59 protein-coding genes, 2 pseudogenes and 1 riboswitch (1 of these 62 running past the window's edge) are annotated in these 57671 nt (G+C 40.4%); of the genes and pseudogenes, 48 read left to right on the forward strand and 13 right to left on the reverse strand.

The window, feature by feature from the left end; all coding sequences use genetic code 11:
• The first annotated feature begins 350 nt into the window (after positions 1 to 350).
• The 10 genes from V3595_RS24250 to V3595_RS24295 all read left to right on the forward strand — a co-directional run bounded on the left by V3595_RS24250 (position 351) and on the right by V3595_RS24295 (position 10255).
• Positions 351 to 557: a hypothetical protein gene (locus V3595_RS24250; RefSeq protein ID WP_485910220.1), complete on the forward strand. Its 207-nt coding sequence runs from the start codon at positions 351 to 353 to the stop codon at positions 555 to 557.
• A gap of 297 nt (positions 558 to 854) precedes the next feature.
• Positions 855 to 2192, forward strand: coding sequence for a YjiH family protein (locus V3595_RS24255; RefSeq protein ID WP_485910222.1), 1338 nt, complete (start codon positions 855 to 857; stop codon positions 2190 to 2192).
• Positions 2193 to 2532: 340 nt separating this feature from the next.
• Positions 2533 to 4158: a nickel ABC transporter substrate-binding protein gene (gene nikA, locus V3595_RS24260; protein WP_485910224.1), complete on the forward strand. Its 1626-nt coding sequence runs from the start codon at positions 2533 to 2535 to the stop codon at positions 4156 to 4158.
• Between the two features lie 17 nt (positions 4159 to 4175).
• Positions 4176 to 5120 carry a nickel ABC transporter permease subunit NikB gene (gene nikB / locus V3595_RS24265; RefSeq protein ID WP_485910226.1) on the forward strand — a complete coding sequence of 315 codons (945 nt, stop codon included), beginning with the start codon at positions 4176 to 4178 and terminating at the stop codon, positions 5118 to 5120.
• Positions 5117 to 5947 carry a nickel ABC transporter permease subunit NikC gene (gene nikC / locus V3595_RS24270; RefSeq protein WP_063234728.1) on the forward strand — a complete coding sequence of 277 codons (831 nt, stop codon included), beginning with the start codon at positions 5117 to 5119 and terminating at the stop codon, positions 5945 to 5947. Before nikB ends, nikC begins: the two co-directional genes overlap by 4 nt.
• 18 nt (positions 5948 to 5965) lie before the next feature.
• Positions 5966 to 6793, forward strand: coding sequence for a nickel import ATP-binding protein NikD (gene nikD, locus V3595_RS24275; RefSeq protein ID WP_485910326.1), 828 nt, complete (start codon positions 5966 to 5968; stop codon positions 6791 to 6793).
• 33 nt (positions 6794 to 6826) lie between these two features.
• Entirely contained in the window at positions 6827 to 7642 is an 816-nt protein-coding gene (gene nikE, locus V3595_RS24280; protein WP_402906006.1) for a nickel import ATP-binding protein NikE, read from the forward strand.
• 396 nt (positions 7643 to 8038) lie between these two features.
• Positions 8039 to 8815: a transporter substrate-binding domain-containing protein gene (locus V3595_RS24285; protein ID WP_485910228.1), complete on the forward strand. Its 777-nt coding sequence runs from the start codon at positions 8039 to 8041 to the stop codon at positions 8813 to 8815.
• A gap of 64 nt (positions 8816 to 8879) precedes the next feature.
• Entirely contained in the window at positions 8880 to 9524 is a 645-nt protein-coding gene (locus V3595_RS24290; RefSeq protein WP_076370951.1) for an amino acid ABC transporter permease, read from the forward strand.
• Positions 9521 to 10255, forward strand: coding sequence for an amino acid ABC transporter ATP-binding protein (locus V3595_RS24295; RefSeq protein ID WP_101224851.1), 735 nt, complete (start codon positions 9521 to 9523; stop codon positions 10253 to 10255). Before V3595_RS24290 ends, V3595_RS24295 begins: the two co-directional genes overlap by 4 nt.
• A 227-nt stretch (positions 10256 to 10482) precedes the next feature.
• Here V3595_RS24295 and V3595_RS24300 read toward each other — a convergent pair whose 3' ends face one another.
• Positions 10483 to 12990: an NEW3 domain-containing protein gene (locus V3595_RS24300; protein ID WP_485910230.1), complete on the reverse strand. Its 2508-nt coding sequence runs from the start codon at positions 12988 to 12990 to the stop codon at positions 10483 to 10485.
• A gap of 255 nt (positions 12991 to 13245) precedes the next feature.
• Here V3595_RS24300 and V3595_RS24305 point away from each other — a divergent pair, with 255 nt between their 5' ends.
• From V3595_RS24305 to argH, 5 genes are read left to right on the forward strand one after another with little or no spacing between them, the layout of a single operon-like run.
• Positions 13246 to 14472 carry an ROK family transcriptional regulator gene (locus V3595_RS24305; protein WP_485910232.1) on the forward strand — a complete coding sequence of 409 codons (1227 nt, stop codon included), beginning with the start codon at positions 13246 to 13248 and terminating at the stop codon, positions 14470 to 14472.
• Positions 14472 to 15563 carry an extracellular solute-binding protein gene (locus tag V3595_RS24310; RefSeq protein ID WP_485910234.1) on the forward strand — a complete coding sequence of 364 codons (1092 nt, stop codon included), beginning with the start codon at positions 14472 to 14474 and terminating at the stop codon, positions 15561 to 15563. The genes V3595_RS24305 and V3595_RS24310 overlap by 1 nt, the downstream gene beginning before the upstream one ends.
• A 15-nt stretch (positions 15564 to 15578) precedes the next feature.
• Positions 15579 to 16691, forward strand: a complete 1113-nt coding sequence (locus V3595_RS24315) for an ABC transporter ATP-binding protein (protein WP_485910236.1) — start codon at positions 15579 to 15581, stop codon at positions 16689 to 16691.
• The gene (locus tag V3595_RS24320; protein ID WP_485910238.1) at positions 16688 to 18376 is read left to right on the forward strand and encodes an ABC transporter permease; all 1689 of its coding nucleotides are present in this window, start codon (positions 16688 to 16690) and stop codon (positions 18374 to 18376) included. Before V3595_RS24315 ends, V3595_RS24320 begins: the two co-directional genes overlap by 4 nt.
• Before the next feature lie 15 nt (positions 18377 to 18391).
• Positions 18392 to 19876, forward strand: a complete 1485-nt coding sequence (gene argH, locus V3595_RS24325; RefSeq protein WP_485910240.1) for an argininosuccinate lyase — start codon at positions 18392 to 18394, stop codon at positions 19874 to 19876.
• Here argH and V3595_RS24330 read toward each other — a convergent pair.
• The gene (locus V3595_RS24330) at positions 19873 to 20049 is read right to left on the reverse strand and encodes a hypothetical protein (protein ID WP_485910242.1); all 177 of its coding nucleotides are present in this window, start codon (positions 20047 to 20049) and stop codon (positions 19873 to 19875) included. The genes argH and V3595_RS24330 overlap by 4 nt on opposite strands.
• Positions 20050 to 20267: 218 nt before the next feature.
• On the opposite strand from V3595_RS24330, the gene V3595_RS24335 reads away from it, so the two are divergent.
• A complete protein-coding gene (locus V3595_RS24335; protein ID WP_485910244.1) occupies positions 20268 to 20474 on the forward strand; it encodes a hypothetical protein in 207 nt (68 codons plus the stop codon).
• 126 nt (positions 20475 to 20600) lie between these two features.
• Here the strand turns inward: V3595_RS24335 and V3595_RS24340 are convergent, their stop codons facing one another.
• The 3 genes from V3595_RS24340 to V3595_RS24350 form a co-directional block, all read right to left on the reverse strand.
• The gene (locus V3595_RS24340) at positions 20601 to 22079 is read right to left on the reverse strand and encodes a sodium:solute symporter family protein (RefSeq protein ID WP_485910246.1); all 1479 of its coding nucleotides are present in this window, start codon (positions 22077 to 22079) and stop codon (positions 20601 to 20603) included.
• The gene (locus tag V3595_RS24345) at positions 22076 to 22276 is read right to left on the reverse strand and encodes a DUF3311 domain-containing protein (protein ID WP_048685209.1); all 201 of its coding nucleotides are present in this window, start codon (positions 22274 to 22276) and stop codon (positions 22076 to 22078) included. Before V3595_RS24345 ends, V3595_RS24340 begins: the two co-directional genes overlap by 4 nt.
• A 271-nt stretch (positions 22277 to 22547) precedes the next feature.
• Entirely contained in the window at positions 22548 to 23891 is a 1344-nt protein-coding gene (locus tag V3595_RS24350) for an amino acid permease (protein WP_485910248.1), read from the reverse strand.
• Between the two features lie 207 nt (positions 23892 to 24098).
• Positions 24099 to 24177: riboswitch (glycine riboswitch) on the reverse strand.
• 500 nt (positions 24178 to 24677) lie between these two features.
• Between V3595_RS24350 and V3595_RS24355 the strand changes: the two genes are divergently transcribed.
• Positions 24678 to 26066 carry an amino acid permease gene (locus V3595_RS24355; RefSeq protein ID WP_485910250.1) on the forward strand — a complete coding sequence of 463 codons (1389 nt, stop codon included), beginning with the start codon at positions 24678 to 24680 and terminating at the stop codon, positions 26064 to 26066.
• A gap of 321 nt (positions 26067 to 26387) precedes the next feature.
• A pseudogene (locus V3595_RS24360) lies at positions 26388 to 26510 on the forward strand (BBE domain-containing protein); the annotation flags it as partial.
• A gap of 103 nt (positions 26511 to 26613) precedes the next feature.
• Here V3595_RS24360 and V3595_RS24365 read toward each other — a convergent pair.
• A complete protein-coding gene (locus tag V3595_RS24365; RefSeq protein WP_485910252.1) occupies positions 26614 to 26826 on the reverse strand; it encodes a hypothetical protein in 213 nt (70 codons plus the stop codon).
• Between the two features lie 494 nt (positions 26827 to 27320).
• On the opposite strand from V3595_RS24365, the gene V3595_RS24370 reads away from it, so the two are divergent.
• From V3595_RS24370 to V3595_RS24420, 11 genes are all read left to right on the forward strand, one after another.
• Positions 27321 to 28232, forward strand: a complete 912-nt coding sequence (locus V3595_RS24370) for a LysR family transcriptional regulator (RefSeq protein ID WP_485910328.1) — start codon at positions 27321 to 27323, stop codon at positions 28230 to 28232.
• Positions 28233 to 28365: 133 nt separating this feature from the next.
• Positions 28366 to 29388 (forward strand): LLM class flavin-dependent oxidoreductase, encoded by a 1023-nt coding sequence (locus V3595_RS24375; protein WP_485910254.1) that lies wholly within the window; start codon positions 28366 to 28368, stop codon positions 29386 to 29388.
• A 74-nt stretch (positions 29389 to 29462) separates the two neighbouring features.
• Positions 29463 to 30797: an LLM class flavin-dependent oxidoreductase gene (locus V3595_RS24380; RefSeq protein ID WP_485910256.1), complete on the forward strand. Its 1335-nt coding sequence runs from the start codon at positions 29463 to 29465 to the stop codon at positions 30795 to 30797.
• Positions 30798 to 30813: 16 nt separating this feature from the next.
• The gene (locus tag V3595_RS24385; RefSeq protein WP_485910258.1) at positions 30814 to 31074 is read left to right on the forward strand and encodes a glutaredoxin family protein; all 261 of its coding nucleotides are present in this window, start codon (positions 30814 to 30816) and stop codon (positions 31072 to 31074) included.
• A 146-nt stretch (positions 31075 to 31220) separates the two neighbouring features.
• The gene (locus V3595_RS24390; RefSeq protein WP_485910260.1) at positions 31221 to 31754 is read left to right on the forward strand and encodes a GNAT family N-acetyltransferase; all 534 of its coding nucleotides are present in this window, start codon (positions 31221 to 31223) and stop codon (positions 31752 to 31754) included.
• A 20-nt stretch (positions 31755 to 31774) separates the two neighbouring features.
• A complete protein-coding gene (locus tag V3595_RS24395) occupies positions 31775 to 32599 on the forward strand; it encodes an amino acid ABC transporter substrate-binding protein (protein WP_485910262.1) in 825 nt (274 codons plus the stop codon).
• Between the two features lie 32 nt (positions 32600 to 32631).
• Positions 32632 to 33339 carry an amino acid ABC transporter permease gene (locus tag V3595_RS24400; RefSeq protein WP_485910264.1) on the forward strand — a complete coding sequence of 236 codons (708 nt, stop codon included), beginning with the start codon at positions 32632 to 32634 and terminating at the stop codon, positions 33337 to 33339.
• A gap of 19 nt (positions 33340 to 33358) precedes the next feature.
• Positions 33359 to 34069, forward strand: a complete 711-nt coding sequence (locus V3595_RS24405; RefSeq protein WP_133351901.1) for an amino acid ABC transporter permease — start codon at positions 33359 to 33361, stop codon at positions 34067 to 34069.
• Positions 34066 to 34836, forward strand: coding sequence for an amino acid ABC transporter ATP-binding protein (locus tag V3595_RS24410; protein ID WP_485910265.1), 771 nt, complete (start codon positions 34066 to 34068; stop codon positions 34834 to 34836). Before V3595_RS24405 ends, V3595_RS24410 begins: the two co-directional genes overlap by 4 nt.
• Before the next feature lie 23 nt (positions 34837 to 34859).
• Entirely contained in the window at positions 34860 to 35369 is a 510-nt protein-coding gene (locus V3595_RS24415) for a GNAT family N-acetyltransferase (protein ID WP_089362828.1), read from the forward strand.
• A gap of 14 nt (positions 35370 to 35383) precedes the next feature.
• Positions 35384 to 36526, forward strand: a complete 1143-nt coding sequence (locus V3595_RS24420; protein WP_485910267.1) for an amidohydrolase — start codon at positions 35384 to 35386, stop codon at positions 36524 to 36526.
• Positions 36527 to 36939: 413 nt separating this feature from the next.
• Here the strand turns inward: V3595_RS24420 and bioA are convergent, their stop codons facing one another.
• Genes bioA through V3595_RS24435 form a run of 3 tightly spaced genes read right to left on the reverse strand, consistent with a single transcriptional unit; the run spans position 36940 to position 39589 of the window.
• Positions 36940 to 38322, reverse strand: coding sequence for an adenosylmethionine--8-amino-7-oxononanoate transaminase (gene bioA, locus V3595_RS24425; protein ID WP_485910269.1), 1383 nt, complete (start codon positions 38320 to 38322; stop codon positions 36940 to 36942).
• Positions 38319 to 39026 carry a dethiobiotin synthase gene (gene bioD / locus V3595_RS24430; protein WP_485910271.1) on the reverse strand — a complete coding sequence of 236 codons (708 nt, stop codon included), beginning with the start codon at positions 39024 to 39026 and terminating at the stop codon, positions 38319 to 38321. Before bioD ends, bioA begins: the two co-directional genes overlap by 4 nt.
• Positions 39005 to 39589, reverse strand: a complete 585-nt coding sequence (locus tag V3595_RS24435) for a biotin transporter BioY (protein WP_421157137.1) — start codon at positions 39587 to 39589, stop codon at positions 39005 to 39007. Before V3595_RS24435 ends, bioD begins: the two co-directional genes overlap by 22 nt.
• Before the next feature lie 502 nt (positions 39590 to 40091).
• Here V3595_RS24435 and bioB point away from each other — a divergent pair.
• From bioB to modA, 6 genes are all read left to right on the forward strand, one after another.
• Positions 40092 to 41075 carry a biotin synthase BioB gene (bioB, locus tag V3595_RS24440; RefSeq protein ID WP_352925191.1) on the forward strand — a complete coding sequence of 328 codons (984 nt, stop codon included), beginning with the start codon at positions 40092 to 40094 and terminating at the stop codon, positions 41073 to 41075.
• An 86-nt stretch (positions 41076 to 41161) separates the two neighbouring features.
• Positions 41162 to 41395, forward strand: coding sequence for a hypothetical protein (locus tag V3595_RS24445; RefSeq protein ID WP_485910273.1), 234 nt, complete (start codon positions 41162 to 41164; stop codon positions 41393 to 41395).
• 1167 nt (positions 41396 to 42562) lie between these two features.
• The gene (locus V3595_RS24450) at positions 42563 to 43261 is read left to right on the forward strand and encodes a polysaccharide deacetylase family protein (protein ID WP_485910331.1); all 699 of its coding nucleotides are present in this window, start codon (positions 42563 to 42565) and stop codon (positions 43259 to 43261) included.
• A gap of 17 nt (positions 43262 to 43278) precedes the next feature.
• The gene (locus V3595_RS24455) at positions 43279 to 43878 is read left to right on the forward strand and encodes a DedA family protein (protein ID WP_402906060.1); all 600 of its coding nucleotides are present in this window, start codon (positions 43279 to 43281) and stop codon (positions 43876 to 43878) included.
• Between the two features lie 105 nt (positions 43879 to 43983).
• Complete coding sequence (locus V3595_RS24460; protein WP_485910274.1) at positions 43984 to 45153, forward strand: MGDG synthase family glycosyltransferase; 1170 nt, start codon at positions 43984 to 43986, stop codon at positions 45151 to 45153.
• Between the two features lie 102 nt (positions 45154 to 45255).
• Positions 45256 to 46056, forward strand: a complete 801-nt coding sequence (modA, locus tag V3595_RS24465) for a molybdate ABC transporter substrate-binding protein (protein ID WP_485910276.1) — start codon at positions 45256 to 45258, stop codon at positions 46054 to 46056.
• Between the two features lie 390 nt (positions 46057 to 46446).
• Here modA and V3595_RS24470 read toward each other — a convergent pair whose 3' ends face one another.
• Positions 46447 to 46908, reverse strand: a complete 462-nt coding sequence (locus V3595_RS24470) for a VanZ family protein (protein WP_485910278.1) — start codon at positions 46906 to 46908, stop codon at positions 46447 to 46449.
• Positions 46909 to 47053: 145 nt separating this feature from the next.
• On the opposite strand from V3595_RS24470, the gene V3595_RS24475 reads away from it, so the two are divergent.
• The 10 genes from V3595_RS24475 to V3595_RS24520 all read left to right on the forward strand — a co-directional run bounded on the left by V3595_RS24475 (position 47054) and on the right by V3595_RS24520 (position 53800).
• Complete coding sequence (locus tag V3595_RS24475) at positions 47054 to 47425, forward strand: hypothetical protein (protein ID WP_485910280.1); 372 nt, start codon at positions 47054 to 47056, stop codon at positions 47423 to 47425.
• Positions 47422 to 47874 carry a hypothetical protein gene (locus tag V3595_RS24480; protein WP_485910282.1) on the forward strand — a complete coding sequence of 151 codons (453 nt, stop codon included), beginning with the start codon at positions 47422 to 47424 and terminating at the stop codon, positions 47872 to 47874. The genes V3595_RS24475 and V3595_RS24480 overlap by 4 nt, the downstream gene beginning before the upstream one ends.
• Positions 47875 to 47962: 88 nt before the next feature.
• On the forward strand, positions 47963 to 48484 hold the full coding sequence (locus tag V3595_RS24485) for a GrpB family protein (protein ID WP_485910333.1): 522 nt from the start codon (positions 47963 to 47965) through the stop codon (positions 48482 to 48484).
• Between the two features lie 13 nt (positions 48485 to 48497).
• The gene (locus tag V3595_RS24490) at positions 48498 to 49037 is read left to right on the forward strand and encodes a GrpB family protein (RefSeq protein ID WP_485910284.1); all 540 of its coding nucleotides are present in this window, start codon (positions 48498 to 48500) and stop codon (positions 49035 to 49037) included.
• Entirely contained in the window at positions 48979 to 49626 is a 648-nt protein-coding gene (locus tag V3595_RS24495; RefSeq protein ID WP_485910286.1) for a YdbC family protein, read from the forward strand. Before V3595_RS24490 ends, V3595_RS24495 begins: the two co-directional genes overlap by 59 nt.
• 102 nt (positions 49627 to 49728) lie before the next feature.
• Positions 49729 to 50484, forward strand: coding sequence for an AAA family ATPase (locus tag V3595_RS24500; protein WP_413015393.1), 756 nt, complete (start codon positions 49729 to 49731; stop codon positions 50482 to 50484).
• Positions 50485 to 50676: 192 nt separating this feature from the next.
• On the forward strand, positions 50677 to 51057 hold the full coding sequence (locus tag V3595_RS24505; protein ID WP_230304112.1) for a GntR family transcriptional regulator: 381 nt from the start codon (positions 50677 to 50679) through the stop codon (positions 51055 to 51057).
• Complete coding sequence (locus V3595_RS24510) at positions 51054 to 51740, forward strand: ABC transporter ATP-binding protein (RefSeq protein ID WP_485910289.1); 687 nt, start codon at positions 51054 to 51056, stop codon at positions 51738 to 51740. Before V3595_RS24505 ends, V3595_RS24510 begins: the two co-directional genes overlap by 4 nt.
• A complete protein-coding gene (locus V3595_RS24515; protein WP_485910291.1) occupies positions 51737 to 52564 on the forward strand; it encodes a hypothetical protein in 828 nt (275 codons plus the stop codon). Before V3595_RS24510 ends, V3595_RS24515 begins: the two co-directional genes overlap by 4 nt.
• 24 nt (positions 52565 to 52588) lie before the next feature.
• The gene (locus V3595_RS24520) at positions 52589 to 53800 is read left to right on the forward strand and encodes a hypothetical protein (RefSeq protein WP_485910293.1); all 1212 of its coding nucleotides are present in this window, start codon (positions 52589 to 52591) and stop codon (positions 53798 to 53800) included.
• Between the two features lie 85 nt (positions 53801 to 53885).
• On the opposite strand, the gene V3595_RS24525 is transcribed toward V3595_RS24520, so the two are convergent.
• From V3595_RS24525 to V3595_RS24535, 3 genes are all read right to left on the reverse strand, one after another.
• A complete protein-coding gene (locus tag V3595_RS24525) occupies positions 53886 to 55085 on the reverse strand; it encodes an MFS transporter (protein ID WP_485910295.1) in 1200 nt (399 codons plus the stop codon).
• Between the two features lie 12 nt (positions 55086 to 55097).
• Positions 55098 to 55517: a MarR family winged helix-turn-helix transcriptional regulator gene (locus tag V3595_RS24530; protein ID WP_048686687.1), complete on the reverse strand. Its 420-nt coding sequence runs from the start codon at positions 55515 to 55517 to the stop codon at positions 55098 to 55100.
• Positions 55518 to 56044: 527 nt separating this feature from the next.
• Positions 56045 to 56695, reverse strand: a complete 651-nt coding sequence (locus tag V3595_RS24535) for a DUF6944 family repetitive protein (RefSeq protein ID WP_485910297.1) — start codon at positions 56693 to 56695, stop codon at positions 56045 to 56047.
• A 183-nt stretch (positions 56696 to 56878) separates the two neighbouring features.
• On the opposite strand from V3595_RS24535, the pseudogene V3595_RS24540 reads away from it, so the two are divergent.
• The 3 genes and pseudogenes from V3595_RS24540 to V3595_RS24550 form a co-directional block, all read left to right on the forward strand.
• Positions 56879 to 57045: pseudogene (locus V3595_RS24540) on the forward strand (DUF4306 domain-containing protein); the annotation flags it as partial.
• An 81-nt stretch (positions 57046 to 57126) separates the two neighbouring features.
• Positions 57127 to 57312 carry a hypothetical protein gene (locus V3595_RS24545; protein WP_485910337.1) on the forward strand — a complete coding sequence of 62 codons (186 nt, stop codon included), beginning with the start codon at positions 57127 to 57129 and terminating at the stop codon, positions 57310 to 57312.
• 246 nt (positions 57313 to 57558) lie between these two features.
• Positions 57559 to 57671, forward strand: partial view of a pentapeptide repeat-containing protein gene (locus V3595_RS24550; protein ID WP_485910299.1) — the 5' portion only. It continues 535 nt past the right edge of the window; the window shows 113 of its 648 coding nt (coding positions 1-113); its start codon is at positions 57559 to 57561; its stop codon lies beyond the right edge, outside the window.

Raw genomic sequence — 57671 nt, forward strand, 5'->3', positions numbered from 1 at the left:
TCTAAAACTGCATTTGATTTTTCGTCTATCGTATATTTAGTCAAAAAAACTGCACCTCCAATTGTTAGATGTTGTCTAACAATTGGGGTGCAGTTCATTCAGGGCTCTTTTTCTTATGCAAAAAAAGGGGCGGATCATTGAGAATTCCATTGAGTTTCATCTGCCCAAGTTTAATAGACCACACAATCAGTTTAAGTTTTTTGCACCAAAACCACGCATTCTGCTATTAAATTTCGCTCTAATTTTAATATAGATTATAAAATGAACAATAGTAGATGAATTCTTGTAAATAAATTATAAAATAATCATCAAAAAATAAAATTATTATTAGAATTTTCAGTATACAATGAATGTTAAATAACGAGGAGGTCTATCAAAATGAAAGCGGATACAATGAATGGAATAACGACTTTATGAAGGAACAGGATTGCATACAAAAGACAGTACTTCCCATATTAATGAACGACCGGAATATAGCTGAGCACCCAGATGGCGGTGTAAGGCGGAATTGGAAAGCGGCACATAACTGGGAGTGTTTTGCTTCGAATCCTCAATAAGAGCTGGAAGAGGGTGAAAACTCTGGGGAATCCAACGATGCACCACGGGCAATGTGCATTTGTGAAACAGGATTGGCCCAAGAATAAATTAAGTTCCAAGACCTTTCTCCCGTAATTTGCTGGTTAGGCTATGGGGGCGTGCCGAATTTGGATAATTTTAAACGATATGGCGGCAAGCGGAGAACTAAAAGCCCTATCGTAATCGACGTTGTATCCTGGTACTGTTGCCTTACCAAATCGTGAGACAGAAGCAATGAGAGGATCGGATATGGGTATTATATAATAGGGGGAATAATTATGGGATCACCAAATGTGGTGACAAATACGAAACAAGAGAAGCCGCAAATTCAATCAACTACTAATATACTGAAGTTTATAATATACAGTTTAATAGGAAGTTTTATGTTTTTTATTCCTATTACCATTAATGGTGTTTCAAGCATACCAATTGATCATATAGTAACATGGATCAAAGTAACACTGCCTTCAGCCGTTCCTATTTATGCTCTTATTGTCATTCTATTAGGAGCTGTTTATCCATTTATTTCAAAAAGTTGGAGCAAGGATAAGGTATCAATAGTTTTTTCTTTTTTAAAAGTAATAGGTGCTGTTGTTGCGATCTTAATATATTTTAAGATTGGGCCCGAATGGTTAATGGCCCCGAGTATGGGTCCTTTCCTTTTCGAAAAACTTGTCATACCTGTAGGGCTTGTCGTTCCTTTTGGTGCTCTATTTTTGGCGCTTCTCATTGGATACGGGCTTCTAGAATTTTTGGGTGTACTGATGCAGCCAATCATGAGGCCGATATTTAAAACGCCAGGGCGTTCAGCAGTTGATATGGTCGCTGATTTAGCAGGAAGCTACTCTATTGGTATGCTTATTACGAATCGACTATATAAAGAAGGAAAATACACGCTTAAAGAAGCCGCTATTATTGCAACTGGTTTTTCAACCGTTTCAGCAACGTTCATGATCGTTGTAGCAAAAACTCTCGGGCTTATGGACATATGGTCCCTTTTCTTTTGGGTTTCTTTAGGGATAACGTACCTTGTCACTGCCATTACCGTACGTATTTGGCCATTAAATAAAATGAGCGACGATTATTATTCGGATAATGCCGATCCAGAAGAGGTTATCAAAGAAGGACTTCTCAAAAATGCCTGGTATAGTGCGATGGTTGGAGCAAACAATTCCGTAAGTCTTGGCAGAAATTTATGGGATAACTTAAAGGACGGTTTTCTTATGACAATGAGCATTCTGCCGTCCATTTTATCGGTTGGTCTCATTAGCCTTGTATTAGCGGAGTATACTCCAGTATTTAATTTACTTGGCTATCTTTTTTACCCATTTACTTGGGCATTGCAAATACCTGAACCATTTTTGGCTGCAAAAGCTTCAGCTATAGGAATTGCAGAAATGTTCCTGCCGGCGCTTCTCGTAGTTGAAGCACCTCTGGTAACTAAGTTCATTATTGCCGTGGTATCTGTATCATCCATATTGTTCTTTTCAGCGACGATCCCTTGTATCCTATCAACCGAAATCCCAATCAGCATTACGAAGTTGATTGTAATCTGGTTTGAACGGACGCTCATCACGTTAATTATTACTGCACCTATCGCAATATTGCTGCTTTAGTACAAATCAACGAATCTAAATTCGATCACAAATCGAACGGGTGCGTTCGTATTATAAGGTCGACCAGTAAAAATTACTGGTTGACCTTTTTTTAATAGAATCTTTTATATCAGTAGGCATGGTAGGACTTACGGGTGCGCGGGGCATTTGAAGGCTTGTTGGGACATAGTATAAATTATTTGGAGCAGCATCATCACAGAAAAGGATATTAATTGAGTTTATATGTTTCTAGCAAAACATATTTATATCTTTCGAGAATTTCGACATTATATTGACAATAATATAGATACTCATTAGAATTGAAAATGATTCTCAATATGGTACTGGAGGCACCAATGTTATGTCGAAAAGAAGAAACAGCAAACAAGTGTTATTTATATCCGCAATCGTTTTAATTTTATCAACGCTTTTACTTGGATGTACAAATGAATCAAAAGAAAATTCAACTTCAAATAAAGACAGTAAAGACATGCTTACTTTGGCTTGGCCTAGGGATATAGGTGAAATGAATCCGCATGTCTATAATCCTTCTCAATTATTCGCTACATCAATGATATATGAACCTTTGGTTAGCTACCAAGATGGAGGCGAGCTGAAACCGCATTTAGCTGAATCTTGGGAAATTTCCAAGGATGGGAAGGAATATACTTTCAACCTGCGTCAAGATGTGAAATTTTCTGACGGTACGAGCTTTAATGCTGAAATTGTGAAAAAGAACTTTGATACTATATTGAAAAATGTTGATTTACATAGTTGGTTGGGCTTTATTCCGAAAGTGGATCAAACGGAAGTAATTGACCAAAACACATTTAAACTAACATTAAAGGAGCCATATTATCCTACTATTCAAGAGTTAGCCGTTGTTCGTCCAGTCCGATTCTTAGGTGATGCTGGATTCCCTAAAGATGGTGACACTTCTAAAGGTGTTACAAAACCAGTCGGTACAGGCCCATGGATTTTGGAAGAACATAAAGCAGATGAATATGCTATTTTCAAACGCAATGAAAATTATTGGGGTGAACTCCCTAAAGTTAAGAAAATCAAAGTCAAGATCATTCCTGATGCGGAAACCCGTGTTCTTGCTTTTGAAAAAGGTGACCTGGACCTAATTTATGGTGAAGGTGCTATCAGTCTAGATGCTTTCAAACAATTAGAAACAACAGGTAACTATGAGACTAGTATTTCTGATCCGGTTGCGACAAGACAACTAGTTATGAATACGAAGAAAGAACAACTTTCAGATTTACGTGTTCGTCAAGCGTTACAATATGGATTTAATAAAAAAGCAATGGTTGACGGAGTTACTTCTGGGTTGGAAGAGAAGGCAGATTTCATTTTACCGACAAACTTCCCGTATACTTCAGACATTGAAGTAACAGCGATTGATTATAATGTCGAAAAAGCAAAAGCTTTATTAGATGAAGCAGGATGGAAGCTTCCAAAAGGAAAAACCGTTCGTGAGAAAGACGGAAAGCCGCTTGAAATCGAGTTAATGTACGACTCTGCAGAATCGATTCAAAAAGCAATGGCCGAAACATTACAATCTGAGTGGGCGGCACTAGGTGTTAAATTGAATATCGTTGGAGTTGAGCTTACGGTACAAATTGAAAGATTCAAAGCTAATGATTTTGAATTGAATTTCTTTAGTAACTATGGCGCTCCATATGATCCACATACTTTCGTAAATGTCGTTGGTTCAGAAGGATTTGGTTTTAACGAAGCCATTTCATCTTATCCGAACAGAGATGAGTTGTTAAAACAAATTGCAGATGTTCCTGGAACAACAGATGAAAAAGAACGTCAAGAACTTTACTCAACCATTTTGGAATCACTGCAAGACCAAGGAGCGATTGTGCCTATTTCTTATATTAAGAAAATAGCTGTTTACCAAAAAGATGTATCTAATTTTACCTTCCCTGCTAACCGGGATGAACATCCATTCACAGGAATTAGCATCGAGAAGTAAGTTACAGGAGGGTTTTCATGGGCACTTATATCTTGAAACGAATTATGGCCATTATTCCCATCTTTCTTTTGGCCACTCTTCTAACGTTTGGAATGATTCACCTTTCACCTGTGGACCCAGCTGAGGCATATTTATCTGCAGCACATATCCAATCTACAGATGAGATATTGGCTCAGAAAAGACATGAGTTTGGCTTAGATCAACCCCTCCATGTTCAATATGTAAATTCTATTATTAAGATATGCCAATTTGATTTTGGCATATCTTATCTTTCGAATAAACCTGTTTGGGAAGAGGTTACATATCGAATGCCAGCGACCATTCAGTTAGCTTTAGGTAGCATCATATTAGCTATCCTGGTCAGTGTCCCTCTTGGATTTTTGGCAGGCATAAAGAAAAACAGTGTTATTGACCATTTTAGTCGCCTTCTCTCTTTTTTCGGGGCATCCATCCCCTCTTTTTGGCTTGGTTATTTATTGATTTTTTTCTTTTCTGTTAAACTCGACTTGTTCCCTGTTGAAGGAATCGGGACTTGGCAACATCTGGTTCTCCCTTCCGTTACTTTAGCTTTGCCATTAATAGCCTTGTATACTCGATTGTTACGTGCTAGCGTTCTTGAAAATTTACAGGAACCTTATATCCTTTTTGCTCGCACAAGAGGGATTCATGAAAAAGTCATTATGGGAAAACATGTATTGAGAATAGCCATATCTCCTATGATTACTGGTCTAGGGATGAATTTAGGAAAGCTGCTGACTGGAACCATTATCGTCGAAGCGGTATTTTCCTGGCCAGGATTTGGTCGTTATTTTATTGAAGCTATTTTTAATCGGGATGTTCCTGTCATTCAATGCTATGTGCTTTTAGCAGCGGGACTATTCATTTTTAGCAACTTGATTGTTGACCTTATTCAAATGTGTATCGACCCACGCATCTCCAGAAAAGGAGGGCAACGTCAATGATAACAAGTCTTCGTATTATGATGAAAAGTCAGAAAGTGATTGTCCTTTGTTCGATAATATTGAGCTTCCTATTTATCATCACCATCTTGGCTCCTTGGATTGCACCTAATGATCCTATTGCTGTAAATTTAGCTAATAAACTACAGCCCTCTTCCTTTGAGTATCCATTAGGAACTGATCATTTAGGAAGATGCACGTTATCACGCATCTTATATGGAGCTCGCATTTCTTTAGGATTTGCCACATTAATCTTTATTTCATCTTTAGGCATCGGTTTGATTGTTGGAACCATTGCTGGTTATAAAGGTGGATGGGTGGACCAGGTGCTAATGAGACTTTGTGATGGTGTTATGGCATTTCCGAATCTTTTGCTCATTCTTGGACTTGTTGGTATATTGGGACCTGGCCTTAAACAGGTCATCTTAGCATTGATGCTTGTGCAATGGGTGTATTATGCGAGAATTTTCCGAGGAATGGTACTTAGTCTGAAAGAACAAAACTATATAGCTGCAGCTAAAATAAGCGGTTCTTCTCAATGGAAGATAATAAAGAAACATATCGTTCCAAATGTTCTTCCTCCGCTCGCTGTTATGGGTACATTAGAAATGGGTTGGGCCATCATGGATATATCGGCCATGTCGTTTCTAGGTTTAGGTGTGCAACCCCCTACACCAGAATGGGGAGCAATGATTCATGAAGGGAAATCGTATATTCGGACGAATCCAGAATTAATGCTATATCCAGGTTTGATGATTATGCTCGTTGTCGTCACCTTCAATTTATTAGGCGAAGCGCTATCAGAACGTTTTGGAGTCAAACGTCGTTAATAAAAAGGAATGAGAAGATTGGGAACAGAACGGTCGAATGTATTAAAAGTGAGCAGTCTACATGTACAAGTAAAAACAAAAGAAGGTGCTTCCACCCTCGTTCAGGATATTAATTTTGAACTGGAAAAAGGGAAGGTACTGGGGCTTGTTGGGGAAAGTGGGAGTGGTAAAACCGTTACGAGTATGTCCATTCTACAGCTTCTTGATCGGAGAACATCGACCATTGAAGGTAGCATTACCCTCCAAGGACGAGAATTGAATGGTTTAGACGATAAAGAAATACGTGAAATTCGCGGCAAGGATATTGCCTTTATTATGCAAAATCCGATGAATGCATTTACGCCTGTTTTTACAATTGGCAATCAATTTATCGAAACGATTAGGTCTCATACCTCATTGAATAAAAGACAAGCAAAAGAGCTTGCCATCGATGCGATGCAAAATGTAAACCTGCCAGATCCCGCGAAACTATTAAAAAGCTATCCTTTTCAATTGAGTGGAGGTATGCTTCAACGCGTGATGATTGCGATGGCCGCATGTTTAAATCCTACCGTTATTATTGCTGATGAGCCGACAACTGCACTCGATGTTCATAACCAATTACAAGTACTTCGCCACTTGGATAAAATTCGTTCTGAATATGGAACATCCATTTTACTCATTTCTCATGATCTAGGAGTCATTTCTGAAATGGCAGATGATGTAGTCGTTATGCAACATGGCAGAATTGTAGAAACTGCAAATGTATTTGAATTATTTGATAATCCGCAGCATGAGTATACAAAGAAACTGCTAAATGCCCGCCTTATCCTAAACCATGAAGAACCTATCACCCATATGTTGTGATATATAGATTGCATTCTTTTGAGGGGTGAACAAATGAGTTTATTACAAGTAAAAGCAGTAACTCATAGCTATAATTCTCATACGTTTTTTAAATGGAAAGAGCATTCTAAAAAAGTACTCACTGACATTTCCCTCTCTATAGACGAAGGAACATGTTTAGGACTACTTGGCACGAGTGGAGCTGGAAAAAGTACATTAGGAAAAGTGATTCTTGGCTTAGAACGCCCACAGCAAGGACAGGTTCTGTTTCAAGGGCATGATATTTATACTGCTGATAAGCTTACTCGACAAAAGATACGCCGAGATCTACAAGTCGTCTTTCAGGATTCGTATTCATCTGTCAATCCACGAATGACAGCCGAGAGTATTATAGGCGAGCCATTAGAAAACTATGAAAAACTAACCGTAGCCGAACAAAAAAGAACGGTTATTGAGTTATTGGAAAGAGTGGGCCTAAGTGAAAAGGATTTGAAAAAATACCCACACCAATTTAGCGGTGGACAATTGCAAAGAATTAATATTGCTAGGGCAATCTCTCTTAAGCCACTGCTAATCGTCTTAGACGAATCCGTAAGCAGTCTGGATATGGTTAATCAAACACTAATTTTAGAATTATTAAGTGAGTTGAAAAAAGACTTCGGCTTATCTTATCTTTTTATTACACATGATATTAAAGCGGCCTATTCAATCTCTGATACTTTGGGTGTACTGGAAAAAGGAGAATTAATCGAACTTTACGACTCTAAAGATCAGTTTTTTTCTTCAGAACATCCTGTCATTAAACAGATGAAAGGCTCTATCCTTGCTGAGCATCCACGTTTTCGTTCTCTTCCGACGAGGACTAACTAGACCTAGTCTAGAATCTATATGTATTGATTAGAAGGCCTCGATTTCAGTTTGATAATCGAGGCTTGTTTATATTTCTTCTGAAGAACATATTGGAGGGCCTAAAATCGATAATCAAGCTTCCAATGATCTTAAATGGGTGTCTCCTATTAGGGATTTCAAAACTGACCTGGTAAAAAACAACCTTAAAGGCATGATCGGCTGTTTTTATAGTAAAGGATTCCATATCCTTTTTTTATTTTCCATCACTGAAACAATATTAGGAAAAACATCCATAAAAATTATTTGAAGAAAATAATATTTATTCTGAAAATTAATATTATAATACTTTATTCTTATGCTATATTATAGGGAGAATTATTTATTATCACGTATAATCTAAGAATTGGAGTGATTTGAATGAAGAAACTTGGTTTACTGAGTATGTTTTTGATTCTAACTATCTTTATCTCGGCTTGTGGAACCAATGAAGAAAAAAATGCAGGTGAGGAAAAGAAACCTGAAAAGGTATATAAAGTTGGTGTGGATACGACTTATCCTCCTTTTGAATTTAAAGAGGGGAACGAATATAAAGGCATTGATATTGAATTGATCAATGCAATCGCAAAAGACCAGGATTTTAAAATCAAATTGTCTCCAATGGATTTCGGCGGAATCATTCCGGCTATGCAAGCCAATCAGCTTGATGTGGCCATTGCGGGAATGAGCATTACAGAGGAAAGAAAAAAGGTAGTGGATTTCTCAACACCGTATTTTGATGCAGGATTAACGATAGTTGTTAAAAAAGAGAATACAAGTACTAAAACTGTTAAAGATCTTAAAGGAAAAACCATAGCAGTGAAAAAAGGAACAACAGGTGCTAAATATGCACAGGATAATGCTACGAAACTAGGAATTAAAGTTGTTCAATTCAATGATAGTCCAGCGATGTTCCAGGAAGTGGCCAACGGAAACGCAGATGCCCTTATAGAAGATTACCCGGTTATCTCCTATGCGATCGCCCAAAAAGATCTTGGGTTGAAAATCGTAGGTGACCGTTTGAATGGTGACCAATATGGAATTGCTGTATTGAAAGGGCAAAACGAGAATTTATTGAAGAAAATAAATGATGGTCTTGCCAATCTTAAAAAAGACGGCACGTATGATGAAATTATAAAAACGTATCTTGGTGAATAAACAATAGATTAAAGCTCAATAAGCGCGCTTATGGCGCGCTTTCTTTTTCAAAGGGGTGAAAGAAATGGATATAATTGTTGCGGCATTGCCTATTTTATTAAAAGGACTTCAGGTGACACTTTATATCTTTGTGATTGCCATTATCTTAGGTTTTTTGATTGGCTTACTTGTCGCATTGCTGCGACTTGCCCCCATCAAAATCTTGAATTGGATTGCAAAGGTTTATGTGGATGCGATACGAGGGACACCGTTCATCGTTCAGTTATTTTTTATCTATTTTGGTGTGAATTCACTGAATTTGATTTCTTTGGACAGTACAACAGCTGGTATAATTACCGTTGCAATCAATGCAGGGGCATATTTTGCTGAAATAATAAGGGCAGGGATACAATCCATCGATAAAGGACAAACGGAAGCGGCAAGATCCATCGGGTTCACTGGAACTCAAACAATGAGATATGTCGTGCTTCCGCAAGCCTTCAGAAGGATGCTCCCTACTATTACGAACCAATCGATCATCAGCTTGAAAGACACTTCTCTATTATCGGTCATTGGTATAGCCGATTTAACCCAGCAAGGTCAGATTCAAGCTTCGGCAACCTTTGAAGCATTCAAGATTTGGCTGGCAGTTGGTGTGATTTACTTTATCATCATCTATTTGTTAACCCTAATTGCTAATTTCATAGAAAGGAGGGTACAAGTTCGATGAGCATCATTACTGTAAAAAACCTGAGAAAATCATTTGGAACTGTCGAGGTTTTAAAAGATATCAACGCAGAAGTGCAGGAAAAGGAAGTAATTTGCGTAATAGGCCCTTCTGGATCTGGAAAGAGTACCTTCCTGCGTTGCCTGAATCTCCTTGAGGAAGTTACGGGCGGTGAGGTGGTCATTAACGGACATGATATAACCGATCCTAAAAGGAAAATCAATATAAACAAAGTCCGGCAAGAAGTTGGAATGGTTTTTCAACATTTCAATCTATTTCCTCATAAAACCGTTTTGGAGAACATAACCTTGGGTCCTATTAAAATTCGTGCCACCGATAAAGCGGAAGCGAGAAGGTTAGCGCTTGAGTTATTGGATAAGGTTGGTCTAAAGGAAAAAGCAAATAGCTATCCAGGGGAACTTTCCGGCGGACAAAAACAGCGGGTCGCCATCGCAAGGGCATTGGCGATGAATCCGAAGATCATGTTATTTGATGAACCGACTTCGGCCCTTGACCCTGAAATGGTCGGCGATGTTTTGGAGGTAATGAAACAACTTGCAAAAGAAGGCATGACAATGGTCGTTGTTACGCATGAAATGGGCTTTGCCCGGGAAGTCGGGGACCGGGTGATATTCATGGATGGAGGGTATATCGTGGAAGAAAATGAGCCGAATGAATTATTCGGTAACCCTCAGCACGAAAGAACGAAAGCATTCTTGAGCAAAGTGCTTTAACGGGATTCCCTATGAGATCATGTTAAATCATGAATGAAGTTGTGCATGAAGTGTGGACAAAGGAATGCGGGAAATGAGGGGAAACCCAAACGCATGAGCCTTTCCCTCATCTTTGTGCATAACTTTTTTGGTTTTTAGAGCAGGAATCGGTCAGGTGATGGCTTCAATTGGCAAACATCAAAAAAAGAAACCTATGCATTCGACACATGCATAGGTTTCTTCTTTATTTACTTGGCACCGTAACTAAGCAAGTTCGTCATGATTCGATATCCGCCTGGAACCTGTCCTTGAATTTGCCTGTATAGCACAAGGTTGGTGTAGAGGTAGGTGCCATTACCGTATTTAGCCATGAGGATTCCGCCATCAAATGGTTCTTCATTTGGATCAGCCATGGAAATGAATGTTTCATACCGTTCATCCCATTCCATCGGGAAATACAATCCTCTTTCTTGGACCCAATTGCTCCAGTCATCGCTTGTTATTTTATTTGGATAGTTAAAAAGCGCTGATTCTGGTTTCGACACGTTTACCGTGGCTTTTTCATCGGTTACCCGCCAGCGAATGGAAGGATTCCCGAGGGTAAGAGGATATGGAGCAGTCTTCATGGCATCCCATCCATCACCCGGTTTATGGTATTGCACGACGAGATGACCGCCGTTTTCCACATATTCAAGTAAGCGCGCGTTATTTGCCTTTAAATCTTCCCTCGATAGATAGGCACGGATGCCTGTAACGATCGTGTCATATTGACTTAAATCACCTTCAGCTAAATCAGCTGCAGTTAACTTCGTAATGTTCAGCCCTGCATTGCTTAAGTAATCTGCCACTTTATCGAATCCGCTTTCAATGTACCCCACTTTTAATGAAGCTGGCTTCAAAAGCTCAAATGCAACGGTATTGATAGCTGCTGGGTATTGGTAATAGAATGTTCCGATATGGTCATAGGAAATTTCCTGAATGGTCGAATCAAAGGTTTTCCCATTGACAGTGGCAGCTGCCTTCACCTGATATTCACCATTTTGTATTGCCTTCGGTGGTCTGAGGGTGAACTTCACTTGTTTTTCTTCTGATTTTTCTTTAAATGATACAGTGGCATTTTGGGGATGAACTCCCCAATTTTCAGGGACTTTTAAAGCGACCTTTGCCGATGCTTTTCCTTCTGTATAGTTTTTCAAGGTTACCGTCACTGGGACTTCCTCTTTTACATCTGCTGTATTTACGACGATATCTTCAGGAGATAGGGTAAGGCCTACGTCGGGAAGGACAGCGATCGTTCCATCCACTTCCTCCTTGATGGCAGTTTTTGTGCTGCCGTATTTATAAGAAATGCTGGTCGTAATGGTTGATTCATCATAGGCATGGTAATAGGCTGCATCTTCAGGGACTTCAACCAGATAGGTCATTGTCGCTGATTTATTTGGTGCTAGATTGACATCTTTAGCTTTTGTTTTGGTCTTCCATTCTTTAGGTACGTTCAATGCAGCAGCGACTTTTTTCAAGGTTTGTTTCCCGTTATTCTTCACGGTTACGGTTACGTACGTTTTTTGACCTTTCGTCAGGATCTTTGAAGCTGCTTTAGCTTGAACTTCGAGTCCTGAGGAGACATAACTGACGTTTTGCAATTGCTCTTCTTTTAATGAGAGCTTATGAAGCAAGTCGTTCTTAATGGCAGGGCTTAGCTTTGCCTTTTTGACTTGCGCAGTAATTGACCGAACATTGGAGAGAGCATTTTGGGATATTGAAAAAACATGTTTATCATTAGGATAAGCCGCAATAACAGCATCCAAATTCCGTTGCAGGTATTTAAATTCACCTTTTAATTTTGAAGCTGAGCGGGGGAGTTTTTCAGCCCATTCAGTAAAATTGTAAGGTACACCTGCAAAAAGGTCCGACTGGTTTTTTGTATCAACGGCGCTTTGCTTCAAATCCAGATGGATCTGGCGAGGTGCTGCCGGGATATCAGAACCCATGCCTTGGCTTTTATGCAGATAGCGGGATTGTTCTCCAAGCTGTGGGTAAGTCATATTGTATATTGGGTCATATTTACCGATTTCAATCGAAGTGGTTGCTTGATCTGCCGAGGAAACGGGCAAATATAACTTTTTCACTTGCCATACCGATAGCCCTTGTTTCAATTGTTGCGGAAACACAGTTGGGTCGGCCGCATCCTTAAAGGCACGTTCACTTAAGATTGTCATTGTTCGATGATGTCCATGCTGGGTATCATCATTTTGAAAGGATGGCATCAATATATCCGGCTGATACGTCCGAATAAAGCGGATAAGCCGTTCATAGGTGAGTTCTTCGCCCCATTTTTCTAATGTTTCCTCTGGTGTTTTAGAGAAGCCGAAATCATAAATGGGATCTGAGGTAGTTTCACTTAGATGATAGGCCTTAACCCCGGTGATTTTCGCAGCTTCAATCATTTCCCTCGAACGGATGATTCCAAGAGCATTGTCCAGTTCATCCCCAATTTCATTTTGTCCTCCTTCACCACGGTTTGCAATCAGGCTGGAGGTCTTCACCCCTAACCCTCTCGATAGATAAGCAAGAAAGTCACTGCGTTCATCATCTGGATGGGCACCGCTGTTCAAGAATGTCACGGTCGTCTCGAGCGGCTTGACCGCATTCCATAACTCAACGTTGGCTTCCTCAGGATTTGCAGCGCTACCTCCAAGCGGCAATAATGCAAGAACCAACAAAAGGGAAAGCAGCGATAACAGAGCTTTTTTCATTAATCTTTTAACCCCTTTCAACTTTATAAGACACCTAAAAAAAATGTAGGTTAGTAATATTTTCTAACTAACCAGACGAAAAAACTTATCTAATAAATAGCATTAATGGTTATAAATGTAAATGATTCGAAGTAACTATTAAAAGTTGAACATTTTAAATGTTCAGAAAAATAACTTGTCTGCTGAATTTTTTTAAGTTATATTTTTACTTAATTAGGAAGATTTACTAACTAAATGATGTAAGGCCGTGATGTGATGAGTTTTAAAAGACCACCCAGTCATCAAAAATATGTCAATAAAAAAAGAATCATGCAATGTATCCAGGAATGTTCGCCCATTTCAAGAGCTGAAATCGCCGTTAAGCTTCAGCTAAGTAAACCAACTGTTTCTCTGGCTGTGGATGAACTTATACAGGAGAAATGGGTATTTGAGAAAGGAATAGGAGAATCCTCCTCTCAAGGCGGGAGAAGGCCCATCCAGCTCTTTTTTAATGAAAAGGCAGCCTATATCATTGGGGTCGATATAGGCGGGACGAAAGTGAAAATCGTTTTAAGTGATTTAAGCGGCAACATCCTTGCCGACACTAGCTTTTCAACCAACACCTATTTAAAATCAGGGCTTCTTAAACAAATGGCGATTGAAACGGAACGGTTAATTGCAAAGAATCAGATTGCGAAAGGCAGGATATTGGGGATGGGAGTCGGGATCCCTGGTATAACGCAAACGGCAAGCGGATTAGTAATAGAGGCACCGAGTTTAGGCTGGGTACAATATCCGTTCATAGCCGAAGCGAAGCGGTATTTTGATTTCCCCATTTTTCTGGACAATGATGTAAACGCGGCTGCACTAGGTGAACAGTGGCTGGGTAATGCACAAAATAAGCGGAATTTGCTGTTCATTGCGGTTGGCACGGGGATAGGAAGCGGCATTATCTTGAACAACCAGTTATACAGAGGGGCTTCCAGTGCAGCTGGGGAAATGGGATATATGGTAACGGACAAAGAGGATATGAAGCGTGAATTCAAGCCGATTTTCCATAGATACGGCTATTTGGAAAGTGTCGCAGGAGGAAAGTCGATAGGCAGTCATTTTACAAGGGCGGTTCTCAAGGATCCTCATCATCTTTTATTCGAACGGGCCAAAGCTTCCGAACTATCGGGGGAGGATGCTTTTTTGTCAGCAAAAAAAGGAGACACGACTGCTATGGCCATTATAAATGAAGCCATCGAACATTTAGCGTGCGGAATTGTCAATGCGGCTAGTTTGCTAAATCCAGAAGTGGTCATTTTAGGAGGTGGTGTATTAAATTCATCTGAATACATTTTACCTAGAATTCGGGAGATCGTTGATCGATATCTTCCAAGTTTAGTAGAATTGAAAACTTCACAACTTGGAGAAAACGCAGGAGTACTAGGAGCGGTTTCCTTATTCTTAAGGGAGCATGATGGCATTTTGAATTTTCGGGATGAGGGGGAGTATTAATGAAAAATAGGAAAAAGTCGCTTGTTTCAGTAATGGCCTTATCGGCAGCACTTTTGATTTCGGGATGTAACGGTACAGATACGAAAACGAATTCGGATACTGGCGGTGCCAAGGGAAAAAAGGGTGATCTGGAAGATAAGATCGTTGTTTATTCACCGCATGGCAAAGACATTTTATCAAAATTCGAAAAGCAGTTCGAAGATGAGTATGGTATTGATGTTGAGTGGCTTGATATGGGGTCTCAGGAAATCCTTGACCGCGTTCGATCAGAGAAAAGTAATCCGCAGGCAGACGTTTGGTGGGGGGCACCTTCCACGAACTTCAATCAAGCAAAGGGTGATGGGCTGCTGGCTACTTATAAGCCTAGCTATTCCGATAGTCTCGATGAAGGATTCCACGATCCGGAATGGTATTGGACGGGAACGAGCCAGACACCGGAAGTCATCATGTATAACAGCAAAGAACTATCGAAAGACGAGGTACCAAAAGATTGGGATGAGCTGCTTGATCCGAAGTGGAAAGACGAAATCATCATCCGCTATCCGTTAGCCTCCGGAACGATGAGGACAATTTTTTCTGCGATGATCTATCGTACGTATAAGGATACAAATGATCCAAAAGAAGGGTATGACTGGTTAAAGAAGCTCGACCAAAACACAAAGGAATATTCAGCAAACCCGGAAATGATGTATAACAAGGTAGCCAAAGGAGAGGGCTCACTTTCCGTTTGGGCAATGCCGGATGTTGTCATGCTGAAGGAAAATAAAAATTATCCGTTTGAGTTCGTCATTCCGAAGAGCGGAACACCTGTATTGACAGAAGGTATCGCCATCGTTGAAGGTGCCAAGCATCCAAAAGCGGCTGAAGCCTTTTATGAGTTCGTGAATTCACCAGAAGCCGCAAAAACATTGGCAGAAGAATTTTACAGGATTCCGACCAGAAGTGATGTGAAGGATTTACCTGAATGGATCACGGAAACGGAAATTAAAGCGATGGATATTGATTGGAATGCATTCGAGGAAAAAGGTGACGAGTGGATGAAATATTGGGATGAAAATATTAAAAGTGGAGATAAAGAAATTAAAGAATAAGGAAGTGTCGTTGGGATGGCGTCAATAAAAATAGAGAATGTCCAAAAAGCCTTCGGGAAAACGATAGCTGTTGACCATTTAAATCTGGACATCAAAGAAGGGGAGTTTTTTACCTTTCTTGGTCCAAGTGGCTGCGGTAAAACGACAACGCTTCGGATGATTGCCGGTTTTTATTATCCAACAAAAGGTGTCGTCCGATTTGGCGACAAAGATATGACGCGTGTACCTCCGGAGAAAAGAAATACAGGCATGGTTTTTCAAAACTATGCCCTCTTTCCCCACATGACTGTTTTTGAAAATGTAGCGTTTGGCTTGCGTGTGAGAAAGGTTTCTTCTGCTGACTTAAAGAGGAGAGTGCTGGATGCCCTCCAAAAGGTCAGGCTGGAGAGCTATTCGAATCGTCAAGTGAGCCAGTTAAGCGGGGGGCAGCAGCAGCGGGTGGCCCTTGCGAGAGCACTGGTCATTGAACCGGAAATATTACTGCTGGATGAACCATTAAGTAATCTGGATGCCAAGCTTCGTGATGAAATGAGAGTGGAAATCTTAAGGCTGCAGCGTGATTATAAGATTACCACCATTTATGTCACGCATGATCAGGCTGAGGCATTATCCATGAGTGATCGAATCGCTGTGTTCAATTATGGTGTATGTCACCAGGTCGGGACGCCGGCAGAAATTTATAATCGGCCGGTCAATGATTTTGTGGCGAGTTTTATAGGCGAGATTAATCTATTGCCCGTTCAAGTCGAAAAAGTTCAACACGATAATATAGAGGTTGCCCTTAAAAATAGTGAACAACCGATTAAATTGAATGTGGAAAATCAAGCTAGGGACGGAAATTCAATCTTACAGACTGATGTTGACCTTGCTGTTTCGATTCGTCCTGAAGCAATCAGAATTCTGGATGTGATCGAGGAAGGAAAGAATATCTTTAAAGGTAAAATAAATTCCGTCCAATTCTTCGGATCTGTTGTGAATGTCATGGTGGATGTTCAAGACGTGTTACTAAGGGTCGACGTATTTAACACTTATGATTTTGGATACTTTTATCAAGGAAAGGAAGTGTATGTCCAGCTTCCTGAGAAACAGCTGCGTCTTATCCCTATCATAAGCGGTGATGCGCCATGATTAAAAATCGTGATACGAGATTGACGGTTTGGCTCCTTATACCAGTTGCATTGGTGCTCATAGCTTATGTACTCTACCCATCGTTGAGGACCTTTATAGAAAGTTTGCAAAAAGACGGAACGTTATCCCTTGGAAATTATCAGGACTTCTTCGTACAGGAATCGAAAACGAACTTAGAGGCTCTATGGAATTCTGTTTATATATCCTTATTGAGTGTATTGGTCAGTGCCTTGATTGGCATTCCGCTCGCATTCATTTTTAACCGTTACGATTTTCCCGGCAGAAGCTTCTTTTCATCAGCAGCGATTTTGCCGATTGTCCTTCCATCATTGGTAGGGGTCATGGCCTTTATGTTTTTATATGGAGAATCGGGATTGATTCCAAATGCCATCAAGGACCTGTTTGGTCTCGAGAAGGTTCCATTCAAGATTGGCGGGGTATCGGGAATCCTTATCGTGCATGCCTATACGATGTATGTTTATTTTTATATGACAGTATCCGCTGCAATAAATAAAATAGATCCGTCCCTTGAAGAAGCAGCTTATAACTTAGGCGCAAATAAAATCAAGGTTTTTTGGAAGGTGACATTTCCATTATTGACACCTGCCATCGTTGCCGCTTCTCTACTTGTTTTCATGATATCGATGGCTTCTTTCAGTGCCCCGTTTTTATTAGCTGGCGGATACAGGGTGTTGAGCCTGCAAATTTATTTTTCAAAAATCAATGGTGATATGGAAATTGCCGCTACTCAATCCGTCATTCTATCCATCGTCTCGATTTCATTTCTATTATTCATGCGTTGGTATCAGAATAGGAAGGATTATCGCATGGCTTCGAAAGGAATTGGCGCACACAGGAGTGAAGTGAAGAACCCGTTTATGAAATGGGTGATGGTCTTAACGGGTATCATCGGCGTAATTATTCTGCTTTTACCGCACTTTACGATTCTATTGCTTTCACTAGTACCGGATGGAACCTGGACATTTCAAACATATCCAACAGTATTTAATATGGAAAATTACCGGCTTTTGTTTGAAGACCCTAATATCTTCAAACCATTACGAAATAGTTTACTGATGGCAGTTATTGCGACTTTGGCAAATCTGGTGTTTGGGGTCATAGCGTCCTATGTACTTGTTAAACGGAAATTCGTCGGGAAAAGCTTTGTCGATATTCTAGTCATGATTCCTTGGGCGTTGCCTGCAACGGTCATAGGGATGAACTTGATATTCGCATTTAATGAACCTAGCGTTTTTTCTTTCGGTCAAATCTTGGTAGGAACATTTTGGATTTTGCCGCTTGCCTATTTCATCAGGCATATTCCACTCGTTGTCCGTTCGACTAATGCCGTTCTGGAGCAGCTGGATGATTCGATTGAGGAAGCAGCCAGAAACTTGGGAGCTAAGTGGTTTTATACCTTCAGAAAAGTCATATTTCCGATTATTATGCCTGGTGTTTTATCAGGGACATTATTGGCATTTATCGAATCTGTGGGGGAATTCCCGACCTCGGTCCTGTTGTACACGATTTCAAACAGGCCTATATCCATTGAAATCATGAATCAGCTTCGGATGTTCAATATGGGGCAGGCAGCTGCCTATGGGATGATTCAAATCACGCTGATTGTAATCGTTCTCTTTATTTCGAACAAGTTTTTTGGAATCAAAGCGGAAAAAGCTTTATAAATCGGAGGTTCAAAGATGAGCAGGCTTGAAGAATTTATCAAAAATGAAGGTAGTGTCTTTCCCGGAAAAACCTATGCTAGAGAGCTTCTGATGCCTGTTTTTAATGATCAAAGAGATTACTTATTTGATGCAATGTTCGATATACATCGGGCACATGTCATCATGCTCTCGGAACAAAAGATCATTAAAGATGAAGAGGCGAAAACCATGCTTGATGGGATTCGGAAAGTGGCCCAAACAGATCTCGCGCAGTTGACCTATCAGCCCCAATTCGAGGACTTATTTTTCATGATGGAGGCAAAGGTCGGTGAGGAAATCGGTCATGAGCTTGCAGGAAAGATTCATATCGGCCGCAGTCGTAATGATATGGGCGTTGCGATGTACCGGCTTGTTTTGAGAGGTCATCTGCTTCAATTGATTGGCTATGCATACCATTTGAGTGAGGCATTCTTGGTGCAGGCTGAAAAACATACAGAAACCTATATTACTGGTTATACGCATACCCAACCGGCTCAGCCGACTACGATAGGACATTACTTTTTGGCAATATATGATGTGCTTCAAAGGGATATTGGCCGGTTATGGGCAGCCTATGAAACGGTTAACCAATCCCCTTTGGGCGCGGCCGCGTTAACGACCACCGGTTTTCCAATCAGCAGGAACCGTACGGCTGAACTGCTTGGATTTGATTCGGTGATTGAGAATTCCTATGACTCGATTGGCGGGGCGGATTATTTATTGGAAACCGCAACTGCCATCATGACGTGCATGGTCAATACCGGAAGATGGATTCAAGATTTCCTGCAGCATGTGACAAGGGAGTTTGGAACATTTCATGTGGCGGATCCTTATGTTCAAGTGAGCAGTATCATGCCGCAAAAAAGAAATCCAGTCTCCATTGAACATTCCCGTTCGATTGCAAGCAGTGCGTATGGTGATGCACTTGCTGCAATGAATATGGTCCACAATACACCATTTGGTGATATCGTCGATACGGAAGATGATTTACAGCCGCATTTATATCGGGCTTTTTCGAATGCAGGACGTGTCATGAAACTAATGTATGCCGTCATGTCGACCTTGAAAGTAAATGAAGAACACACAAAGAAAATGGCCGCAAAATCCAGTATAACGGTTACTGAATTAGCGGATACCCTATCAAGAGATTACGACATATCCTTTAGAAAAGCCCACTCCATAGCCAGTCATATTGCAAAACGGTCGATTAGTGAAGGGAAGGAGCTATATGATTGGGACACAAAAGAAATCAACAAGATCATCAATGAATCTGTTTCAGTGAACATAGCAGAAGATGAATGGAAAAAAATAATCTCTCCCGAATATTTTGTGGAAATTAGAAGCATTCAAGGCGGGCCCTCCCCTAAAGAGGTTACGAGAATGATTGTAAATAGAAAACAAAAACTGGAACAAGATTTGCAGGAATACAAGGAAATGGTCAAAGCATTGAATGATGGCAGGAAGGCTTTAGTCGATTATTAAAGGTATGGTGTTAAAGGAAAATGTGTCTTAACGCGCATGAAACTCACGAGTATTTGCACCAAACTCACGAGTAAAAGCGTGAAATTCACGAGTATTTGCGCCAAACTTACGAGTAAAAGCATGAAACTCACGAGTATTTGCTCCAAACTCACGAGTAAAAGCGTGAACCTCATGAAAAAAAGTATTTTTTTGTTATCTCGGAGCATTACGATGCATTTTATCTGCTAACTGCGAAAGCTCATATTTCATGATATATAGTCATTCTTTATCAGGATGGCTATTTATTTTGGATTTTTATTGCAACTGAGATATCCCTAGTAACAATAAATGTAGATTATTCCCAAAAACGATGCTATTATTTGTAAAATACATAATTTAAGGCGGAATGTTAATGTCAAATAGATCTCAGTTCGGTTTTATCCTGATTTTAATAGCTTTCGTAATATCGGTTACTTTTTGCTTGAATCCGGAAGCCTTATTAAGAGGTGGATATGATTTAGCTATTGATGGCCTGGTAGTATCCAGAACCTTGATGATTATTTTTTCGTTGTATTTATTAGTTAAAATAGGGGACTTGTTTATAAACAGAAAAGATTAATAGTTTAAAATGAGAATTCCTACAATCAATCTTGAGATGCTTTGGGTGTTGATAATAAGGAAGGCTCAGTCTTTTGACTGAGCCTTCCGATGTTTGTTATCCAAAATAACCAGTTTCAAAGTTGCTTCATATATCGTTAACGGATTTAGGTTCCAGCTGAACCGCGTGCTTTCTGAAAGCAAGACTTACCGTGATCATCACAATGAAATTGACTGCCAATGCGATGATTCCCACATTCAAATCTTTCGCTGCTTGCGGGAAGGATGGAAACAAAGTCCCTATTGTCGAATGACTGAGTGTAATGCAGATTACGATGGCCAATCCTGTAATGATGCCGGCGATTGCGCCAAATTTATTGATCGGATTATTCCTTTTCAGACTAAAGAGAAGGGATGGGAAAAGCTGTGTGATGAGACTGTATCCCATAAGAATTAATGCTGACATCGTTTCGCCGCCGTTTAAGGTGAAGTAGACGGCTATAAGGGCGATGACTGGAACAAGGAACTTTGCCAATCGTACAACGTGGCGATCGGATACTGCAGGTGCAAATTCCTTATAGACGTTTTTCGCGAGCAGTGTAGCGACGCTCATCAAAAGCATGGATCCCGGCACCAATGCTGTCAGCAATCCAGCTCCGCCGATTATGCCTATAAACCATGGATCAAAGGTCTCGATCGAAAGGCGCAGCAATGAGAGGTCTGCATCTGCCCCAACGAGTCCGGGCACTTTCAATATAGCTGTAAACCCAACGAAAAAGACGAATAACAGCATGAGTGTATATAATGGGCTGATGATGGCATTTTTTCGAAATACCTTGCCGCTGCGTGCTGAATAAACAGCGCTGAAAACCTGGGGCCACATATAGAAACCGAATACTAGCAATATTACCGTGGAGATGAACCATGATACGCTAAGTCCCTGATCTGGGAACTTTAGAAAACCAGGCTTGGCCGCATCAATCGCTTCAAACATCGGCTGAAATCCGCCAAAGTAATGAATCGGCAGATAAATCCCCAAAAATCCTATTATAGCGGCCATCATGATATCTTTAATGACCGCTGTCCAAACTGATCCGTGTATACCGGAGATCATCACATAAATGGTAAGGCTGATCGCCCCCATCCAAACTGCCTCAGACATAGAGATGGCACCATAAGATGCTTCTGAGACAATGATCCCCAATCCTTTCAGCTGCACGACAATCACTGGAATCATCGACACCACACCGACAAGCGCAGCCAAAATTCCTAAACCGGGACTCTTATATTTGCTTACAAAGAAATCGGATTGAGACATCAGTTTATTTTCCTTGGCATATCTCCAAATTTCCGGTAGGAGCCAATAGGATAATACGTAAGACAAAGTAATGTAAATTAGAACATATAGAGCGGGTGCGCCCTTGCCATAAGCCCAGCCGCTGCCGCCAAGGAATGAGAAGGTCGTATAGATTTCCCCGGCCATCAGCAGAAAGACGAATATCGCACCAAAACCGCGTCCGCCCACCGTCCATTGTTCCAAGTCCATATCTTTTCCTTTTGAAGAGCGTATGCCTAAAAATATCGATAGAAGTAAAAATGCTAAAATGATTAAGAGAGCAATATTCATTCCTGGTCACCTTCCCGATTCCTGGGATCCAGCTTATACATGATGCCCAGTATGGCAGAGGTAAGGACCACCCACATAGCCATCCAGAACATATTGAAAGGCATCCCTAATACATATGGTTCTATTTTATTAACAAAAGGCAGAAATCCTAGTATGCCTATAAAAGGAACTAGAGTAAGAATATATATAATCTTCATAAACAAACCCCTCCGTTTTAATAAAGTGAAACGCCCACCAATGGGGTTTATTCTTCAATGCCACTGATGGATGGGTGAACCAAACCGGGATGAAAAATTCATACATGACGGAAAAGGTCCGATAATATATATTAGCTTACACTATTTTTATATAAAATTTAATGCAGTTGCCTGATATATTTGAGCAACTGTGCGCAGACAGCCGAACCCCGATATGTTCATAAGACAGATAAAGCCTTGAATTCATAGTGAGTTCAAGGCTTTATTTCCTTTAGCTATATTTTTTCCGATAATTATATAGTATCACCAAAAGTATGAACCAGATTGGGGTCAAGAGCAGTGATAGTCGTGTAGCTTCAGCGAATAGCATAACAATAAGGATGAACAGGAATAATCCTAAAATGGCGTAATTGACAAAGGGTGTAAAAGGAGCCTTGAAAGTCGATTTTGCTCTTAGGTCAGGCCTTATTTTCGAATATTTGATATGGGAAATCAAGATAATGCTCCATACCCATATGAAACAGATGGCACTGATGGTCGTCACGACGGTAAATGCCTGCTCCGGTATCAGCTTGCTTAATAAAGCCCCTATTGATACAACGATTGTGGATGTTAATAAGGCATTGCTCGGAACAGCCTGTTTATTTAATTTTTCCAGTTTAGCAGGGGCTTCGCCATTCCTGCTTAACGTATAAAGTATTCGGCTCGTTGAAAATAAACCGCTGTTGCATGCAGAAGCAGCGGATGTCAAAACGACGAAGTTGATGATCCCTGCAGCGACAGGAATGCCGATTAACGCAAAGACCTCTACAAATGGGCTGCTCGTGGCATCCAGTTGTGTCCATGGGTTGACGCAGAGAATGACGAATAGTGCACCAACATAGAAAAGTAAAATCCGGACAGGGATTTTATTGATGGCAGATGGAATGTTCTTTCTCGGGTTTGCCGTTTCTGCTGCGGAAACCCCGACCAATTCGACACCGACAAATGAGAAGACGACCAGCTGTAAAGATAATAGGAATCCGGAAATGCCATTGGGGAACATGCCCCCATGATTCCATAGGTTCGTTAGGGAAACCGTTCCGGTATTGGTATTGAAGCCGATGATCAAAAGGATGATTCCCACGATGATCAAGGCGACGATCGTGATTACCTTAATGATGGCAAACCAGAATTCCAATTCACCAAATAACTTAACGGTCAATAGGTTCAATCCTAAAAGAATGACTAGGCATATTAGAGCCGGAATCCATTGAGGGATATCGAACCAATATTGTATATAGACGCCGACAGCTATGATATCGGCCATTGCGGTCATGATCCAACAGAACCAATATGTCCAACCTGTCACGAAGCCGGCCCATGGACCGACATATTCGGTTGCAAATTCAGTGAATGATGTATACCCTGCATTGGATAAGAGCAATTCCCCTAGTGCCCTCATCACAAAAAACAAGGCAATCCCTATTATCAGATAGGAAAATAAAATGGAAGGTCCTGCCAATTGTATGGCTTTTCCGGAACCTAAAAATAATCCGGTGCCAATGGTTCCTCCTATTGCAATCAGTTGTACATGTCTATTTTTTAAATCTCTTTTTAATTCTTGTTTAGCCAATTCCTACGCCCCCGTTTTTTTATAGTCTTGGTAGTGAATGTGTTTACCTGCATGGTCTTGGAGAGAGGGACGTGATTTTTTCGTCCAGCTTGCCTTTCCCATTGGTTTTAAAGTTGTTGTTTTTAGTCCAACCACAAAATGGACAATAAAAAAAGAGATTGGATAATACCAATCTCTTAAAGGGTTCAGAATAACAATTTTATCATTCGTTACTCTTCTGTCCTTTTGCCTGAGATTGTGAATCCTTCGGCGCTGCATCTTGTACAGTCTCTCCAGAAGCTGCTCCTGCTATAGTGTCATCCATAGCATTCATCGCTTGCTTGTATGCGGTTGTGAATAAATGTCGTCAGTGATAATCTACCACTGCTGAATCATTCATTATGCTTATAAAATAATATTGGAATTCTATCATCTATTTTTCGGTAGGTCAACAAGTTTTTTTGAAGTGAAAAAGGCAATATCTGCAGTTTTATAGTGGTCTTAATTTTTATTAAGGTACTTGAAAAATTTATTTTTTGGATGATCACTATTATGAAATATTGATCATCATTTTTTTAAAATGATATTTTTAGATTAGGAAAATTGCCAAGATATATTTGGTAACTGTTTATTTCAAAAATACAATTGTATTTTTACAGAATATTTACTATTATAAGATAAGAAAACATAATTGAAGTGTTATTGATATTTTTTCGATAGAGCATTTCTAACCGCAATAATTAATAGAGAGTCGTTCGTGGTAAGGATAGAAAAGCATTACCGATATTGCATCTGGGGGAGTTAAACATGTCGAACAAGGAATTAAAGAGAGGGCTGGAAGCACGTCACATTCAAATGATAGCTTTGGGCGGAACCATCGGTGTCGGGTTATTCATGGGATCGGCGAGCACGATCAAATGGACCGGGCCCTCTGTAATGCTTGCTTATGCCATCGCAGGTATTTTTATATTTTTCATCATGCGTTCCATGGGTGAGATGCTTTATTTAGAACCGACTACAGGTTCTTTTGCAACCTTTGCGAGCAGCTATATACATCCTTTGGCAGGTTATATGACTGCTTGGAGCAATTGGTTTCAATGGGTAATCGTCGGAATGTCCGAAATCATTGCGGTTGGGTTGTATATGCAATATTGGTTCCCGGATTTACCGGCCTGGATACCAGGTGTGGTCGCCATGATCATCTTGGGGGCGGCCAACCTCATTTCAGTTAAATCCTTCGGGGAATTTGAATTCTGGTTTGCGCTTATAAAAATCATAACGATCATATTGATGATCGTTGCCGGCCTAGGCCTTATCTTCTTTGGAATAGGAAATGGCGGGGATGCGATTGGATTATCGAATCTTTGGGAAAATGGCGGCTTCTTTACGGGAGGCTGGACAGGATTCTTCTTTGCGCTTTCCCTTGTTGTGGCATCCTATCAAGGAGTTGAGCTTATCGGCATTACAGCCGGAGAAGCGAAAGATCCAACGAAGACCGTAACAAAAGCGATTCAGTCGATCATATGGCGCATATTAATTTTCTATATTGGCGCCATATTCGTCATCGTGACAGTCTTCCCTTGGGATCAACTGGACGACTTAGGAAGCCCATTCGTTTCAACCTTTGCTAAAATAGGTATCACAGCAGCAGCAGGAATCATCAATTTTGTCGTAATCACTGCGGCAATGTCTGGATGCAACAGTGGTATTTTCAGTGCAGGGCGTATGCTTTACACACTTGCATTGAATGGCCAAGCTCCGAAAATCTTTGCTAAAGTATCTAAAAATGGAGTGCCGGCATATTGCACGATCGCTGTACTTTTAGGATTGGGCATCGGAGTTATCCTGAACTACCTTGCACCGCCGCAACTATTCCTATATGTCTACAGTGCGAGTGTATTACCTGGGATGATTCCATGGTTTGTCTTACTTATCAGTGAGCTTAAATTCAGAAAGGTAAATGCAGCTGAAATGGAGAAACATCCGTTCAAGATGCCTTTGGCCCCCTACAGTAACTATGCGACAATTGCCTTCTTACTAATGGTGCTGGTCGGTATGTGGATCAATCCTAGTACCCGGATTTCCTTGGTTGTCGGAATCGTTTTCCTAGCCTTGGTCGTAGCAAGTTATTACATGCTGAAAATGGATAAACGAACACCATTGGATGTTAAATCCGATGATGAAATTTCGGGATAAGAAACTCTATTAGAAAGCCCTTCTCTTAATTCGAGAAGGGCTTTTTTGTCTTTGGGGATTGTTGGAATTCACGAGTGAAACGGCGAAACTCACGAGTAAATCAGTGGAATTCACGAGTAAAGCTGCGATACTCGAGTAAATCAGCGGAATTCACGAGTAAAGCAATTTTGCCCCCATAACAAGGGAGGGCCAGCAGGGGGAATGGATCAATAAGCTTAGGAATGTGTCTTCATTCCAGAATTTTCCATAGGATGTTGCCCGAGGAAGGTGTTGTATTTTGGAAAGAACAAAGCTTACCGGGCGTATCGTTACACCATTGAAGATTGGCCCTCCGCCTACTATATGGAAAATTTCAAACGGCTTAGAGTAGTGAAAGCGAAGTATGATCCATACAATACGTTTAAGTTCCCTCGAAGCATACCGCCATTAAATAAGTGGGGTTGAAAAAGATTTAGAACTGCCCCTTTGATGCATGAAGAACATTCGTTATTAAAAGGCCTATTCCACCAGTGGGAGATAGGCCTCTCTTATTTTCATTTCCCGAAAATCATTCCGCTTGCTGAGCTAGTACTGTACTGTAGACCTGATTTACGGAAGATTGGGCTTGGGCGATCTCTTGAGCCGCTTGTTTAATCGCTTCTTGTGCCAAAGTTGGATCAGAGGAAGATTTTTCAATTGCTTGTGAAAGTAAGGTTTGCGTAAGGGTAACGTTTGCTTTTGCTTGATTTAATTGATTGATATCAATTTGTTGTTGAGGCATGTAGTTTCTCTCCTTATGTCATTATTAGAATTACTCCATTAGGATGGCCTTTCTTTTCTTTTTTATAAGGAGAAAAAAATATAACTTAGACTGGATGCACTGAAAGGGCCAAGTCCATTGGGATAAACAATTTAAATAAACTATGCAAAATTTATGGACAATACAAATTCGTAAAATAGATACACCCTTAGGACTGAAAAACAGGCAGAACGAGAATGAAATTATTAGTTTTATTTACTTAGAATTCTTAAAATTTCATCTGCATAAATAGTATTTCGTTTCTTGAATATCATGTTGTATGAAATCGCAATAAATATATCGTGACTTGTTGGTTGTTCAGTTAATTAAATTACACTTTACTTATTGGTTTTATAAGATTAAAATCGGAGAAAGAATTATTATAAGATATGAGCTGATTGGACAACCAAAAGCTCCTGAACGCGATAAGCGAACAGGAGCTTTTTGCGTTCATTTTGGAAAAAGGAGTTGGCAAGATGAATATTGATCATATTGAGGCTTTTATGTATGTTGTTCACCTTAATAGTTTTCATAAAGCCGCAGAGGCAATGTTTTTAACACAGCCAACGGTTTCGGCAAGAATTAAGACGCTTGAGAGTGAACTCGATTCAGTACTATTTGAGAGGCAAGGGAGAGGGATTATTTTAACCGAAAAAGGGAAAGCCTTCATTCCATTTGCGGATCAAATTATTCGGACCTTTCACCAGGGGAAAAAGCAGTTAAAAACAGGAAGTGAGCTAGAGGAAATAACGATAGGGGCTAATATCATTACATCGCAATACTTTATTCCATATGCTCTTCCTCTATGGAAAAAGGAAAACCCCAATTTACGCTTTAAATTTATTTCAGCAACAAATGATGTATTAGTGGAAAAATTGCTTCAGAAACAGGTTGATATAGCATTTATGAAGGATGTTACACATAGTGGTCTGCAAAATTACAAGACCCTTGATAATTCGATTCGTTTAGTCGTGTATCCAGGACATCCATTTCATCTTCATACTGAGCTGACAGTGCAGGAGTTAGCAATGGAGCCGTTGGTATTTTTTGAGTGCGGTGCGTTTGACTGGAACCACGTTCATAAAATTTTTGAAATATCTAATGTTGAGCCGTGCATTGAATTTCAAGTTGATCACCTGGAAGTGGCGAAGTCGCTAATTCTTAGCAGAAGCTGTATCGGATTTTTACCGTACTTATGTATTAAAAAAGAGTTAGAACAGGGAAATTTGGTTGAAGTGGATGTATCACATTTAATCAAGATAAAGCAGCACATCTATTTAACGCATTTAAATCAAGGGATGGAACCTCCTTTATTATGGAATGACATTCTTTTATCAATTCGGAAATTTGAGAAAGACCATCAGCAATTACAGATACAATCGAATTGATAGATATTTTCTATCAATATAATATTTTTTTCTATTAGTTAAAACATTGCCATTAGCATGTTTTAGGTGATAGGATAAGTCGAAATATAATTAATCGCATAAGTAAACTTTGAATTAAAACGGAGGAGAAAATATGAGTTATAAGCTTGGCATTTTAGACCAGAGCCCGATATTTCCGGGCGCTTCTGCATTTGATGCACTTCAGCAAACGATTAATCTGGCTAGACATGCAGAAGATTGGGGTTATACCCGTTTCTGGGTTTCGGAACATCATCATGCCGAACAGCTAGCGGGGTCCTCCCCGGAAGTATTGATTTCTTATTTATTAGCCCAAACAAAAACGATTCGGGTAGGTTCCGGAGGTGTTATGCTTCAGCATTATAGTCCATATAAAGTGGCGGAAAACTTTCACGTGTTATCAAATCTTTCGCCAGGCAGGGTAGACCTTGGCATCGGAAAGGCACCAGGTGGCCTCCCCTTATCAACGAAGGCGCTACAGTTTGGAACTGTGAATGATGGAAAAGATTTCGAAGAGCGGTTATCTTTCTTGCAAGAAATAATCGAAAATTCAGTTAATGAAACTCACCCGCTTGCAGGCATTCAAGCGACACCACTCCCTCCCAAAAAGCCAAAGATGTTTCTGCTTGGTGCAAGTGCTGACAGTGCCAGGCTAGCAGCCGATCTTGGTATAGCTTATGTATTTGCTCGATTTATCAATAGTAATGAGGCTGTACTCGAAGAAGCTTCACGCATTTACCAAAGTATCTTTCCAACTGGGAGCTTTAAGGTATCGGTTTCAGTGATTGCTGCTTCTTCACAACAGGAAGCAGAACAGTTAACAGGTGAACAGAAGATTGTGAAAGTACATCTCAAAAGCGGTCGTTCTGTTACGGTCCAAACACTGGTGCAAGCAGAGTTATTTGGGAAGCAATCTGGGGAGTCTTATGAAATTGAAGAACAGGATTCCAATATTATTGCTGGAACTCCCTCTTATGTAAAAGAAGTCTTAGCAAATTTACATGAAAAGTACGGGGTAGATGAGTTTATCCTACATTCGCCGATTTTAAAGGAAGCAGAAAGGTTCCGATCTTTTCGATTGTTGAGTCCACTTCAATTAGCCTTATCTGATGAGAAACACGTTACGAGCCAAAATTAAAAAGTCTTCAGCAATTAGTGAAGATCCTAGATGTCAGCAAAGCTAAATATCGATTATTTAAAGGAGGAGTATTGATGTCTGAGCAGAGAAAGTTGAAATTTGGAGCGCTTATTCACGGAGTTGGAGGGAGTATATCTGGTTGGAGACATCCTGATATTCAGGCAGATGCCAGTGTTAGTCTTGAATTTTATAAGGAGCAGGCCCAGAAGGCTGAAGAGGGAAAGTTCGATTTACTTTTCATTGCTGACGGATTGTTTATCAATGAGAAGTCAATTCCGCATTTTTTAAATCGCTTTGAACCACTTACCATTTTATCCGCACTCGCTGCTTTCACATCAAGAATAGGGCTAGTCGGAACAGTTTCCACCTCATACAGTGAGCCATTTACTGTAGCTCGGCAATTTGCCTCACTTGATCACATTAGTCAAGGTCGTGGCGGATGGAACCTTGTTACTACTCCTCTTGAGAGTACGGCCTTGAACTATAACAAAACGATTGAAGAACACCCTGATCATGCCAAACGCTATCGGATAGCATCAGAATATATACAAGTTACCAAAGGACTTTGGGATTCATGGGAGGATGACGCGTTTACTCGGGATAAAGATTCCGGTGCGTTTTTTGATCCTTCTAAAATGCATCAATTAAAACATAAAGGAGAATTTTTCTCGGTGCAAGGACCACTAAACATTGCTAGATCTAAACAGGGGAGACCTGTCGTTTTTCAAGCAGGTTCATCAGAAGCTGGAAAAAATCTTGCGGCTAAAGAAGCGGATGCAATCTTTACAGGTCAACCAACTTTGGAAGATGCCAAGATTTTTTATCAAGATGTAAAAAACAGGGCTATTGCATTCGGGAGAAATCCTGATGAAATTGTTATTCTGCCGGGTATCGCTCCAATCATTGGTGCAACTGAGGAAGAGGCAGAGCACAAATATCAAGAACTCGCTAACCTGGTTTCTATAGATAAGGCGCTTGACTATTTGGGACGATACTTCGATCATCATGATTTTTCCCAATATGAACTGGATGCACCTTTCCCCGATCTCGGAGACATTGGAAAAAACAGTTTCCGAAGTACGACTGATCGAATTAAACAGGAAGCCAAGGATAAACAGTTAACGCTCCGTCAAGTAGCACTTAAAGAAACTACACCCCGGACCTCTTTTATTGGAACTCCAGAGAAAGTGGCGGATTTGATTCAGCAATGGTTCGAAGAGAAGGGTGCGGACGGATTTATCTTTGCTTCAAGTGTTCCCAATGCTTTAAGTGACTTTGTATTCTACGTGATTCCTATCCTTCAAAAAAGGGGAATATATCGTACTGAATATGAAGCCGAAACATTAAGAGGCAACTTGGGGCTTCCATTCCCGGAAAATCGTTATGCGAAAGAAAAGATTAACCAATAAGAAGGAGGAATACGACATGGGAGAAGCGTTAAATGTTGTCGTTTGGTCAAAACAAGGATGTCATTATTGCGAAGAGGTTAAACAATACTTAAAAGAAAAGGACATTGCTTATCAAACGGTGGATGTTACCGATCATGATGAACGGAGAGACATTTTAGAAATCAAATATGATGTTCGGTATGTACCTATTATTGAAATTGGGCGAGGTAACGTATATGAGAGTGTTATGGAAATTGGCATACCCTATCTTGAAAAAGTACTCGAACGCTTTCAATAACAAAATTTAGCGGGCTTAAGAAGAAGTTGACTTATCCTTAAATGGAAATGATCATGATGAACCAGAGCTAGAACGAGTGAAAAATTGTTGATTTAAATCCGACTATTCTTGTGAAAATAATAAGTTATAGAAACGGGGAATTAATCATGACACAGCTAATCCGTCTTGCCACTGTAAAAGATGCTCCCGAAGTGCTAAACGTTACACTTCGGGCTTATGAACCAATTAGAGAATTGAATATTAACTTTCTGGCTGCGACAGCTGATTTGCAGTTAGTGACGAATAATATTAGGCGAAATCTCACTTATGTTTTAGAACAGGGCGGCCAAATTGTTTCCACTGTGACAGTTCGTCATCCATGGAATGATACTGATCAGTTCAGTCCGTACCCTTTCATTTGGTGGTTTGCAGTCGACCCCCTATACAAACAAAAAGGTTTTGGCTCGACTTTGTTAACCTGGGTGGAAGAAAACGCACTTCGGAAACAGGTGAAAGCGCCGGCCGTCTATTTGGCGACAGCTGATCGTCATCCTTGGCTTGTTTCCATTTATGAAAGAAGAGGCTATGAGATTTTTGCTGAACGAGATCACGATGGAGAAAAAATTGTGTATCTTCGTAAAATTCTAGATGAAACGTTGTATCGCATTATTGAAAATAAAGAACCAATTGTTAGTAATTAAAAACGTCGGGGGAATTTGAGATGAAAAAAACATTATTAATAGTTATGGCACTGCTATTTACTTTTTTGGGAGCTTGCTCTTCGAAAGAAACAACGAGTACAGCAAAGTCAAGTTCTGGAGATTCAAAAGATAAAAAAGTTCAGAAAATCATTGTCGGAACTGGGACACAATTCCCTAATATTTGCTTTTTGGATAGTAATGGTAAGCTGACAGGGTATGATGTCGAGTTGGTTCGTCAAATCGATGAAAAGCTGCCTGAATATGAATTTGAATTTAAAACGATGGAATTTTCTAATCTATTATTAAGTTTAGAAACGAACAAAATAGATTTTGTTGCTCACCAAATGGAGGTGAATGATGAACGAGAAGAAAAATTTCTATTTAATAAAGAACCATATAATGTCTTTCCGCTCCAAGTTACTGTTCATCAGGACAACAATGATATTCATTCCATTAAAGATCTTAAAGGAAAAAAAGCGATAGTGAGTGCTACGAGCAATTCTGCTGTTTTTCTTGAAAAGTATAATAAAGAAAATAATGCCGGTATTGAAATTGTCTATTCTGGCCAAGGCGTAGATGATACGAAGAATCAAATCAAAACTGGTCGGGCGGATGCTACCATTACTACACCATTCGCAGTCGACTTCTTAAATAAACAAGCAGATGCACAGCAAAAAGTGGTGGGTGAGCCACTTCTTAATTCGAAAGTATACTTTTTGCTAAGAAAAGACGAAACGCCTTTACAGAAGAGAATTGATGAAGCACTTGTGGAGCTGAAAAAAGATGGGGTAGTTAGCGAATTAAGTAAAAAGTGGCTGGGCGCAGACTATTCAGTAGGATTTTAATTAGATAGTAGTAAGCGCGGAGGTGCTAAAGCATGGGGAAAGCATTTGATCCTTCATTAATCGTCGATTTCATTCCGACGTTAATATATTATCTTGGAGTAACATTGCAAATTCTGGCAGCATCCGTTTTATTAGGAATGGTCATCGGGATAGCGGCAGCCATCCTGAGATTATTTCGTATCCCTGTTTTGAATCAATTAGTCATTTTGTATATTTCATTCATTCGGGGAACTCCGATTTTAATACAATTATTTCTAGTTTTTTACGGACTGCCTGCAATCCTTTTATTCATTAATATTGATATTTCAAGAATGGATGCTCTGTATTTTGTCATTATTACTTATGCAGTAAGTAATGGGGCGCATTTCGCAGAAATATTCCGCGGAGCGATTAAGGCTGTCGATTATGGGCAAACGGAAGCAGCCTATTCTGTTGGTATGAATAATAGTCAAAGCTTTTTTCGAATTGTGCTTCCTCAGGCAATAGGGATTGCTTTTCCGAATATCGCAAACTCTATTATCGGATCCTTGAAGGATACCTCACTTGCCTTTACCATCGGCGTAATGGATATGATGGGCAGGGGAGAGACATTAATTGCTGCAACTGCACATGCTCTCGAAGTCTATCTCTCATTAGCTGTTATCTATTATGCAGTCGTGCTATTGTTTGAGAAAATATTCAGACTTTATGAAAATCGCATTAATCGTCATCAAACTGTTGATGTGTCTGTTACTGGATAACAAAGGAGGAGAGAAGGACTTGACGATTGATATTCTATTCATTTGGACTGCTTTTAAGGAGATTATTAAAGCACTTCCGATCACACTTATCTTAACGATTCTTCCTCTTCTTGCAGGTTTTATTATCGGTCTCGCTGTTGCCTTGATTAGGATATATAAAGTGAAATTTCTATGTAGAGTTGCAAATGGATATGTTTCCTTCTTTAGAGGAACACCAATTATCATGCACATAATGCTCATTTATTTCGGCTTTCCATTATTAATAGACCAAATTTCTAAAAAGTTTGATTTGGGTATTCAATCTAATTCCATTCCGATCATTTTATTTGTCTTAACCGCCTTATCGTTGAGTGCGGGTGCCTATTTATCAGAAATATTCAGATCGGGAATTATCAGTGTCTCTAATGGCCAAATGGAGGCAGCCTATTCCGTGGGTATGAATTCGTTTCAAGCCATGACGCGAATTGTTTTGCCACAGGCCATTGCTCAGTCCATCCCGAATTTCACGAATATTTTCATTGGATTCTTGCATACGTCATCCATTGCTTTCATTGTATCGCAAAAAGAAATGACAGGAGCAGCCAACATAGTTGCATCCACCAATTTGAAATTTTTGGAGTCTTTCATCGCTGCTGGTTTAATTTATTGGGGCCTCACAATCATTGCAGAGGGGCTTTCGTTTTTAATTGAGAAAAAGGCCACTGCCTATAATCGAGGAGGAGTACAATGATTTATTTAAAAGATATAAAAAAATCATTTAACCAGCAGCCTGTTTTAAAAGGAATTAATCTGAAAATAGGCAAGGGAGAAGTGGTTACCATTCTTGGACCAAGTGGATCTGGGAAAACGACCCTGCTTAGGTGCTTGAACTTTCTGGAGAAACCAGATGAGGGAATTGTTCAAGTGGGGGATATACAGGTGAAGTCTAAGAAGGCGACCAAAAGGGAAATCTTATCCCTTAGAAGACAATCGGCAATGGTTTTTCAGCATTATAATTTATTTGCTCATAAAACTGTTTTGGAGAATGTAATGGAAGGATTAATTGTTACAAAAAAACATAAGAAAGCTGAAGCGAAACAGGAAAGCGAGCTGTTATTGAAAAAAGTAGGTTTGGGAGATAAGCATAACTATTTCCCTTCGCAATTGTCAGGAGGTCAACAGCAACGTGTTGGAATTGCCAGGGCACTTGCTTTAAATCCGGAGGTCATTCTATTTGACGAACCAACATCGGCACTCGACCCTGAGTTGGTTGGGGAGGTGCTTTCTGTGATAAAAGCAATTGCACAGGAAGGCATAACGATGGTGATTGTAACCCATGAAATGAGTTTTGCTAAAGAGATATCGGATCGCGTTCTTTTCATGGATGGAGGGGTCATTGTAGAAGAGGGGTCACCATTGGAGATTTTCAATGCCCCAAAGGAAGAGCGAACAAGACAATTTTTAAACCGGATATCAAGAGATTTTTCCGTACCGTTTTTAGAAGAAAGGGCCAATTAAAGGAAGGGGCAAAAGGAGGACGTATGATTAATACAATCGTAGTCGATGAATTGATTGAAGAAGATAAAGAGACGGTTCGCCGCTTATTGGTAGAAAGTTATCAACAATATGAACATGAATATTCGAACCCGGAAGCTTGGGAAGGATATTTAAAAAATATTGAATCCTCGGTGGATAATCCACATGTTGATAAGGTATTGGTTGCAAAGTGCAATCAGGATATCCTTGGTACATTACAGCTTTTTCAGTCATCTGAAAAAGCATATGAAAAGCCGGAACTTGGGATTTTTTCACCAATCATTCGGTTGTTGGCTGTTCATCCCGAATCAAGGGGACGCGGTATCGCACAGGAATTATTAAAAGCTAGTGTAAATTATGCAAAATCGCAAGGTGCGTCCAGTTTGTATCTACATTCTACTGATAAGATGCATAAAGCCATTAAACTATATGAATGGTTTGGCTTTAAAAGGGATCGAACGAAAGAATTTCAAAATCATGATATTTTAGTAAAATGCTATCGCTTAGATTTATAGAAGGAGGCGACTGTATGAGTCGAGAGCTGGAAAAGCGCTTAATATCGATACGGCGCTATTTACATCAATATCCGGAGTTATCGAATGAAGAATTTAAAACGACAAAATCGATACAAACGTGGCTCGAGGAAGAGGGCATTGAAATCCGTCATACAAGATTAAAAACAGGTGTTTTTGCAGATATAAAGGGTGGCAAGCCCGGACCGACAGTAGCCATAAGGGCGGATATCGATGCTCTTCCGATTGAGGAACGAACCGGGCTTCCATTTGCTTCGAAAGTAAAAGGAGTGATGCATGCTTGCGGCCATGATTTTCATACGGCAGCTGCAATAGGGGCTGCCTACCTTTTAAAAGAATATCAATCAGAGTTGTGCGGGACAGTGCGATTGCTTTTTCAACCCGCAGAAGAATTAGGCGGCGGAGCGGTGCATGTGATAAAAGATGGTCAAATTGACGATGTAGCGGCTGTAATTGGGCTGCACAATAAACCCAATTTGCCTGTCGGCACCATTGGCATAAAAGCTGGTCCGTTAATGGCGGCAGTGGACCGTTTTCATATTGTTCTACAAGGGAAGGGGAGCCACGCGGCCATCCCTCAAAACGGAAAAGATCCAATAGCGGCAGCGGCTCAGCTTATTACCGCTCTTCAAACTATCGTCAGCCGGAATGTATCCCCATTAGATTGTGCTGTGGTGAGTGTTACGAGAATAACAGGTGGAAACACTTGGAATGTAATTCCGGGTGACGTCATATTGGAAGGAACGATTCGAACCTTTAATGCTGAAATCCGCGAAGAAGTAAAAGAAAAGTTTTATTCGATTGTGAATCATATTGCAGCTGCTTTTTCACAGGAAGCTGCGATTGGTTGGTTTCCTGGGCCCCCCGCGCTTCTTAATCATCCAGCTGTCACAGAGATGGTACGCGTGTCTGCTCGGCAGCAATCATTACACGTAATCAATCCAGAGCCTTCAATGGGTGGTGAAGATTTCGCTTATTACCTTCAACATATCCCCGGTACCTTTGCCTTTTTTGGTACAAACGGAAACGAAGATTGGCATCATCCAGCTTTTACTGTTGATGAAAAATCCATTATTAAAGCCGCTCATTTTTTATCTGAAAGTGCCAAGGATTTATTATATAAACATGGTAAGTGGTGAACATACATGACTAAGGTGCCAGACACGATCTAAACTGGTTCGTGCATAGCACCCTAGTTGTCGTATTTCCAAAAATATCGGTTCAAATTTCAAGGCATGAATCCTCGCTCACATGCAATAATCCTCAGAGAGTTTCTAGGCACAAATTAATTATTCAGATATTGGCTTCTGTGTTGTGAAGCTCCGTCAATGACTTGCGGTGTTATGAAAAATTAGAATCCAAAAAACGCTTTGTTAATGAAGGAATACATAAGTATATAAAACTTCCTCAGATTCAACATCTTCTCTTCTTGGATAGCCAAAGTTGTGTAATATCTTCGGTATATGGACAATTTCTGATATCTTTCCTTACGAAGTCCTTTATAAAGTATAGAAAGAACCGGATGAGCGCTGCCCTTCCGGTTCTTTGTGTATCAGTTAGCTGCTGGAACCAATCCTTTATGAATGGAGACTTCCTTAATGGCACGGTAGACGGTTTCGACCATGAAATCGAGTTCCTTTTCTGACATGGAAAGGATCGGCATCATCGTGATGACAGGACCAAGTTCCCGGATGATCAGGCCATTTTCCCTTGCTGTATGGATGATTCCGGAAACGACATTCTCTTGGAGGGTGAACGTTTCTTTTGTTTGGCGGTCTTTAACGATCTCCACTCCAATCATGAAGCCGCGCTGGCGGATATCGCCGACTATCGGAAGTTCGTATAGTGCTTGCAGTTTTTCGGATAGGTATTTTGATTTTTTCTGGATGTCTTTAATGAGATTGCGGCTTTCCATTAGCTCGATATTCTTCAGGGCCAGTGCACAGGCTAGCTGATTTCCTGTATAGGTGTGGCCGTGATAGAAGGTTTTATGTTCTTCCCGTTCTCCCAAGAAGGATTGAAAGATCTGCTCGTTCATGATGGTTGCTGCGAGTGGCATATATCCCCCAGTGATCCCTTTGCCCATACACATGATATCAGGAACGACATCTTCCTGTTCGCAGGCAAACATCGTTCCGGTTCGACCGAATCCAACGGCCACCTCATCACAAATTAAGAGGATGTTGTACTTTCTGCATAATTGTTCGACTTCTTTCAAAAAGCCTGCCGGATGGGTTATGATGCCTGCCGCGCCCTGCACAAGCGGTTCGATGATCAATCCTGCAATTTCCTCTGATTGATCTTGCAGTAACTTCTCCAGTTCCTTCAAGCAATGGTTTTTCACTGCTTCTTGATCTCCATACTCAGTCATGTGATAGGCATATGGTGAAGGGGCGGAAATCCGTTGAAATAAGAGTGGCTTAAAGATTCTATGGAATAGATCCATTCCGCCAACACTCACGGCACCGACAGTATCGCCATGGTATGCTTCGTCAAGGGAGACGAATTTGTTTTTATTCCGATGCTTGACGGGATCGATATTCTGCCAATATTGATAAGCGACTTTAAGGGCGATTTCCACAGCAGCAGATCCCGTGTCAGAGTAGAAGACTTTCGATAAAGAACCAGGAGTGATCTCTGCAAGTTTTTTTGCCAGTAAGATCGATGGTACATTTGCAGATCCCAGCAGCGTGGAGTGCGCGACTTTATTCACTTGTTCAATAAGGGCGCCATTTAATTCCGGCTCGTTATGCCCGTGCACATTCACCCATAATGAAGCATAGCCGTCCAAATAGCGTTTGCCATCCACATCAATCAAGTAGCTGCCTTCCCCGCGCTCGATGATCAGCGGTTTACTTTCCCGATACGTTTTCATTTGTGTGAACGGATGCCATACATATTCCTTATCCCATTGCTCTAAATCCTGACTGTTCATGCTTGGAACACCTCTTTCAGTTGTTGGGTATAATCTTGATCACCAAGTAAATCAAGGATGCAGATCCTCAAGTCTTTTCTAACATCCGCCATTGTTGGGATGCAGGCGAGGCCATTCAGCCCTGTCAGCTTTTCAATGGTTTCGATATTGTCTTTATGAATCCGATCCTCTGACCGGTAATGGTTATACAAAATGGTTTTCACGCATATATCATGGATTTGGGCATACGAATGCGTCGTTACGACATTATGAATCGCCCCTAAACCACTTGTAGATACGAATACGACAGGCATGCCGCAATCTCTTATGAAATCCGTCGTCATATAGAAACCGTCGGATCGTTCAATGAGCGGGACAGCCAATCCGCCAGCACCCTCGACTAATACGATGTCATACATTTCCTCAAGTTCATGAACCCTTTCCACGACTTTCTTCTCATCAATTTTCTTTCCGGTCAATTTAATCGCCAAATGTGGGGAGGTTTCAGGTTCCAGTGTGTAAAACCCTGATTCCTTTACACCGAGTTCCTGTTCAAACCAAGATATGTCCGGGTATGTATTGCTTTCCTCATTGATGCCAGTTTGAAATGGTTTGAATATTGTGACGCTTTTTCCCAATGCTTGAAGAGACAGATAGAGTGCGCTCGTGACGATGGTCTTTCCAATATCGGTGCCAGTTCCGGTTATAAAGTAGGCTTGGCCCATGGATGATTCAGCTCCTTCACGTTTATATATCTTGCAATGCGCGGACGTACTTGTTGAATGATGACAGCACATAGAATGCACAGCAGTAGATCACCGGGGACAGGTAATAAGAAGCCGTAAAGAATCGTTTGGTTGATTGAAAGCGGCGTTTCCACAATCCACTTCATTGCACCATAAAGCCAGATGCAGCCGAAGAAGTAAACAGTCAGTAAAGAGGCGGCATTAGCAAAGAATATGGAACGAATCGTGGTGAGGGAAAACCGGTTGATCAGCCATCCATTTACATAGGCTCCCAGTATATATCCGAGCAAATAGCCGAAAGTGGGTTTGAATATATAGCCGAATCCCCCGCCTTCAGCAAACACGGGCACCCCGATAAGTCCGATCAAGACGTAGCATAGCTGACTGAGCAATCCAAGACGGGGGCCCAATAATGCGCCTGCCAAATAGACTGCCAGAATTTGAAGTGTGAATGGTATGTAAGGGATAGGTATTTTAATAAAGGCGCCAATTGCGGTTAACGCGGTAAAAAGGGCAACATAAGAAATCGTCCTTGCTTTCAAGGTTTTCACCTCCTTTTTTAGAAATGATAGGCGAAATGCTCACTATTAGTTTGCCTGATTCCCATTTTATATGTCAACTAATTTATTATTTAGTTAACAAATAAAAACCATACGTAAACAGGTTTTAATGGACAGACTAGTAAAATATTGAAAAAAGACCATTGAATAATATTTTGTTTGTATGTTATTATTCTATCGATATGTTAACTTAATGTATTTTAGGTTAACAAATTTATTTGAATCGCCAGGCAGTATTGATACTGCTAAATGTTAAGTGCTGCCCATTGTGGTTGATGGTGCACATGTGACCAATTGATTGGAAGGGAAAGTGGATTGGAGATGGAGACACTCACGGTTGGAGCATCAGGTGGATATATTGCAGGCAGCTGGTCTTTATTTACCAGACCGGGTTATGCTCCTTTTCTAGGAATTGCATAGTCAAGGAATCCATAAACCAGCGATTCGGCACACAATAAAGAAAAGAGGGATAGGTTTGGAAACAATGGTAAGGGACTGGAAGATGTTAGCGGAGAACGTTATCAAAGGATATAAAGTGACGGAGGAAGAGGCATTATCCATCGTACAAGCCCCAGACGAAGAGGTTTTGGAAATTTTGAATGCGGCCTACCTCATACGCAAGCATCATTATGGGAAAAAAGTTAAATTGAATATGATCATCAATACGAAATCAGGATTATGTCCCGAAGATTGCGGCTACTGCTCGCAGTCGATCGTGTCGGAAGCCCCGATCGATAAATATGCTTGGCTGACGAAAGAAAAGATTGTCGAGGGAGCGCAAGAATCAATTCGTCGCAAAGCGGGTACTTATTGCATCGTTGCGTCTGGCCGTCGTCCGACCAACAGGGAAATCGATCATGTCATTGAAGCGGTAAAAGAAATCCGTGAAACGACGGATCTTAAAATCTGCTGCTGTTTAGGTTTCCTGAATGAGGAACATGCGGGCAAACTAGCGGAAGCAGGCGTTCATCGCTACAACCACAATTTGAATACATCACAGGAAAACTACAGTAAAATTACATCGACGCATACATATGAAGACCGGGTAGATACAGTCGAAGCTGTGAAAGAAGCCGGAATGTCCCCATGTTCTGGTGCCATTTTCGGTATGGGGGAATCTGAGTCGGAAGCGGTGGAAATCGCCCTATCCTTACGCAGCCTTGATGCAGATTCCATTCCTTGTAATTTTCTCAATGCAATTGACGGAACGCCGCTTGAGGGAACTTCCGAGTTGACCCCCACTAAATGCCTGAAATTGATTTCGATGATGAGATTCGTTAATCCGAGTAAAGAAATCCGTCTGGCCGGCGGTCGTGAGGTCAATCTCCGTTCCATGCAGCCCATGGCACTTTATGCAGCCAATTCCATCTTCGTCGGTGATTATTTAACGACAGCTGGTCAAGAACCAACAGCGGATTGGGGAATCATCGAAGACCTGGGATTCGAAATTGAAGAATGTGCCCTTTGATAAAGAAGATTATAGGAAAACAATATGGATTTAAAAAAACACCCTTAGGGTGTTTTTTTCAGTTTGTCGGCAAAAGGAAGATCCAATTGGGGTCGAAAAAAGTGCATGGAGGGTCGAAAAAAGTGCGTTTTAGGTCGAATAAATTCGAGAACGGTCGAATAAAGAGTATGGAAGGTCGACATCATGTTTTTTACATTAATCCATATTGGATTGAAGAAATTGGCGATACTCCTGCCGGATTACTGGCTAGCCAAGACCCCACAGCCGCTTGCGGTGAGGAGGCTTGGCAGACAGTCGGCGGAAAGGGAGTGGATTTCTGAAATCAACTCGAACGAAAAAACTAGGCAAACTCGATTTTTCTTGGAATTTGTCTAAAAACAGGACTAGAGTACCCTTCATGTTTTTTTACTGTAACCCTTATTAGATTAAGAAATTTGCGACACTCTGCCGGATTGCTGGCTAGCCGAGACTCCACAGGCGCTTGCTTTGATGAGGCTTGGCAGGCAGTCGGCGGAAAGGGAGCGGATTTCTGAAATCAACTCGAACGAAAAAACTAGGCAAACTCGATTTTTCTTGGAATTTGTCTAAAAACAGGACTAGAGTACCCTTCATGTTTTTTTACTGTAACCCTTATTAGATTAAGAAATTTGCGACACCCCTGCCGGATAGCTGGCTAGCCGAGACCCAACAGGCGCTTGCCTTGTTGAGGCTTGGCAGACAGTCGGCGGAAAGGGAGCGGATTTCTGAAATCAACTCGAACGGTTTTAAAGAAAAAAACTGCAGTCAAACTCGTTTTTTTTGGAATTTGTCTAAAAACAAGAATAGATTACCCCTCATTTTTTTTACTGTACCCTTATTGGATTGAAGAAATTGGCGACACTCCTGCCGAATAACTGGCTAGCCAAGACCCCAGAGCCGCTTGCAGTGAGGAGGCTTGGCAGACAGTCGGCGGAAAGGGAGCGGATTTCTGAAATCAACTCGAACGGTTTTAAAGAAAAAAACTGCAGTCAAACTCGGTTTTTCTTGGAATTTGTCTAAAAACAAGACTAGATTACCCCTCATTTTTTTACTGTACCCTTATTGGATTGAAGAAATTGGCGACACTCCTGCCGAATAACTGGCTAGCCAAGACCCCACAGCCGCTTGCGGTGAGGAGGCTTGACAGTCGACGGAAAGGGAGCGGATTTCTGAAATCAACTCAAACGGTTTTAAAAGAAAAAAACTGCAGGCTAACTGCTCTAATTCAAATTTTTTTTCTGGGTGTTTATTACTTTGCAGTAAGGGGGCTAGTGGTCAGTCAAATTTTACAAAAATAAAAAAATGATAGATAAGTGAAAATAATGAAAAAAAAATGCTAAATTGTAAGAAGAGGTTTTTTTTATGAATTACCTGAATAAAATAACATTTGCTGCATTGTGGTAAATGAATTTGATATAGGGAAAGAATTAGTATTGGTAATATCAATAATGAGAGGATAGTTTTGTGTGATGCATATATGGCTGATTAGTTTTATTATTTTATTATTGCTATTAATATTTTATACTATTATCCCAACGGTGCTTACTCGTGTATGCAGTCTGGGAATAACCAAAAAAATCAATTCGAATAATGGGATTGCGCTAACTTTCGATGATGGCCCAAACCCTGAATATACGGTGAAATTGCTTGATCTTTTAAAAGAGTATGAGATAAAGGCCACATTTTTTGTTGTTGGCAGTAAGGTGAAAAGTAATCCTGAGATTATTAAAAGAATGCATGAAGAGGGACATACTATAGGAATCCACCATTATCATCATGTTTCAAGTTGGGTCCTATCACCAATTCATCTACGGAAACAGTTGGAAATGACTGAAAAGGCGATAAATGAAGTTACGAATGAAAAGGTTGTTTTTTATAGACCGCCATGGGGCCATTTTAATATGTTCACCCCACTTTTCAGTAAGAAATATAGAGTGGTGATGTGGTCCGGCATCTTTGGGGATTGGAAAGTTGAAAATTGCAAAAATACTTTGCTTGATCAACTGCGAAGCACTTCGACAGAAGGTTCCATCCTGTTGCTTCATGACTGTGGTGAAACATTGGGAGCGGATAAAGAAGCACCAGGCTATATGATTGAAATGTTAAAAATTTACCTACAGGAGAGTAAGGAAAAAGGAACACACTTTATTACTTTAAAAGACTTATAACTAATTCTGGGGGTACTATGAATATAGATACGCTTTTACATTTTATTGAATCATATGGATACCTGATCATTTTTCTTTTTTTATTCTTCGGCATTGTGGGAGTGCCTGCTCCAGAAGAATCACTTCTATTTCTAATTGGGGTGTTGGTTGTCCAAGGTAAGCTCTCAATGGGTTTGGCAATGCTGTGTGCAATTCTCGGCGCTTTTATCGGAATGCTTGCAGCTTATGCATGCGGAAAATATGTGGGGTATCCATTTATAAATAAATTTGGAAGATTCATTGGGATTACGACTGAACGCTGGGAGAAAGCAAAGAAAAATTATACGGATAATGCACAAAAAACCTTAGTATTGGGATTTTATATTCCGGGAATAAGACAAATTAGTCCATATTTCGCAGGAATCTCATCTATACCCTTTCGGAAATACTTCCTATTTTCCCTAATAGGCACTATACTCTGGACCGTCCCTTTTATAGTGGCCGGTTATTATGTCGGGGATGCTTTTAATGTTAATCCCCAATATGTTCCATATTTAGGGCTTGTATTTTTAGTTATTTTTGTACTATATGTTACTATCAAATACATTAAAAAGAGAAAACAAATGTCCAAAAGTTGAGTCGGCTCCTTATTATAAAACTTTGGAAATTTATTGTAAGAGGAAAATATCATGAACTATATATTTCGTATTTTTCAGAATGATTTCTTAGGAGATGACACATATATGAAGAAGAAGATTTTGTTTTTACCTCTCTTTCGAATGCAGTCGGGACATCATCAAGTTGCAGAGGCATTAATGGATATGTTAAAAAAGCATTCAAATGGGATTATTTATAAGAAAATCGATCTAATCAGTTATACCAATACCTCTCTAGAAAAAATCATTGTAAATAGTTATCTTACATGGATCCGTTATGCGCCGGAAACCTATAATCTTGCCTATAAGAATCTGTTTTATGTGCACACGCCAAAGGAACGGATATTTAAGTGGTATCAGCAACTATTCATGAATAAATTGGAACAATTGATAGCAGAAGAAAAGCCTGATTTAATTGTGTGTACACACGGTTTCCCTTCCTATCTTTTAAGTCAGCTAAAGATGAAAGGGAAGTGCAGCACACCGGTTATAAACGTGTACACGGACTACTTTATTAATAATGTGTGGGGAAGCGAAGGGATAGATGCCCATTTTCTTCCTAGTCAAGAAGTAAAAGAAAAGCTGATGAGTCAGCGTCAAATACCAAAACAAACGATGATGGTCACTGGCATCCCCGTGCACGAGGAAATCACTAAAAATGCCCGTGTCCAAAGAAACACAGCACGGCCCAAAATTTTGATATCCGGAGGAAATAGCGGTCTTGGAGGGATTTTGAACTTAGGTGATGAGTTAAAGAATTCAAGCGACTTTGATTATTTAGTCCTTTGCGGAAATAACAACAAGCTTTATGAAGAAATCGAAACATGGAACTTACCACATATCAAACCATTGCCTTATATCTCATCAAGGTCTGAAATGAATAAGCTTTATGAAGAAGTTGACGCAATCGTTACGAAACCGGGCGGTGTCACGATTAGCGAAGCATTGCGAAAAAGGCTTCCCATTTTTGTTCATTCCAGGCTTCCTGGGCAGGAGGAAATTAATCTGCAATATTTAAAACAACAAGGACTTGTATTTAAACTTAATCAGAAAACGCCTTTTGAAAAACAATTGCTGAGTATATTGAAGGATCAGAAAAAAATGAAAAAGTGGAACACATCCATAGAAGCTTATCATAAGGAAATAGAGTTGGAGAAACCTGAGGGAATAGTGGAGGTCATGAAATTGATCCTTAATCTTAATCAAAATGGTACACCTTCCTATCTAGCCCGACAGCCCAAACTTCTTTATAGCTGAGATGCATGGTGTTCTCACTGGTGAACCTAAATGAAAGAATGAATACGGAAGGCTGCTGAATTAGCAGCCATCCTAAAATGAAAGGTCGGAAGAAGAGTGACTTTGAAAAAAACATACCTTATGATTTTTTCGATCATGCTGCTTGCGGCAGCGGTCGCAGGTTGTTCAAATGATGAAGCGGAAAAAACGGAAATGAAGGCGCAAGCCGGAGGTAAAGTGGAATTGACGGTTTCCGCAGCTGTAAGTTTGCAAGATGCCTTAAATGATATAAAGATGTCTTTTGAAAAAGAGAATGCAAATGTAGAAGTTCATTATAACTTTGGAGCCTCTGGAGCTCTTCAGCAGCAGATATCCCAAGGCGCACCTGTTGACCTGTTTTTCTCAGCAGCAGAAGATAAATTTGATAAATTAGTAGAGGAAGATCTTATTGAAGAGAAAAACGGAATCGATTTAGTCGGCAATGATCTGGTGCTGGTGGTGCCAAAGGATTCCAAAAAGGAAATCGGATCGCTGGAAGACCTCACAAAGGCCGAAAAAATTTCGATTGGCACTCCAGAGTCTGTACCGGCAGGGCAATATGCGAAACAAACTTTGGAAAACATGAACCTCTTTAAAGAGGTTGAAGATCGATTGATATATGCAAAGGATGTCCGGCAAGTGCTTACATATGTGGAAACGGGAAACGTGGACGCAGGCCTCGTCTATAAAACGGATGCGCTCAACTCATCGAAAGTGGAAATCATTGCAGCAGCCCAGGCAGATTTACACGATCCGATCATATATCCCGTCGGAATGATCAATGACCTGAATCATGCTAAGGAAGCCAAGCTGTTCTATGACTATCTCCAAACGGAAGACTCCATGAAAATCTTTGAAAAATACGGATTTAAAAATTTGAAATAACCACCAATCTGGTGGTCTTTTTTTATGAAGGTTTATCGAACGTCGATTTCCACTACAGGCACTCGCTTTCCGCGGGCGGTCGGGGAGCCTCCTCGGCGCCTTGCGCCTGCGGGGTCTCCCCTCGACGCGCTTTTCCCGCAGGAGTCTCGCACCTTTCGTTCCAATCAACCTTTTTTGAAATTTTAGGTAAAATCCTTATTGTCTACAAACTGTAACCACCAATCTGGTGGTCTTTTTTTTATGCATCTACAGTAATATTAGGTATATTTTCCTTTATATTGAAACCTTGTCACGCTTTAAACGTAAGAATAAGGACATGATATTTCAACCTACACTTCAATAATTCGGCAGCGGCGTGAAAGTAACTTGTGACAAAAGAAGGACAGCAAATTACTGTCCTTGGGCCTGACTGTGAATGGTTCCATTCTTTTTGAAAACTGTGTAAAACAGCTTAATCGGCAGGTATCCTATAATCCCGCCAAGAGTATTCAGAATCACATCATCGGTATCAAAACTTCCTAATTCAAATAAAAGCTGAAGAACCTCATAGGTGAAGCTAAAACAGAATGTTGCAATCAAGATCGATCTGAGTTGGGAAAACCTTTTTGATAATAATGGAAGCATCAAGCCAAATGGTACAAAACCGATGATATTCCCCACTATATTTTCAATCCGGATGGATGTATTTACATCCGCTAAGAAGAGGTAATGGAAAATGGTTTTAAAAGGGATGAAGTTATGGGACCCCCAATAGCGGCCATTGAAGGAAAAAATAATATGACCATTCATTTCGGTTATCGAGAGGGTTTTAAATAAAATGAGCTTTGTAAGGATTAATAGATAAAGAACCATAAATAACTATAATACAATTTTCACATAAATTTTCATGATACAACTCCAATTTTAAAGTAGGAAATATTTATCATTTTATCATAAATGGTATATGATGAGTTTAATGTAATATTTTGCAAGTTTCTTAGGGCAAGGAGGGGTAAAAGTGGAGGAAGCAATAATTGATTTTCTCATTGCAGTCATGTTAATTATTGGTTTCACATACGGCCTCATTAGGCAATTTAGACATTGTGTCAGTATCAGGAACGGAAATAAGTCGGAGTATGTACATTACAAGAGGGTATTGATTGGAAACTACCTGATTTGCCTATCCTATTCGGGTTTTCTTTTTTCTTATATTTTGAATTCATTTCTATCATCTCGTATTATACCGGCTTCATTTATTACAAGTGATAATACTAGTTTTTGCTGTTTTGGTTTTCTTGCCATTCTATTAATCGCTAAATTTGGGATTATTCCAAAGGAAAATGAACAAGTTGAATTACAAGAATACATAGTTGAGAAAGAGGAAATATGAAGAAAATTTCGCTTACCTTATTAATCGTATGTATATCATTCACTTTTCTACTGAATTTTTCCATGCCTGAATTTGCTGGCAAAATGAAAGATAATATAAGGTCCATGAATATCCTTTATTCATACAGTGTCACGAAATCATTCTCGGAACAAGCCCAAGATACGATCGAACTGGCATCCGTGCCTTCAGGGAAAACCGAGACTAGGAATGCCGATTTTCGAAGTGATGTTAAGCTTGAGGGAACGCCGCTGAATATTAAAGGTGTAGTGAAAGAGAGCTTGAACAAGCCCCAAGATTATAAAATTAAAGAAAAATTAACCGGTCCCGAAAAAGGGTTTTCATACCGGAAATATTATCTTACCAGAAATTATGATAAAGGAAGATATACAGTCATCCGGACGAATAAAATAACGGGGAAAAGAAAAGGTGTATGTCGGAACTTACTATGAGCCGAGCACGCAAGATCCTTTCGTCAAATGGTCACGTGATGAAAAATGATGGCTGACAATACCATTTCATGAAAAGTTGAGTGATTATATGGGACAAACAGTGGAGATCGAGGATTATAACCCTAATTGGGTTAGTGAATTTCAACAGGAAAAAGCGAGGATAATGAAGGTTTTAAAGAACTATTCCCTTTGTGTTGAGCATATTGGAAGTACTTCCGTCATAGGGTTGGGGGCAAAACCGATTTTGGACATCATGGCTGGTGTACAGCATTTAGATGAAGCTGACACGTTCATTGAACCATTGAAATCGATTGGGTATGAATTTGTCCCGCATAAGGAGTTTCCCGAAAGGCGTTTTTTTAGAAAAGGCCAATGGAGAGCGGGGACACATCATTTGCATATCTATAGATTCGGAAGTGAACAATGGAAGAATCAACTTTCATTCAGGGACTATCTAAGAAGCCATCCTGACGTACGGAAACAATATCAGGAATTAAAATTATCCTTAGCTCAAAAGCATCCTGGGGATATAGTGGGGTACACGAAAGCGAAAGCTCCATTTATATTAAATGTCATGAAGAAAGCGAAATATCTAAAGGAACGTACATGAAAGGGAGGCATACATGAGAAAGGTCGAGGTTGTACCATATAAGAAAGAATGGTCCAAGCTATTCTGTGATGAATGCCAAAAATTAGAGGATATTTTCGGGCCTGAAATGATAGATTTATACCATATTGGCAGTACGGCCATACCGGCCATCCATGCCAAGCCAGTAATAGATATTTTGACAGTGGTTAAAGATGTGGAATGTGTGGCTGATTTTAATAAAGAGATGGAAGAGATAGGGTATGATGCCAGGGGCGAGAACGGAATCGCCGGACGACGGTTTTTTCGTAAAGGCGGGGATGAGAGGACGCACCATATTCACATGTTTCAAAAAGGACATGAGGAAATAGCCAGACACCTCGCTTTTCGGGATTATTTGCTATCACACCCTGATGAAGCAAAAAAGTATAGTAGGCTGAAGCAGCGCTTGGCAGCGGAATTCCCAGATGATATCAAAGGATATGTAAACGGGAAAAATGATTTTATCAAAAAGGTTGATGAAAAAGCGAAACATTGGGCGAAGCGTGGTGATCATCATGTTAATGAAGTGGATTAAATGCCAAGTGACTGAGGAAAACAAGCGTTCATTTTCAAAAGCGCAAGAGGGATGGGAGGAATTGCGCCATTGTGCTGGTTTCATGGGTCAAATCGGAGGGTGGAATAGATATGAACCCTTTGAAGCAGGCGTTCTCTCCTTTTGGAAAGATCTCCATGCCTATCAAAGTTTCATGCAGCATCAGCATGATGCAATATTCGCCAAGAGTGACCAGGGAAGTACTTATACAAATATTTCTGTCGATATATTCGAGAGTATATTCAATATAGGATCAACAGACATTACAGCTTTTTTTGGCAAGGGGAAATTACTGCGAGTGGCTGACTGTTCTGTTGAAAAGGATAAACATGCCCGTTTTGAGCAGGTGCTAAAAGAAGTAGGGAGCAAGGGCATGCTGTCTGGCGCATTCGGTAGTAAAAGGCAAAACGGCAGATACCTTGTCGCCTCAATATGGGACAGTGAATATTCACATCAAAGGTATGCGGATAAGGAATTGCCTGCCCTGATAAACGAATCGGGAGTGAACGTTTCAACCCATCGCATTACAGGAAGTTTAATTGAATTGCATCCAAAGTGGGTGGTCATTTAGAATCGAACATTATCAATCTATCAATTGGGGCTATGGCGTCTTGGATTGGAACGTTAAAAGAACATATCAGAGCTCTAAATATATGACAGAAGGTGATTACAAATGAAACTAGATTATGATTCACAGTACATCAGGGGCATCTACCTGAATAGAGATCGAATATCTTCGTATGACCATTTCCCTCTTGATCTGCCGGTTATCAGGCATCTTCAAGAAGTTGCTTTTCATCCCAGTGTTACCTATGTTATCGGGGAAAATGGAATGGGGAAGTCCACCTTGCTTGAAGGTATTGCGATTGCGTATGGCTTCAATCCGGAAGGCGGAACGTTAAATTTCAATTTTTCCAATTATGATTCACATTCCAATTTGGACGAATACCTCCGTTTGAAAAAAGGCGTGTACAAACCGACGGATAATTTTTTCTTTAGGGCGGAAACCTTTTATAATTTAGCTACGAATATAGAGGAATTGGACAGGGAGGCATCGTTTGGGTCGAAAATCATTGATTCCTTCGGTGGAAAATCACTTCACCAGCAATCTCATGGGGAATCGTTTTTTTCTGCTTTTGTAGAACGATTTCAAGGTAATGGATTGTATATCCTCGATGAGCCTGAAGCTGCTTTGTCGCCATTGAGACAAATATCGATGCTGGCCAGGATAAATGAGCTTGCCAAACAAGGTTCCCAATTCATCATTTCCACCCATTCCCCGATCATCATGGCCTACCCGGATGCTAAAATCCTCCAAATTTCAGATGAGGGAATGAGTGAGGTTACGTTAGAGGAGTCCAATCACTATTTGTTAATGAAACAGTTTTTTGAAGATAAAGATCGGCTGCTTCATCATCTATTTCAATGAGATTTTAGCATTTCCATTAAAAGCAACTAATGAAAAACCCCGTCTGCACTGCGCATTCGGGGTTTTCATTTTTTTGGAATTCATTGTTGACAGCTTAGGTGTATTACGGGTATAGTACATCTATAAGGTGTATGAACCACTTAGTACATACACGCATATCAGACTTTTTTAAATAAATAGGGGGTGGTTTTAATGAACGTAAATACCCGGGAACCGGTATATCTGCAAGTCGTTAGGCATTTTAAAGAACAAATAGCCATAGGCAAATTCGTAGCTGGACAGGAAATTCCCTCGCGAAGAGAACTGGCAGCTTCACTCAATATAAATCCCAATACCGCTCAAAAAGCGTATAAAGAAATGGAGGAACAGGGCTTGATTCATACTGAACGAAATTTCCCTAGTCAAATCACGACGAATGAAACGATTTTACAGGCTGTGAGGCAGGAATTGATTTTGGCAGCCGTCGATACGTTTGTAGATGCGATTCGTCCGATTAATGTACCAGTTGATGAACTGCTTCGTGTGGTTAAAGAAAAATACTCGGAAGAAATAAGGGAGGAGGAAGAAAAATGATAGAGGTAAAACGGATCTCCAAGAATTATGGCCGGAAAAAGATCTTGGATAATGTTTCATTTACAGCCAATAAAGGCGAAGTTACTTGTCTGATCGGGATAAATGGTGTCGGTAAAACAACTACACTCAAAGCGATCATGGGATTGACGCCATATAAAGGTGAAATCCTGATAGATGATCAAAAGATGACAAAGGAAAGTTATGAAAAAATCACCTTCATTCCGGACGCGCCGACCATGCTTCCGCAAATGACCATTAAACAAGCCATGGTTTTCATGTCGGATTTCTATACGTCCTGGAATCCGGAAAGAGCTAACCAACTAATGGGGTTTTTCAAGCTTAAAGAGGAGAATCGCATTTCGGAATTGTCAAAAGGGAATACAGCTAAGCTCAACCTGATGCTTGGTCTGTCCCTTGACGTCGATTATGTACTGATGGACGAACCATTTTCGGGAATCGATATGTTTAGCCGCGAGCAAATTGCCGATGTCTTTGCGAGCCACCTGATTGAAGATAGAGGAGTCATCATCACGACCCATGAAATCGGTGATATTGAACATTTAATCGATAAAGTCATTTTATTGGATAACGGTACAGTGCTTAAAGAGTTCAATACAGAAGAAATGCGGGAAGAGGAAGGAAAATCGGTAGTCGATGTAATGAGAGAGGTGTATCAATCATGATGCGATATATAAAACTAGTGAACTTTGAAATCAACCGTTTCAGTAAAATCTATCTTAGCTTATTGTTGATAACCTTGGTTTCGCAATTTGCTGGAGTGATCTTCGTAACGAAGAGTCTTCTTAATGATGCCAGGGATATCATGAAAGTAGAAAGACTATCTGAAGACGCTTATATTACCAATTATGGAAGCTTTGATTTTAATCATATCGCAGATACCCTTTTGTTTGTAGGACCGATAGCGCTGAGTGCGGTTGCCCTTATTTTTTACATTTTCCTTATTTGGTATCGTGATTGGTTTGGAAAGAATACGTTCATTTATCGCCTATTGATGTTACCGACATCCAGATTATCGATCTATCTTTCAAAAGCCACGGCCATCTTCCTGATGGTATTAGGGTTGATTGCTTTCCAAATCATCATTTTACCAATGGAAAATGCCCTATTTCATTCAAATGTGCCACAAGCGCTCTTGAATGAAATGTCAACTTTTACCATTGCGAAACTCAGTCCGATTTTGTCATTGATCATCCCAAGCACGTTCACGCAATTCCTGCTTTCCTATGGCATTGGTCTTATGATCATGTCTATATTATTCACGGCGATCATGTTTGAAAGAAGTTTCCGCATAAAAGGAATCATTTTGGGCTTGTTATATTGCGGAATCGCTGCTGTGTTGTTTTTAGCTCCAGTTTTAATGGAAATCGGGAATTTCTATTTTTATCCTAATGAATTATTTGGCCTGCTGCTCGCAATAGGGGTCATTTTGACAGGATTATCAGTTTGGCTTGGTGCTTGGTTATTGAAAAATCGCGTTACCGTATAACAACTTTAAAGGAGAGTGAACAAGGTGAAACGTTATTTATGCAGCATCATTATTGGAATGGTTGTCATCTTAAGCATCGGGACCTATTATGTCAAAGTAGCTTCCTCCGCTTCCAGCCTTCCAAAGTATACGTTCAAGACACTGGAAGGCAGCGATAAAGAGCTTGATCCGGTGATCATAAATGCTACGCTTCAAAATGGCAGTACTTTTTATGAACCATTAACATTTGAATCCAATACAACGACATATGCCAGCGAAAGGTCTTACTTAGAGAACTTAACTGGAAGACAAGATTATCAAACTGAAAGATTAATAAAAGAACATCGTTCATTTATGCGTGGCAAGGATTCCATTAGTTCTTTATATGAAGACGATGATTTTCTTGCTTACGCTTGGGTGAATAGCGATATTACGAATAACGGGAAAATGGAAGCAAAGTTTGATATAGGTTTACTGGAAAAGAAAGATGAAGAGGAAACTTCTTTCCAAATTGAACTTCCGAATCAAGAGAGAATCATGAATGTTGATGTTAGGGATGTGCAGTTGGTCCATTCAAAACTACAGGTTTTAACGATGAATGATGTTAATTCAAACAATGAGAAGCAAACGAAAGAAGTTCATCTGTATACGATCGATGTAGCCAATAAAAAAGTCTTGAACGATAAAACCCTTGTATCTGAAACCTTTACTGACCCTAATCAAGTTGATTTTCAGATGCCAATCGATGTTGCTCCCTCACAGCCAAACAACATGGTATTCATTTCGTTAATTAAAGGGGTAAATCATGAGGATGGCTTTGAGGAAAAACTAAAGGAAAGCAAGCTTTTATCTTATAATTATGAAACGGAAAAATTAGAAACGGTTAAAAAAGGATCGCTTAGCCTGGGCATGGCTAGATCAGGATATGCAGACGGAAAAAACCTTTATGTAGTTGAAATGAAATCAGGTAAATATCGCATTAAAACGTTTGACCTCAGCAGTCAAACGTTAACGAATGACACGGAGCTGGACATAGCTGCTAATAAAAAGGAACAATACTTCGCTGCCATTAAGAACGGGCGTGTGTACTTCCTATTAGGCAACGAAGTGGATCAAGACGTTTTAACATACAAGCCTGCCAAACTTCTGATTGCAGATATAAAGACTGGAAAGACTTTATATAAAGGTGAAACAGTCATAAATAAAAAGAACAGCAAAGGTTTTGGACTTATTATCGATGGTTTGGAAGTAAAATAAGGACCTACTATCACTAGAAGCTGTTTTAAAAAGCTTTAAATGAAAAAGGGATATCCTCCAATAGGATATCCCTTTTGACTATCATTTAAATGGAAGCTAAGTTCGTTCTGGCTGAGCGTTCCTTCTTGCCGTGCAAGAAGTAGTAAAGGACGGAGGTTGCGATGACCAAAACGCCCAGGATAACATAAAGTGTGCTGTAACCTGTTACCGGAATGATGAATCCCAGAATATAAGGGCCGAATCCAAGTCCTGCATCAAGCATGATAAAGAAGGTGGACGTTGCCATCCCCATTCGGTGAGGCGGTGTCAGTTTAACGGCAATCGCCTGCGAGCTTGATTGCATATTACCGAATCCAAGGCCAATAAGGAAACCAGCTGCCAGTAAAGTGAAACTATTGGTTGTTATACTTAGAAGCAGTAAGCCGATCCCAAAAATAATGAATGCCGGATACATAATGAAGTTCGATCCTTTCCGGTCCATTAACGGTCCTGAGAAAGGACGTGATAACAATACGGCTACTGCGTACACTACAAAGAAGAAGCTTGCCGTATTGACCAGATCGATTTCAATGGCATAAAAACTGATGAAAGAAAGGACACTGGAATAACAGAATGCCAATAACAGAGTGATGATTGAGATGGGCAGTGCCTTAGGTTCAATGAAATTGGAAAGCTTGAATCCTTTGCTTTCCGTAACTTTGCCCGTCACTTTCATTGCCGGGACATACAAGAAGAATGCTGTAATCAGGCTGAATACCCCTAAAGCCAGGCAGAAACTGAAAATGACTTGGAAGCTTGTATGTTGAGCCATATACAGACCGATGAAAGGACCGATTGCCGTCGCAAGTGTTGCGCTCATGCTGTAATAGCCGATGCCTTCTCCCTTTCGTGTCGCCGGGATGATCTGGGCGACGATCGTGCCTGTCGCGGTACTTGCCATCCCCATTGCCATCCCATGGATCAGGCGGTTAACAAGCAGGAAGCCAATTCCAAGATCCACAAAATAAAGAAGTGTTGTCAAAGTGAAAAAGATCAAGCCTATGAATAATGTTTTCTTGCGGCCGATCGAATCAATGAAACGGCCGATGAACAGACGTCCGATTAACGTCCCGATAATAAAAATCCCCGATATGAGTCCGGCTTCGCTTGTAGAAGCATCCAATTCATTAACAGCATAGATGGCAAGTGTCACCATCAGTAAATAAAAGATTAATGTTATGAAAAAATTGATGGACGAAACTATGACAAAGTCCTTCGTCCACAGTCTGGTTCTGGATTGATCCATGTTATTATCTCCTTACTTTATAATGTTATTTCTAATTTCGCCCATGATGCGTATGGCTGCGAGTTGTTCCTCTTCCGTGATCCCTTTCAAGATCTCCTGTTCATATTGATCGATTGTCACGCGGACTTCGCTGTAGACCTTTTTGCCAAGCTCCGTAAGCCGCATCCTTTTCTCGCGTTTATCTTTGCTAGGCACATGCTCGACATACCCCAGCTCTTCCAAGCGAGCAATGGTCCTCGTAATCGTGGGTTTTTCCACGCTTTGGTAATTGGCAAGCTCTACAAGCGTCGCCGAACCATAATTGTTCAAGTAATACAAAATGGACCATTGCGCCCTGTGTAAATCATGCTTGTTCAGCTGGATATTAAGATTATTTTCAAACGGTCGGTACAGCAGTAATAATTGCTGAAAGAATTTTTGGAAAGTCTTTATCAGAAACACCTCTTATCAATATATAGTTATCGTGAGTAATTGTTACCCTGAGTAACTATAATAGCAAAGTAAATCCATTCTGTCCACTCGGATTTGTAGTGAGAGCACCAAACTTATGATTAAAAGGCGGAAATTCACGAGTAAAAGGCCCAAACTCACGAGTAAAAGGCCCAAACTCACGAGTAAAAGGCCCAATCCTCACGAGTAAAGGCATAAAGAGCGATCATGAGTATAGGAAGGTAAGTTATCCAAGGGTTTACTTCATGATATTGAGCTGTTTGTTTCAAATTTAAAGAGGATCATTGATTCTTGTACAAGCGGAAACAAGGTTTCTTGACATTCCCTATCATAGGGGGCGAGTGGGTCTGCTACTTCCCGGCATCATGTTGATGAGATCACCAGAAAGTTAACGGGCAGAGGAGTTGCCATCCTTTAGCCGACAAGCATCCATTCGCCGGCGGAAGGATCATTATGCGGTATATTTCGAAGATCCCGATCGGGTGATGGTCGAACTCGCGGCCCCATACTCATACGTAATAGTTGGCATAGCTAAAATGGCCGTTATGTCCATCTTTACCTTTCTCAGGTTGTTCGGGTTCTGGGCCAAGTGAAGAGGCATCGATCAATATAAATGCACCGAAAACTTGGGTCCAGCTGCCTAGTAAAAGAATTTGTTCTCCCATCCGTCGTTTTTCATTTAAAATGAAGATATTTCCGACCGATTCTAAAAAAGAACCGGCTGCAATGAGTCCATTTCCCTTGATCTCAAAAGAGCGTGAAATGGACTCCTCCGTCAATGATGCCCCGAATGCTTCAAATGCTGCACCTAGTCCTTGGATTCCACTGCCGAGTGCATCGGTTCTGGTGCCCTCTTCCTCTGAACCACTCAACTGCATATCTATTCCAACGGCATTTGCGATATTGCCAATAGCCTCAAGCCAAGCACCGAATATGAAATAGGTTTCCGAACGTTCATTATCCGGGTTCAGCATTTTCGAACGGCCGATTGCTTGCAGCGAATTTCCAATGGCTTCAATGCCATTCCCTTTGAGGACGAGATCTTTTCCGAGGTTAGTCCCCGTTAAAGTTTGCCGGGTTTGCCCGATTGCACCTACAAGTGTGCCGATGCCTAGTAACCATGCTCCTGAAATAAGGAGGTCATCTCCATGAGTGATCATATCTCAAACGCTCCTTAAAAGTGGTTAGATTATATTATTCAGGAAACAGTGTTTGTTTACATATAGCTTTAACACCCAAAGCTCTGGTTGATTATCACCCATTTATTGGTATAATGACAGCTGGAGGAGATGATATTGACATTTAGCAATTTTTCACAACTGATTATCGCTGCACTTTTCTTTATGGTTTTTACGTTTTGTACCTGGTACGAAGGCAGTGAAATTCTGGATAGACCTTGGGAATGGAAGTATTCCACTCATTTCACACAAGTTAATGATGATCAGGCGATGGATCCAGATGATATTTCGAGTTTGATTATTTCGTGTATGCCGCAAAATTCAAGCCGCTATTTCCACTTCTTATGGTCTTAGCCGCATCGTACTTTATCATACATACGGGATATATCCTATTCAAAAGAAGGATTAAAGAAATGGCTCTATTCTTGTTGGGATTGGGTGTCCTTTTTCTGCTTTTAAGTGGTTTTGTATCCAATTCCCCGACTGTTGGAGGAAATATCTTTCAAGCATTTTTTCTGATAGGCGGAATTATAGCCATATTAAGTGAGGCTCTATATTATTGCCGGATGCCAAGAGGATTCAATACGTTCATGAAGTAAGCAAGGTTGCCGATGAGGCAGCTTTTTTTTGTGGAAAGATGACACAAAATAACGAAAAATAATAGTCATTTTCGCGAAATTCTTAGATTGAACTTCACTGAAATGTAGTTTATAGTTAAGTCGAAATTTAGTAGACCAGTTGCTATATTACCGGCGATGAACCCTTATCGGTTGGATATACAGTTAAAAGCAGCACCTAAATAAGGGTTATCCAGTGATTGAAGAATAAAGCGAAAAGGTGATAATATGTCAGGCAAAATCAAAATTGAACAGCCAAAGATCCCCCAAGACTTACCCCAAGCGAACTTTCAGGAAATATATTATCAAGATGAGCCTTATCTTGAGTCCTGTATCATAAC

It is taken from the genome of Bacillus sp. CFBP9009 (assembly GCF_036541465.1).
Taxonomy (GTDB): domain Bacteria; phylum Bacillota; class Bacilli; order Bacillales; family DSM-1321; genus Peribacillus.

Bases quoted from the DNA above. Each gene is read 5' to 3' on its own strand.
- bioA (WP_485910269.1), bottom strand. From the start codon at position 38,322: ATGAACAGTCAGGATTTAGAGCAATGGGATAAGGAATATGTATGGCAT.
- V3595_RS24315 (WP_485910236.1), top strand. From the start codon at position 15,579: ATGGCGTCAATAAAAATAGAGAATGTCCAAAAAGCCTTCGGGAAAACG.
- V3595_RS24490 (WP_485910284.1), top strand. From the start codon at position 48,498: ATGAGAAAGGTCGAGGTTGTACCATATAAGAAAGAATGGTCCAAGCTA.
- V3595_RS24455 (WP_402906060.1), top strand. From the start codon at position 43,279: ATGAATATAGATACGCTTTTACATTTTATTGAATCATATGGATACCTG.
- V3595_RS24460 (WP_485910274.1), top strand. From the start codon at position 43,984: ATGAAGAAGAAGATTTTGTTTTTACCTCTCTTTCGAATGCAGTCGGGA.
- V3595_RS24300 (WP_485910230.1), bottom strand. From the start codon at position 12,990: ATGAAAAAAGCTCTGTTATCGCTGCTTTCCCTTTTGTTGGTTCTTGCA.
- V3595_RS24510 (WP_485910289.1), top strand. From the start codon at position 51,054: ATGATAGAGGTAAAACGGATCTCCAAGAATTATGGCCGGAAAAAGATC.
- V3595_RS24535 (WP_485910297.1), bottom strand. From the start codon at position 56,695: ATGATCACTCATGGAGATGACCTCCTTATTTCAGGAGCATGGTTACTA.
- V3595_RS24340 (WP_485910246.1), bottom strand. From the start codon at position 22,079: ATGAATATTGCTCTCTTAATCATTTTAGCATTTTTACTTCTATCGATA.
- V3595_RS24345 (WP_048685209.1), bottom strand. From the start codon at position 22,276: ATGAAGATTATATATATTCTTACTCTAGTTCCTTTTATAGGCATACTA.
- nikB (WP_485910226.1), top strand. From the start codon at position 4,176: ATGGGCACTTATATCTTGAAACGAATTATGGCCATTATTCCCATCTTT.
- V3595_RS24495 (WP_485910286.1), top strand. From the start codon at position 48,979: ATGAAAAAGCGAAACATTGGGCGAAGCGTGGTGATCATCATGTTAATG.
- V3595_RS24410 (WP_485910265.1), top strand. From the start codon at position 34,066: ATGATTTATTTAAAAGATATAAAAAAATCATTTAACCAGCAGCCTGTT.
- V3595_RS24365 (WP_485910252.1), bottom strand. From the start codon at position 26,826: ATGCCTCAACAACAAATTGATATCAATCAATTAAATCAAGCAAAAGCA.
- V3595_RS24355 (WP_485910250.1), top strand. From the start codon at position 24,678: ATGTCGAACAAGGAATTAAAGAGAGGGCTGGAAGCACGTCACATTCAA.
- V3595_RS24305 (WP_485910232.1), top strand. From the start codon at position 13,246: ATGAGTTTTAAAAGACCACCCAGTCATCAAAAATATGTCAATAAAAAA.
- V3595_RS24515 (WP_485910291.1), top strand. From the start codon at position 51,737: ATGATGCGATATATAAAACTAGTGAACTTTGAAATCAACCGTTTCAGT.
- bioB (WP_352925191.1), top strand. From the start codon at position 40,092: ATGGTAAGGGACTGGAAGATGTTAGCGGAGAACGTTATCAAAGGATAT.
- V3595_RS24395 (WP_485910262.1), top strand. From the start codon at position 31,775: ATGAAAAAAACATTATTAATAGTTATGGCACTGCTATTTACTTTTTTG.
- V3595_RS24320 (WP_485910238.1), top strand. From the start codon at position 16,688: ATGATTAAAAATCGTGATACGAGATTGACGGTTTGGCTCCTTATACCA.
- V3595_RS24385 (WP_485910258.1), top strand. From the start codon at position 30,814: ATGGGAGAAGCGTTAAATGTTGTCGTTTGGTCAAAACAAGGATGTCAT.
- argH (WP_485910240.1), top strand. From the start codon at position 18,392: ATGAGCAGGCTTGAAGAATTTATCAAAAATGAAGGTAGTGTCTTTCCC.
- V3595_RS24380 (WP_485910256.1), top strand. From the start codon at position 29,463: ATGTCTGAGCAGAGAAAGTTGAAATTTGGAGCGCTTATTCACGGAGTT.
- V3595_RS24545 (WP_485910337.1), top strand. From the start codon at position 57,127: ATGGCTCTATTCTTGTTGGGATTGGGTGTCCTTTTTCTGCTTTTAAGT.
- V3595_RS24450 (WP_485910331.1), top strand. From the start codon at position 42,563: ATGCATATATGGCTGATTAGTTTTATTATTTTATTATTGCTATTAATA.
- V3595_RS24255 (WP_485910222.1), top strand. From the start codon at position 855: ATGGGATCACCAAATGTGGTGACAAATACGAAACAAGAGAAGCCGCAA.
- nikA (WP_485910224.1), top strand. From the start codon at position 2,533: ATGTCGAAAAGAAGAAACAGCAAACAAGTGTTATTTATATCCGCAATC.
- V3595_RS24525 (WP_485910295.1), bottom strand. From the start codon at position 55,085: ATGGATCAATCCAGAACCAGACTGTGGACGAAGGACTTTGTCATAGTT.
- V3595_RS24250 (WP_485910220.1), top strand. From the start codon at position 351: ATGTTAAATAACGAGGAGGTCTATCAAAATGAAAGCGGATACAATGAA.
- V3595_RS24370 (WP_485910328.1), top strand. From the start codon at position 27,321: ATGAATATTGATCATATTGAGGCTTTTATGTATGTTGTTCACCTTAAT.
- V3595_RS24390 (WP_485910260.1), top strand. From the start codon at position 31,221: ATGACACAGCTAATCCGTCTTGCCACTGTAAAAGATGCTCCCGAAGTG.
- V3595_RS24400 (WP_485910264.1), top strand. From the start codon at position 32,632: ATGGGGAAAGCATTTGATCCTTCATTAATCGTCGATTTCATTCCGACG.
- V3595_RS24485 (WP_485910333.1), top strand. From the start codon at position 47,963: ATGGGACAAACAGTGGAGATCGAGGATTATAACCCTAATTGGGTTAGT.
- V3595_RS24375 (WP_485910254.1), top strand. From the start codon at position 28,366: ATGAGTTATAAGCTTGGCATTTTAGACCAGAGCCCGATATTTCCGGGC.
- V3595_RS24285 (WP_485910228.1), top strand. From the start codon at position 8,039: ATGAAGAAACTTGGTTTACTGAGTATGTTTTTGATTCTAACTATCTTT.
- V3595_RS24310 (WP_485910234.1), top strand. From the start codon at position 14,472: ATGAAAAATAGGAAAAAGTCGCTTGTTTCAGTAATGGCCTTATCGGCA.
- nikC (WP_063234728.1), top strand. From the start codon at position 5,117: ATGATAACAAGTCTTCGTATTATGATGAAAAGTCAGAAAGTGATTGTC.
- V3595_RS24470 (WP_485910278.1), bottom strand. From the start codon at position 46,908: ATGGTTCTTTATCTATTAATCCTTACAAAGCTCATTTTATTTAAAACC.
- V3595_RS24335 (WP_485910244.1), top strand. From the start codon at position 20,268: ATGTCAAATAGATCTCAGTTCGGTTTTATCCTGATTTTAATAGCTTTC.
- V3595_RS24505 (WP_230304112.1), top strand. From the start codon at position 50,677: ATGAACGTAAATACCCGGGAACCGGTATATCTGCAAGTCGTTAGGCAT.
- V3595_RS24330 (WP_485910242.1), bottom strand. From the start codon at position 20,049: ATGAGGTTCACGCTTTTACTCGTGAGTTTGGAGCAAATACTCGTGAGT.
- V3595_RS24480 (WP_485910282.1), top strand. From the start codon at position 47,422: ATGAAGAAAATTTCGCTTACCTTATTAATCGTATGTATATCATTCACT.
- V3595_RS24415 (WP_089362828.1), top strand. From the start codon at position 34,860: ATGATTAATACAATCGTAGTCGATGAATTGATTGAAGAAGATAAAGAG.
- V3595_RS24500 (WP_413015393.1), top strand. From the start codon at position 49,729: ATGAAACTAGATTATGATTCACAGTACATCAGGGGCATCTACCTGAAT.
- nikE (WP_402906006.1), top strand. From the start codon at position 6,827: ATGAGTTTATTACAAGTAAAAGCAGTAACTCATAGCTATAATTCTCAT.
- V3595_RS24295 (WP_101224851.1), top strand. From the start codon at position 9,521: ATGAGCATCATTACTGTAAAAAACCTGAGAAAATCATTTGGAACTGTC.
- bioD (WP_485910271.1), bottom strand. From the start codon at position 39,026: ATGGGCCAAGCCTACTTTATAACCGGAACTGGCACCGATATTGGAAAG.
- V3595_RS24290 (WP_076370951.1), top strand. From the start codon at position 8,880: ATGGATATAATTGTTGCGGCATTGCCTATTTTATTAAAAGGACTTCAG.
- V3595_RS24420 (WP_485910267.1), top strand. From the start codon at position 35,384: ATGAGTCGAGAGCTGGAAAAGCGCTTAATATCGATACGGCGCTATTTA.